Raw genomic sequence first — 57671 nt, forward strand, 5'->3', positions numbered from 1 at the left:
TTGCAATTAATTATTTCGTATAACTCTGACCTTAATGTAGATATAAGACAAGAAATAGGTGTAGAAGACAAGAAACTTAATAAAAAAATTGAGAAGACAGCTAAAAGTATCGAATCAATTGGACAAACTTATATGGGGATTACGCATCACGCTGTTTTTATGGATTACCATTTTAGCGAGTACAATCACATTATAGCACTTACACATATTGATAAAAATACAAAACAAGAGATATGGTTGCCAATTGTTAATAAGAATGGTACACCTGGGAAATATCAAGTAGGACCAATATGGTGTAAATGGTCTTTTCGTGTAAATGGTAACACCATAGATCAAAATAACTTAGAAAAAGGGATTCGAGATTTTACAGCATTTTGGGCTTATAAAAATGGTGCCGATTTGAATGACGCTACCTTCACTATCAAAGTAAAAAAAATAGATACACCTAAGAGTTGGGAAAAAGATTTCTTGAAAAAGCAAATGCAAAAACCTTGGAAAGATGTAGGTACAGCGCGTTGGAGAGATAAAGAATATTTTATTGACATACCAATAATAGAAGAATTATGAAAATAGCAATACTTGGTGCAAGTTATCTTCAATTACCATTAGTAGAGAAAGCGAAAGCTAATGGAATAGAAACACATTGTTTTGCTTGGGATGATGGAAAAGCAGTTTGCAAGGAAGTTGCAGATTATTTTTATGATATTTCTGTTTTAGAAAAAGAAACTATTTTAGAGAAATGTCAAGAAATAAATATTGATGGAATATTAACTATTGCAACAGATATTTGTGTTCCGACTATTTCATATGTTGCAGCAAAGATGAATTTGATCGGTAATTCTTTGCAAACCGCTTTGTTAACAACGAATAAAGGACTGATGAGAGATTGTTTCCATACACATAATATCCCATCACCTGCACACAGAACAATTACAGACATTAAACAGCTTTCTGCTATAGAGAATACATTTCCGTTAATTGTTAAACCTGTGGATCGATCAGGTAGCTTAGGCGTTAAAAAAGTATCCCATCAAAAAGAGTTATTGGATGCTGTAGAAGAAAGCTTAAGCTATTCTTTTGAGAAAACATGCATTGTAGAAGAGTACATTTCAGGTGTAGAAGTTAGTGTTGAAACATTAAGCTGGAAAGGCGAACATCAAATCGTAAACATTACTGATAAGGTACTCTCTCCAGAACCTTATTTTGTGGAAATTGCCCATCATCAGCCCACGACATTACACGCTTCATTACAAGAAAAAATTAAAAAAATTGCTTTGAATACCTTAAGAGCAACTAATATCGAGTTTGGCGCATCTCATATAGAAATGAAAATCACCGAAGCTGGAAATGTCTATGTCATAGAAATTGGAAGCCGTATGGGTGGTGACTTTATAGGTTCAGATTTGGTGAAATTATCTACAGGCATAGACTATTTACAATGTGTATTAGATATCGCTCTGAATCAATTTAATTGGCAAGAAAGTATTCCAAAATATAACCGATATGCGGGTGTTTATTTTTATTGTAAAGAAACGCAATCATTAAATCCTTATTTCCAGAAAGAATATGAATGGACGGTGAAGAAAGAAATTCTTAATGATGATTTAAAATTAATAAAAAGTAGCAATGACCGTTCAGGCTATCTTATCTATCAATCTGATAAAAAAATTGAATTATGACACGTATCGCTATTGTAGGTTCTGGACATTTGGGACAACAAATTGCTTATCATATTCACCAAGATACTGGTGATAAAGTTGTTGCTTTCTTTGACGAGTATAAAGAGAAAGATACATTGGTGGATAATATTCCTGTAATTGGTGGAAACAATGATATTGAAGAAGCTTATAAAAGCAAACAATTTGACGAAATACTTATTGCAATAGGCTACAAACATCTTGATTTTAAAAAGGCAATTTTTGATAAATTAATTAATAAAATTCCTTTTTATACTTTTATACATTCTTCAGTTTACATCGATCCAAGTGCAAAAATAGGAAGAGGTACAGTTGTTTATCCTGGCTGTATACTAGATCAATATGTAGAAATTGGTGATAATGTCTTACTTAATATAGGATGTGCAATTGCACATGACAGCCAAATAGGAAGTCATTCTTTTTTATCTCCAAGAGTGAGTATTGCTGGATTTGTAAAAGTAGAAGAGTTATGTATATTAGGAATTAATTCTACCATTATAGATAACATACGAATAACAACTAAAGTCCAAATAGGAGGAGCTACAGTCGTAATCAAAAACTTAGAAAAACCAGGCTTATATGTTGGTAATCCTGCAAGATTTATAAAATAAAAAATACACAAATGACCATACCTTTCAATAAACCATTCATTATTGGTAATGAACTAAAATATATAGAAGAAGCTGTACAATCTGGTAAAATATCTGGAGACGGATTATTTACCAAAAAATGTCAACAGTTTTTCGAAGAAAAATATAATTTTCCAAAAGTGTTGTTAACAACATCTTGTACTGATGCTTTAGAAATGGCGGCTATACTTTGCGACATCAAAGAAGGTGATGAAGTAATTGTTCCAAGTTATACTTTTGTTTCTTCTGCTAATGCATTCGCGTTACGTGGTGCGAAAATAGTCTTTGTCGATTCTTATGCAGATAATCCGAATATAGCCCCAAAAGAAATAGAAAAACACATCACTTCCAAAACCAAAGTCATCGTTCCTGTACATTATGCAGGCGTAGCTTGTGACATGGAAGCGATTATGAGTCTTGCCGAAAAACACAAGTTGTTTGTCGTAGAAGATGCGGCACAAGCCATAGATAGTTATTATACGTTTTCTGATGGAACTAAAAAAGCATTAGGTTCAATTGGTCACTTCTCGGCATTTTCTTTTCATGAAACCAAAAACATCATTGCAGGAGAGGGAGGGATGTTGGTGATAAATGATGAAAATTATTTTGAAAGAGCAGAAATTATTCGTGAAAAAGGAACCAATAGAAGTGCGTTTTTTAGAGGAGAAGTGAATAAATATGGTTGGGTAGATTTAGGATCATCATTTTTACCATCAGAAATCATTTCTGCATTCTTGTATGCACAATTAGAAAATTTAGATAAAATTCAAGCAAAGCGTGTAGCAATTTGGAATCGATATCAAAATGGATTAGCAGATCTAGCAACAAATACTAAAATCCAGTTACCTGTCATTCCAGATTTTGCGACTAATAATGCACACATGTTTTATATTGTTTGTAAAAATTACGATGAAAGAACGGCATTAATAAGCCATCTAAAAAAAGAAGATATTCATCCAGTATTTCATTATTTAAGTTTAAATAAAAGCGAATTTTTCTTGAAAAACAACGAAGAAATCAATATCCCAAATTCTGATAAATTTACGGATTGCTTGTTACGTTTGCCTTTCTATTATGAATTGACAGAACATGAGCAAGATTTAATCATATCTGAAATCAAACAATTCTATAATGGAGAAAACTAAAATTCTTTTTGTAGTTGCTGGGTTTTATAGAGCAGGTGCCGAACGTTTTGCTTATGAAATCGACCGAGCATTAGATAAAAATAAATTTGATTTAACTATTTTATCTTTAGAACAAGAAAAAAAAGTATCTAAACTGTGGAATGTTAGATATTATGAAAACTTACACAAAGAACAAGGTGCTGAAATTAGGTATATTGATGATTTTATAGATAAGAGATTTTATGAAAAAAATAGGTTGCGTAATAAAATAAAACGTCAACTTGGATTATTTCCTAAATATATAGATCTATGGAAAATTGATAAGTTGTCAAAATATATGGATCAATATGATGTTATTCATTGGATGGGGGAGTATATTTTTATAAATAATATTCCAAATAGAATCAAAGAAAAAAGTTTGATTCATATGATGACCGCAAGGTTTCAGAAAAATGATTTATATGATAATTTTGATCACTCATTCAATTTTAATTTCTGTACTCCGTTTAAGAAAGAAGAATTAAAGTACGAACTGGAACAGTTTGTAAGTTATCATTCTACATTTATTCCCTTGGTCATGAAGATTGATAAGAATAATAAAAAGTGGAAATTTAGAGAACAACATATAAAAAAAATAGGAATATTTACGAGATTAGATCCATTTAAACCATTAGATCCATTTTTCTATTCTTTCCAATTATTGTTAGATAGATTTCCTAATGTTGAATTACATATTTTTGGCAATGGAAATCCTAAAGAACATCGAATGATTGATATGTTAGAGAGGTTAGGAATTCAAGATAATGTTTTTTTTAGAGGACATCAAGAAGATATTGTAGAAACAGCAATTAATGAAGAGTTATCTTTGTCTTGGTTTCAGGGGTATAACAATGACAGACCCGCAGGATATGCAGGTTTAGATATCTGTACAACAGGAACACCTCTTATTTGTTGGGATTTTTCTCCTAAACCAAATAATTTTGAAAACCCAATTTATCCACATTACAAAAATCTTAATAAGTTTGTTGATAAAACTTTGCAGATTTTAACCGATGAGGTTGAGGCTTCAAATTTGTCAGATAAGCAATATTATGATGTTATAAATAATAGAGATGTTGATGATTATATTAATATTGTTGAAAATGAATATATTAGGATTAAAAAAAACTAATTAATCTAAAATGAAACTTCTAACCATAATCATATCAACACTCAACAAAGGAATACTAGGTTTAGAAAAAACTGTTTCATTTCAACATCCAGATATCTGTTATCTTATTGTTCATCAAAATCATGATGACATTGAAATCCCTAATCAGTTATTAAGAGATGATATAACAATCATAACTACACAAACAAAAGGTTTGTCAAATAGTAGAAACATAGGTATTTCAAATTGTACTACAAAATATGGGCTTATAGCTGATGATGATGTAACATATATTGAATCAGGATTACTTGAAATTCTTACTATTATTGAAAACGATAAATTCGATGTTGCTACATTTAAAATAAAAACTTTACATGGTGAACCTGAGTATAAAAACTATCCTTTTGAGAGTCTTTTAATAAAAGAAGATTCAAAACATTGGGTATCTTCTATAGAGATTTTACTAAATATTGAATCTATAAAAAGTAAAGACATTACATTCGATAATCGATTTGGATTAGGTACTTTCTTGAGGAAAGGAGAAGAGCAGATTTTATTATTTGATGCAATGAAATGCAATATGATAATAAAGTATTTTCCTATATATATTGTGAATCATCCTTATGAAAGTTCTGGTAAGAAAAAAAGTAAAGAAATGTTTAACTACTTTTATAGAGGAGCTTTTGATCAAAGAGTGAGAAAAACTTGTAGTTTATCAGATTTAACATCCAATAATTTAAATATTATTCGAAAAACTAAAAGTATACTTAGTTATTACCTTGGAGTTTTTTATAGTTATTGTAGAACAAAATAACAATCCGACTTATCAACCCAATGATTTTAACTCTGTAGTGGAAGCCTTGCGACAAGCTCTTGTAAATAAAGAAGGTGCCAAGTTAGATGAAGATTATGCCTTAACCTTTTGCAACCCCAAACAAATTGCACAACAGCATTTAGATTTATACACGAGTATTTTAAAGCTAAGCTATAACCTAAGTAAGTGCCTTTATCTATACTCTATCTTCCTTTTTAGGTCGAACAAACCATGGTATAGAAGGGGTATAAAAGCGATATAAAGGTAGTATAAAGGCGTTATAGAAAGAATATTCAAATCGAATAAATTTTGAAGTATTGTAAAATAATAGTATATTTAAACTATTGACATTCAGTAATGTAAATATAATACTATTATGGCAAAGTTAGACAGTTTATTTGGTATCCGAGGAAAAGTAGGAGATTTGATCTTTTTTGAACGTAATGGCCAATCATTTGTCAAAAAAAATACAGGAGGGTTTGTAAATGGAAAATCCCATGAACACCCAAATACCAAAGCCGCACAACAACGTTTCAAAGAAGTCGCCACATTCGTAGGGCGTTTTAAAAAAGCAATTAATCCTTTGATATGGCGTCAAAAAGATGGAACCTTTCACAATCAATTGGTATCATTCTTTTCTAAGGTTAGAAAACAATCGGATCAAGAAAATTTATATTTAGCATTGAAACAAGCTTATGAGGAACGGAGGCTTCAACAACTAAAATTAAATAAAAACTCGAAATTATATCCGTTGGATTGTTCTTATTCGTTGGAGAAGAACAGCTTGGTGATAAGCATGAATCTACTTCGATCTTGTGCTCAAAAACACCCTAATTCGTGCTTAGAGATTTCATTTGCATGGATGCAGTGTGACGAAAGTTTAGAATTAGACCTCGTCAATCTACAGTGTTTCTATTTTCCTCTTTCCGAAAAAGAAAAACCTTTGCATCAAATTGAATTACAGTTGAGGGAAGAAGCTTTATCCTCTGTTGGTTTTGCTTTTCCTATTGTTAGTGTAACAGTTGTTTATCAACCACATGCTTCTTCTGGGGCGGCGCATCCTTATCATTTTACCCTCACAACAATTTTATAAAATACATGTCATTCCAAATCTAATTCTGTATATTTGCGTGACTTAAACACTATGTAGACTACATTCAAGCGGAAATCATTGCGTTTGAACAATAGATTATACAACATCACTTGACCCAATAGGTCAAGTAATCTGTTGCCGTCAAGTTTGTATCCTAATAGGTGATTTAAGAAGGATAAAGTTCTCGTTAATTTACAGAACTATCCTATTAAGAAAAACAATTTTACAAATGACCGAACAACCTTTAGTATCTATCATTATTCCTACCTACAATAGAGCGGAACTTATTGGAGAAACCTTAGATTCTGTACTTGCCCAAACCTACCAAAATTGGGAATGTATTGTGGTGGATGACGGGAGTACGGACCATACTTCAGACGTTTTAGACAACTATACTAAAAAAGACAGTAGAATATCTTATCATCATCGACCAAAACAATACAAACCAGGGGGAAATGGAGCAAGAAATTATGGTTTTGACCTTTCCAAGGGAGAGTACATCAATTGGTTTGATAGTGATGATGTGATGTTGCCAGAGAAAATTGAAAAGCAATTAATTAATTTATTAAAAAATAATAAATTAATTTCAATTACAGAAGCTTATAAGTTCGAAAATCATGTAGATATTATATTAGAAAAACACGATGTAATATATTCTGAAAATTTTTTCCAAGATTATTTTAAACAGAATTTAAAAATTTTGACACAAACTCCCTTAATTAAGAAAGAAATATTCAAAATTAATAACATATCATTATTCGATGAAAACTTAAAAGCGGCTCAAGAATGGGAATTTTTTTGTAGAATCTTTTATCAAGTTCCACTTTCAGAGTTTGATTTTATTAATGAAGTAACAGTAGCAATAAGACATCATGTAAACTCAATTACAAATAATAAAAATCAGACTAAAATTTTTGAATATTATAAAGCAAGAAGTATTGTTCGAAAATATTTGCAAAAAATGAACAATTATGATCTTGAAGACTATTTTTCGAAATATAACTTCTTAGTAATAGATCAATTTATAAGAGCTAATCAAAAAAAATTTATCTATAAAATGTTTAAGAATGAATTTTCATTATTTAATAAACCTAAAGTATTAACCCAGTTTTTCTTTGTCTACTTATTTGTGTATTTTAGAAAAGCCAAATCATTTATTACATTTAGATATGTATAAAGTTTCCATAATTATTCCTAATTATAATAGAGCAAATCTTATTGGAGAAACATTAGATTCTATTGTAAGACAAACATATGAAAATTGGGAATGTATAATTGTTGATGATGGGTCAACAGATAATTCAATAGAAGTTATTAAGACTTTTGAAGAAAAAGATCAGCGATTCAAGTTATATGTCCGTCCAAAAGATTATCCAAAAGGAGCAAACGCTTGTAGAAATATAGGAATGAAAAAGTCTGTAGGTGATTATATTATTTTTTTTGATAGCGACGATTTGATGGTTGAAAATCATGTTGAAAAAAAATTACAAACTATAATAGAAGGAAACTCAGATTTTGTGATTTCTAAAACTGAATATTTTAATAATCCTGAGAATAATAATCCGATAAATTATAGACAATTGGGTATTTTAGAAATAACATCTGACCATTTTATTATGAAAAAAATAAATTGGTTAACATTAGATGTGATGATAAAGAAAGAGATTGCAAAAATGTTAAGTTTTACAGAGAAAAATCAATCTGCAGAAGAATATAATTATTTTGTAAAGCTTGTTTTAATTACAGTTAATGCAGTAATTATTGATACAATTCTGAGTAAAAGAAGATTTCATAAGGATTCATATCAAGTTAATCTTAATAACAATAAGAAAATTGTACAAAATCAATTTCATTATTATTATGATACTTATAAAGAAACCATTGATTTGAATATATCCAAATTATCACGCGAGTTTTTAATTTCAAATGCCGTAACATGTTTTTTTAAAAATAAGAAAATGTTAAAACAAATTAGTAAGAAGGAACTATATTATTATATTATTAAAGAATTCGGACTATTAAAAGGATTAAATAAAATAAGAATTATCGAATTTTCAATTTAAACTCAATGATCCCCAAAATAATACATTACTGTTGGTTCGGAGGTAATCCAAAACCCGCATCTTTTTATATCTGTTTAGAAAGTTGGAAAAAAGCCCTTCCTGATTATGAAATCATGGAATGGAACGAATCTAATTTCGATATCAATTGCTGTGAATATGTTAGATTAGCTGCAGAGAATAAAAAGTGGGCATTTGTTTCTGATTATTCACGGGCATTAGCTTTGTATCAATATGGAGGTATTTATATGGATATTGATGTTGAGGTAAAGTTTTCGTTGGATGAATTTTTAATTCATCGTGCATTTTCTGGTTTTGAGATTAAAGGTTCGCCTTTTACGGCCTTATGGGCGACAGAAAAAGGCCATCCTTGGACAAAACGAGTAATTGATTTTTATAATGAGAAAACAAGTTTCGACTTAACGACCAATACCGTTTTTGTATCTGATTTATTGGTGAAAGAATACGGAATTGACCCTACAAGAGACGAATACCAAGAAGGAAAGGATGGAATTGTAATTTACCCTTCTACTTATTTTTGTTTGGATTTGCCTAAAAATTATGCAACACACCATTTTGTAGGAACTTGGCACGAAAGAGATTACCCAAATCCATTCAAGGACTATGTACATGCTTATTATATAACAAGAGAGTTTGCTGAACTTAAAAATGGGAAAAAGGAAGTACATAATGTAATATATAATCATAAAATGATAGAAGTAGAACAAGTTCTTAATCAAATTCCATTTCGTATGATTGTTAACTATGTATTAAAGAATCTTTTTAGTAAAAGATAGCTTTTATATGATTTAGATTATAATTTACCTAAATTTACTTTTATTAAACGAACTAAACTATAAAATGATAGCCATAATCTATGGAACACGCCCTGAATTTCTAAAAGTATATCCAATTATACTTGAAGCTAAAAAAAGAGCGCTTACATTTACTACAATTAATACAGGTCAACACACAAGTATGTTGACAGAAATGGAAGAATTATTTGGTTACAAACCAGATTACACTTTGAAATCTCAATCAAATGCGTATTCAAATTCAAATTTATTAGCGAAACTAATTGATAGTATCGCAGAAGTAGTCAAGTCAAATGCTGTTGAAAAAATAATAGCACAAGGTGATACGTTTACAGTATTAGCCTCTTCAATGGTTGCTTTTTTAGAAAAAAAAGAATTTTATCATATCGAAGCAGGGTTAAGAACGGATGATATCCGTTTTCCATTTCCAGAAGAATACAATCGCAGAGTCGTTTCTTTAACAAGTGAAATTAATTTTGCACCTACTCCATTAGCCAAAGAAAATTTATTAAAAGAAAACATTTCTGAAGAAAGAATTGTTGTTACAGGTAATACAATTATTGATTTGTTAACTTATGTATTGGAGAAAGAGAATATCTCGCTGACTAAAGGGGATGATGTTTTTATCACTGCTCACCGAAGAGAAAATATTAGCGAAAACATGTTTTCGATTTGCGATGCGATAAAAGAATTGGCGTTAGAAAATCCTTCGATTACATTTAATTGGAGTTTACATCCTAATCCCAAAACGAGAGAATTTATCTTTAAAACATTTAGCGATATTCCACAAAATATAAAGTTTATAGAACCATTAAATTACATTGAAGCGGTTAAATTAATGGCAAAATCAATGCTTATTATTTCTGATTCTGGAGGTATTCAAGAAGAAGCACCAACCTTACAAAAAAGAGTCATTATACTTAGAGAAGAAACAGAACGTCCTGAAGTACTAGATTGTGGTTGTGGTATTCTTGTTGGAGCAGATAAGGAAAAAATTAAAGAAGAATTTTATAAAGAATTAAAAAATGGACAAAACAATTTTGTTAACCCATTTGGTGTAGGGAATGCGTCTCAGTTAATTTTAGCTCATTTATTATGATTATAGGTAAAGGGCTTATTGCATCTCAATTTTTGAAACATGATCGAGAAGATGTGGTATTTTTTGCGTCGGGTGTTTCAAATTCATCAGAGCAAGATAAGCAACAATTTAAACGGGAATTGGACTTGGTTTTAGAAACAATCGCCCAATATCCTACTCAATTATTGGTTTATTTTAGTACGTGTTCAATTTATGATTCTTCTAAATATAACAGTCCGTATGTGTTGCATAAGTTGCATATCGAAGAAGTAATCAAACAAAATACAACCAACTATCTTATTCTTAGAATTAGTAATGCGGTTGGAATAGGAGGAAATCCTAATTTGTTGATGAATTATCTTTATCGCCAAATTATGACGAATCAACAATTGAATGTGCACCAACATGCGACACGTAATCTGATTGATGTAGAAGATGTAAAGGATATTACGCTTCAATATATTCAGTCTAACCGTTGGAATAGAATTGTGAATGTGGCTTATGCCGAAAATTACTTTATACCAGAAATAGTAGAAGCCTTCGAGGAAATACTACAAAAACCTGCAATGAAGTTAATGGAAAATAAAGGGGAGCATTATTCAATAGATATTCATGAGTTGCAGTATCAATTTTCTATTCAAGATAAAGAAGGGTATTTAAATAATTTAATCAAAAAATATTATGTCAGAAATTAAATTAGCAATAGTTATCCCATATTATAAATTAACTTATTTTGAAGAGACATTACAAAGTTTAGCAAATCAAACGGATAAGAAATTTAATTTGTATATAGGAGACGATTCAAGTCCTGAAAATCCTTCTGAATTGATTGATAAGTACTCAAGTATCATTACAAAATATAAAAGATATGATACAAACATTGGAGGAAAATACCTCACTAAGCAGTGGGAAAGATGTATTGATGATCTTACTGAAAATGAGGAATGGATTATGTTGCTTTGTGATGATGATATCCTAACAGAAAATTACATTGATAAGTTTTATTTAAATTTACCTGAAATAATTCAATCAAACATAACAGTTGTTAAATACAATTGCAAGGTAATAGATACAAAAGGTAATGTTGTACAAGGACCTTATCAATATGAAAAAATAGAATCTTCAACAGTTTTTTTTAAAAAATTATTTTTTAATGAAGCTTTTAGTACTTTAAGTGAAAATATTTTTAGAAAAGATAAATATTTAAAATATAAATTTAGAAATATAGAATTAGCATTTGGCTCTGATGCAATAGCTCTTTTAGAATTTTCAGAGTTTTCTAGAATCTATATGATTAGAGATGAATATATGACATTTAGAAGATCGGATATTAATATTTCAGGTAATAGAAGAGATACTAAATTGAAAGTTAGAAAAATGAAAGGTAATGCAGATTATATGTATTATTTATTAGATAAATATGCGGATAGTTTTGATTACATAACTAGATTGGAAATGTGTAAGATGTTATATAGAAATTATCGACCTGTTTATCGAACAAATGTTCAATATAATCTAAAATATTTATATCTAATGTTTAATGTTTTAGATTTAAGTGATTTTATAAAAATTTTATCTCATAAAAATGATCACTGATAACAATTTTCATTATCTGTTTCGATTAGGAAAAAGAACAAGACCATTTTTCTTAAAGCGTAATAGTAAGTTTTTTTCTTATTATAAAATAAAAGAAAAAAACAGGCAGACAAATGATTTAATTTATACATTAATTAAATCAAGGAAACCATTTATGATTGCTCGTCTTGGAAGTACAGAATCTAGGGCTATAGTGAATCATATTGTCCAAAAAGAAATTAATAATGATCTTGAAGGTATCTACAAATATTTAATAGGTAATATTGGGTTGAATTGGAAAAGTTCATCAAAATATTTAGATAACCTTTGTAAATTGTCGGGCTTTTTTCCAAATGATAAGAATTTATTAGAAAAATTTATAAACCTTTATTTAGAAGATGCTAAGAATCTAGATATTTTAGGTGTTTGGAATGAGTTAGAAGAATATATACCTACAATTCCATCAAATACTCATTTATGTAATATTAGAGAGTTAGAACCTTGGTTTTTTACAAACCCTTGGACAAAAGCATTAGAAGGAAAAAAAGTTTTAGTTATCCATCCCTTTGAACAAACTATCATTAATCAGTATAAGAATAGAGAAAATATATACAAAAATAAAAATGTTTTACCTGAATTTGAGTTAATAACGATTAAGGCAGTACAGTCAATTGCAGATGAGAAATCTGATTTTGAAAATTGGTTTGAAGCTTTAGAATTTATGAAAAAACAGATAGATCAAACCGATTTTGATATAGCAATTTTAGGATGTGGAGCTTATGGTTTTCCATTGGCAAGTTATATAAAAAATAAAGGAAAGCAAGCAATTCATTTAGGAGGAGTTACTCAACTTTTATTCGGAATAAAAGGTAAACGTTGGGAAGAATGGGAGCATTATACCTCATTGAGAGGAAATGGATGGGTATATGCCGACGAAAAGCCGAAAGGATTTGATAAAGTAGAAGGAGGGTGTTACTGGTAATATAAAAAAATAGTATAATGAACGAAATTAGAAACAGAATTAGTTTTTTGTCTCAGAAATATTTAGGGACAATTTATTCGAAATTATATAGTTTAAGAGAGTTTTGGAGGGTTAAAAGACAAGAAATTTTTAAATATAAATTTGATAAAAATAGATATCCTGGTCTTTTTTTACAAAATGACTATAAACCTTTTGATGAGATAGAGTCTAAAATAGATCAAGTTATATATTGTTTTTGGACAGGTGAGAATGAAATGTCTGAAAATAGGAAAAGAGGTTATCAATCATTGGTCGATCATTCTGGAGTTGAAGTGAAATTAATTACACCTCATAATTTACAAGAATATATTCTTCCAAATCATCCTTTGCATCCAGCTTATAAGAATTTATCGCTTGTTCATAAATCAGATTATCTCCGTTGCTACTTTATGCATTTTTATGGGGGTGGGTATCAAGATATAAAATATAACGAAAAATCATGGTTAGAATCTTTTGAAACTATAAAAAGATCTAAATCTGGATGGGTTCTTGGTTATACGGAGATGCATGGAAGAGGTATGGGGCGTGGACAAGGAATTATAGACAAAGATTTACAATATTATTATAAACATTGCGTAGGTACAGGTGGATTTATTTGCAAGTCTAATACGAGCTTTACAACAGAGTGGTATTTGGAACTACTAAAAAGAATGGATTTTTTTGAATCAGAATTAGAAAAGTACCCAGGTGATATAAAAGGAAGAAATAAAGGTTATCCGATTGTACTTTTAGGTATTTTATCTCAAATATGGGCTCCATTATGTTTAAAATACAAAGATTTTATAATTCACGACAACACTGTTTTACCAGAGTTAACAAACTACCAATAATCACCCTTCATAACGTTTTTTAAAAATTTTAAACCCAAGAGAAGTAGGAAGATTTAGCAATAGATTTTCCTTTTTTTGTTGAGGTGTAAAATCATCACTCAGGTAATCGGAAATGGTCAAACTTGGTGCTTTTTTTAGGCGATTATAATTTTGTTTCCAATAAGCGGTATCATTTCTCATTGATTTATACTGCATTTGTAAGGTTAGTTTTTTGAATCCTACAATTTTTTTACGGATAAGCTTTTTACGAATAGGATCATTTGTAGATTTATACGACTTCGTAAACCATTCGACTATTGTTTGATGATTTTCAAAATTGATTTTCTTTTTATTAAAAATCGTTGAAGCCGAATTCATGTAATAAATATAGGTGATGTCTTGTATAAAACTAATAGACTCTAATTTCTCAGCGCAATGAAATGCCCATAATTCATCTTGTGAGAATAGCCCTTTGACAAATCGTAATTTATGGTTAACAATAAAACTTCTTACGTATAATTTATTAGGACCGATAACAGGGTATTTGCCATTTACAAATGCTTCAAAAATTGCTTTATTTCCTCGAATAATGTTTTTATCACTTGTAATTCTGAACATTTGTTTTTTATCACCGGTATCTTTATATTCACAAATAGATTCTCCAACGGTAATCTCTGCATTGTATTCTTCTGCGTTGTCAACAAGTTTTTTAATGCAATCAGCTGTAATGTAATCATCACTATCCAACATATAAATATACTTTCCTGTCGATTTATCAATTGCTGTATTACGAACAACAGACAAGCCTTGATTGGTAGGTAGATGATGTAATTGAATGTTTAATTCCTTATTCGAAGCCATATATTCTTCAATGATTGCAATACTGTTATCAGGCGTACAATCATTAACCAAAATAATTTCCAGGTTTTTATACGTTTGATTTTTGACAGATTCTAAACATCTGAAAATATATTGTTCACATTTATAGACAGGTATGTTGATGCTAACAAGTGGTAAGTTATTGGTTGAGGTCATGAGTTTGGCTATTGCATATAAAAGACAAATTTAACTATTTTTACTAATTGTTGAAACCTTCAATTAACATCTTACTATATTTGTGGTATAAACCTATGAATATGATAAATAAATTGTTGTTACTGCTTGATCGATTGATTCAAAAAGCAAAAAAAGAAGAAGCGTATAAGCTGTTTAGAAAAAATCCGCAATCTTCCATAGCTACTGATTTTAAGTTGGGGTCAAATAATTATTACGATATTTCTTCAGGTGCGACTATTACTATTGCCGAAAATGTAATGATTAATGAGTCAAATTATTTGACCATAAAAAATAAAGCAAATTTTTCAATCGGTAAAAATACTTATATCACCAGGGCGACAATTTCTTGTTTAGGTCATATAGAAATTGGAGAAAATTGTATTTTAGGAGAAGGAATGAAACTATTTGACCATAACCATCAGTATACAAAAGAACCATTCTCCGTTTCCAAAACAGACTTTACGATTGGTTTTATAAAAATGGGAAATAATGTTTGGACAGGTGCTAATGTTGTTATCTTAAAAGATGTAACGATCGGTGATAATGTCATTATTGGGGCAGGTTGTGTAATTCACAAAGATGTACCCGCCAATTCGATTATAGTGAATAAACAAGAACAATTAGTAAAACTGTTGTAATATGAAATTCTCTGTTTTAATCGCTCATTATAACAATTGGTATTATTTCCAAGAATGTTATCAATCTATTCTAAATCAAACTTATCCCGATTATGAAATGATAATTGTAGATGATTGTTCTAACGATGGATCTTATGAAAAACTCGTGGAATTATCGAAGCAGGATGATAAAATTAAATTATTCCGTAATTCAGCAAACAAAAAAGTTGGGTATACCAAAAGAAGATGCGTTGAGGAAGCAAGTGGTGATATTTGTGGATTTGTAGATCCTGATGATAGGATTGTGGCTAATGCATTGGAAGATGTTATGGATGCGTACAAAAATAATGCGGACATCATTTCAACATATTCCAAAATTAAATTAATTGATGAATTTTCACAAGAAAAGGGTGAGTTTAACTTGACAAAAAAGATAAAAAATAATCATAAAACGTTTTTTAATATCAATTTTGAAGTGGCTCATTTTTTTACGTTCAAGAAAGAGATTTATGATCAAACACAGGGAATTGATTCAAATTTAACTTCTGCAGTTGATCAAGATTTATACATGAAATTATACGAGTTAGGCGAGTTTTACTTTATTGATTCTTTCCAGTACTTATACCGCATTCATGATAAAGGTGTTTCTCAAGATAAATCTAAAAAAACAAAATTGAATCTCAATTGGCACACAGTTTTATTGACAACATGTAAAAGAAGAGGTATTGATAAGTTGTATAACAAAAATGTGGATGATATAGAAAATTTACCAAAGTTTATCTTTGAAAAAGAGAATACTTTCTGGAAGAAGTTAAAACGAAGATTTTTATGACCACAATTATTATCAAATCGTTTAACCGACCGTATTATTTGGATCGTTGTTTACATTCTATCTATTTACACGTAAAAGGGAGTTTTGAAGTTAAGGTTTTGGATGATGGTACGCCACCACTGTATTTAGAAAAGATAGCGACAAAATATCCTAAAGCACTTATTCTTCAATCAAATCAGTACAAAGAAAAAATTAAAGCGATTGAAGAAAATATAACATCTGCTAAACCGATAGATGGGTTTACGATTCCTACAGATTTGTGGTTCAATACAGTCAACTCTTCGTCTGATTTTGTTTTGGTAACGGAGGATGATGTATGGTTCACCGAATCAATAGATCTGGATGAATTAGTCAACGAAATGAAATCCTTTTCGATTCCTCTTTTAAAATTAGGATGGTTAGGAAATTATTCTGACGATAAGAATTATAGGATCAAACAACTATCAGAACATATTTATCAAACACAACCTGTTGATTTGTTCACGTCGAACAAAGTGGTGATGGATTTGTTTATGTACAACAAGTACAAGTTTTTTACCATTTTGTATAAATTAGGTTTAGTTGATAATCAAACGAAACGAAAATATTGGGGAATTAATTCCATCTTGATGGGGTTATATCAAAAAGAATATTGGCTGAGCATTTGGCAAGATGCAAAAGGGGAAGTGGACGAAAAACAACAATTACGAAATGCTGCTGTTTGGTACCACAAGAATAAAAAAGCTGTTTTTGCAAGAACCCATCAGGAAGTGTTAAAAACTACTTTCCAATCTTCAGCAACGGGTTCATACCATGAATACGGAAATCATTTTGATGTCAATCGAATGAATTATATTCTAAATGAAGCATGGTTAAAGGATGAATTTGATGCGATGGAAAATTATCCAAAAGATTTTTCGGATTACTACATCAAATCATTTTTAGATCAAGCGAATCATCCCGACGCACAATATGAGGAGTGGTATAAATGGGCAGAAAAATTTAGAGCACAATATAGAAATTTAGGTGCTGAAGTAGATCATTAAACTAAATCACATAAAAAAAACCTCAACGATAAGTTGAGGTTTTATATTTTTAGTAATGATGGATTATTCTTGTACCAATAATCTGAATCCTTCGCCGTGAATATTCACGATTTCTACTGCAGGATCTTTCTTTAAATACTTACGTAGTTTTGCGATGTAAACGTCCATTGAACGTGATGTAAAATAGTTGTCATCGTGCCAAATGCGTGTTAAGGCAATTTCACGTGGCATTAAATCGTTTTTATATACGGCCAATAAACGTAACAATTCGTTTTCTTTTGGCGATAATTTTTGTGATTTACCATCGTAAATTAATTGTCTCAATTTTGCATTGAACGTGAATTTACCAATTTTGAAATCTTCTTGTTCAAATTTTTCTTCTTCACCCGAATTACGTTGTAAAACAGCTTTTATTTTGTACAATAAAACTTCTGAATCAAATGGTTTTAAGACGTAATCGTCTGCTCCAATTTTGTAACCATTCAACACGTCTTCACGCATATTTTTGGCTGTTAAAAATATAATTGGTTGTTCGCTTTTTAGTTCTTTGATCTCTTTTCCTAATGTAAAACCATCTTTTTTTGGCATCATCACATCAAGGATGCATAGATCGTAATCACTTTCTTTAAATTTGGCAAGACCATCTTCACCATCGATTGCGTGCGTAACGTCAAAATCGTTTATAACCAAATAATCCTTTAAGACGCTTCCAAAGCTTGGATCATCTTCTACTAAAAGTAATCGTTGTTTATCACTCATTGATCTATGATTTTAGAGGGATTTTAATGAAAAAAGTACTTCCTTTTCCTGCAGCACTTTCTGCCCAAACTTGTCCGCCATGCAGCTGAACAATTTTTTTGACATAAGCCAACCCAAGTCCATGACCTTTTACATTGTGTATATTTCCCGTTTCTTCTCTATAAAATTGTTCAAATATTTTTTTCAGAACGCTTTGCGGCATTCCCATTCCTTTATCAGAAATCTCAATTATAAAACTGTTGTCTTTATTGTATGTTTTTACGCGAATCTCTGGTGTGTTTGGAGAGTATTTTCGAGCATTATCCAATACATTAATCACGATATTCTCTAAATGGAATGGATCTCCGTTGACAAAAGACTGTTCTGCATTGTATTCTTCAAATATTGTACCATTTCTTTCTTCTACAATAAATCTTATCGGCTCAATACTTTTTTGTACAACACCGTTCAAGTTGACTTCCTGAAAGTTCATATCCATTTGATTTCGATCTAACTTCGACATACGTAATACCATCTCAACATGAGCGTTCATCCGTTTGTTTTCTTGTTTGATCAAATCGGCATAATATTTCACCTTTTCGGGGTCTGTATATATTTTTTCGTTTCTCAAGGCGTCAGATGCAATATTAATAGTTGCAATAGGCGTCTTGAATTCGTGTGTCATGTTGTTGATGAAATCAGTTTTGATTTCCGAACTCTTGCGTTGCAACTGCATATAATAGATCGACAAAGAGAAAACCGTTATGATGATCATGGTTAAGATAAAAGTCAACGAAATAACCGGTACTGTTGGCGCAACAATGGCTAATTTTCGATTAACAAAATTAGCTGCCAAATAATATTCGATATGGTCTTTTCGATCCAAAAATAAAGGAACCATAAATTCGATCTTGTTGCGATCAAAATCAGCTGATTTGACATTGGTTTCAGTTGAATCTTTCTTTAAAACGGCTAAGATCGGAATGGCTTGATTGATTCCTCTGTTGCGTAATTCATTTTTTAGAATAGAATCCAACATTTTATAGTTAACGCGTTTGTCGATAGGCGTTGTTCCTGCATCCCAACGAGCAGCGCTTTCTAAGGTAAACGTTCCGTCTTGTAAAGCGTTTTCGAAATTCAAGTTTAGATTCGAAATTCCTGAAGAAGCTGAATCTTTGTCAATTTTAATGACACGTTCTTGTGAATAGATATTTGCTTTCGTTAAACTATCATTGTATTGACCAGAAGGCAACATTGATTTTTCGACCACATAACGTGTGACATAGGCATAAGTGACACCCAAAGAATCTTTGATGACTCTATTTGTCACGACTTGTGGTTTATCTTTACTTGATTTTAAATCAGATTCTATCGTACTAAATTTCTTGTAGTACTTATCTAATTCAACCTTATTTATTTTTTCAGTCGTGTAATTCATCGCTTGGTACACGTTGTTGTTAAAACTTTCTGTACCGTTCTGAATGGTTAAATTCAACCAATAGAATTGAATAATAATCAATCCTATAAGCGCAACACTCATGATAACGATTAAGATTTTATAAAATCCTTTTTTCATCTATATGTTTATTGAATGATTAAAAATAGTTTAATCTTTTCTAATTTATGCGAGATTGTTAGTGTGAAGCCATCTTTTTTTTGATGTTCATCAAGGCTTGTTCAACTTCATTTTTGAGGTGAGCAAGATCGCCATTGTTATCAATGATCACATCTGATTTGGCTTTTCGCTCTTCATCCGTAATTTGATGATTGATTCTCGCCAAAATATCTTCTCGTGTTAATCCATCTCTTTCCATCGTTCGTGCAATTCGCTTTTCTATGTCCACCATAACACTTATTACCATATCGCAATCTTTGTAGCTCCCACTTTCGATTAAGATCGCTGCTTCTTTCATTACGATAGGTGTTTGTTGAGCAATTTTCCACGCTTCAAAATCTTTGAAAACAGCTGGATGAACAATTGAATTTAAAACTTTCAATTTTTCATTGTCTTGAAAAACTTGTTTGGATAGATAGGCTTTGTTCAACCCATTCTCATCATAAGCTTCTTCACCAAAAGCAGCAATGATTTTCGCTTTTACTTCAGTATTTTCGTTCTGAATAAGTTTTGCTCTTGTGTCAGAATTATACACTGGAATGCCCAATTCCTCAAAGAATTTTGCTGCGGTACTCTTTCCAGAGCCTATTCCGCCTGTGATTCCTACTACAAAAGGGTGGTTGTTTTTCATAGTTTGAAGTTAAAAAAATGCCGAAGAATAATTCCTTCGGCAATCAGTTAAATATATGTTAACCTTAAACTTAGTTTTTTTCTTCTACTGCTTTTTCTACTTTCTCAACTTTTTCAGTCGATTTTGAATAACGAGCAGCAGTTAATTCACGAGAAATAGCAGCTTTTTCAAATTTAATTTTTCCAGCTCCAGTTTCAATGACAACAGCATCGTCGTGAATCTCGTTAATTTTTCCGTGAATACCAGAAGTTGTTACGACTAAATCTCCACGCTTGATGTCAGTTTGGAATTGTTTTTCTTGCTTTGCTTTCTTTTGTTGAGGACGAATCATGAAAAAATACATAATCACGAACATTCCTCCGAACATTAAAAGCATCGACATTCCTCCGCCTTGAGCACCTGCTTGTAAAAAGATTGTTTGAATCATTTTTAATTTTTAATGGTTTATTATTTATTGTCCAAATGCTTGTTGAGCATTTTGATCATTTGCAGTTGCTCCAATAACGTTTGCAGAAATGTCAAAATTTTCTTGTCCATTTACTGTGTTTGTTACTAAAGTAACTGTTTTTTGTTGTCTTCCGTTCATGTTACCCGCCGTATACACAACTTTGATAGAATCTGTAGCTCCTACTGCAATAGGCGTAGATGGGAACTCAGGAACTGTACATCCACAAGTTGCAGACGCATCACGAATAACTAATGGTGATTTACCGTCATTTTTGAACTTGATATATGTTTCTACTTTATTATTGGCCTGTACTTCTCCAAAATCATGGTTTGCTTCGGCTAATGTTAAAACTGGAGCAGTAGCAGGATCTACAACATTTTCAGCTTGTTGAGCTGTTTCTTCTGCTGTAAAGTTATCGCTTGCTTTTTTTTCTCCACAAGAGCTGATTGCGAATGATAGGGCGAATGCACCTAAAATAAATAATTTACTTTTCATATTTATAATTATTTGTCTCAGTCAAATTTAAGAAAAAATAAAGATTATAATAAACCTCTACCGTATTTTGGTAAATTATTATTGTCTTTTAACTCTTTTAGGGTTTTATCTAAGATTCCGTTAACAAAAACACGTGATTTTTCTGTCGAATAATTTTTCGCTAATTCGACATATTCATTGATGGTTACTTTGGCAGGAATGTTAGGGAAGTACATAAATTCTGTCAACGCCATTTCCAAAATAATCAAATCGATTGTTGCTATACGTTCTAATTCCCAGTTATCTGCTTTTTCGTCAATTATATTCTTCGTTTCCGATTGATGACGAATTGTTTTACGAAATAATTCTTCTGTAAACTTTTTGTCATCTACATCTTTGTACACTTTGAACAACGAAATCAATGGAGAACTATTTTGACGGAACGATTTAATCGTCGTATGAACCATTGCATTAGCAATGTGTACATCATCTGCCCAAGTAATTTGAATTCCTTCTAAGTAATCGTGCAGATCTTCGTATTCAGCAATCAATTCTACGAAAAAGCTCAAAATAAACTCTTTGTCTTCTTCGAAAGAACGGTTACCGCTATTCATGTACGTTTTGTACAATTCGCTTTCTGTTAAGTTTTTGTAGATGTTGTTTGGATAAGAATCATAAATATCCCAAAGTAAAAACTTGTTATCGTTCGAATGACGAGATAATTCAAGATTTTCTTCTAAAATTTTGAAAACTTTATTCTGAACAAATTTTAAATTTGGATTTAAATCTTCTTCGGTTGGAAAGTTTTTTGATTTTGCAAGATCTATTTTATGCTCTGCAATGTCCTTTTGAACTTTGATTAAATTTAGGATATAAATGTACAAATCATAGATTTGATCGATACTTCTCATCATATTTTTCTCGACCGTTCTTTCTTCGCCTTCCGTACCTAAACAATTGTAAGCATAGATATTCTGCATTACTTTTTCGCGTAGTTGTCTTCTTCCCAACATAATTTCAATGATATAACGTCTAATAAATTGATGCAAAGGTAAAAAAAAGAATGTAATTTTGTTTTGTGAAATCATTACAAAAGTTAAATAAATTTTTATGGAAGTATAAATGGAGGATTTTTTTAGGCTTCATTTTTACGATTTGTGCCAATTGGGTGCAAGTTTTTTCCGTGACATATATCAAAGAAGCAATCAATACGGTTGAAGAATTATTGCAAAATTTTAAACAAAACGGTACAGATAACCTCGAATTATTAAAAGAAGGGTTGATGTATGCCAGTTTGGCTTTTTTCTTTTTTAAAGTTTTGGGTGGAGCTTTAACGGTAGGAACGCGACAAATGATTATTGTGGCTTCTCGTTATATTGAGTTTGATTTGAAAAACGTGATTTATGATAAGTATCAAAAGTTATCCTTGTCATTTTACAAAAAGCACAAAACGGGAGATTTGATGAATCGCATTACCGAAGATGTCGCATTGGTGCGTATGTATCTTGGGCCAGGGATTATGTACCCCGTTGATTTGGTTTCTCGTGTCATCATAATCGCGTATTTTATGTTGCAGATAGATAAAGAGTTAACGTTATATACCTTAGCGCCTTTGCCTATTTTATCGGTTTTGATATACAATGTTGCACGAAATATCAACAAAAAAAGTAAACGTGTGCAGGAACAACAATCTACAATATCTTCTTCTGTGCAAGATACTTTTGCTGGAATTCGTGTTATTAAATCATTTAATTCCGAAACATTTGTAAAATCTAAATACCAAGTAGAAGCAGACGAATACCAAAAACGCGCACTAAATTTGGCTCAAATTCAAGCAGCTTTCGGGCCATTGATGGTAGTTGTAGTTGGCGTAAGTAATTTGGTGATTTTATATTTAGGCGGGATAAAATATATCGAAGGAACGATGGATATTGGTTCTATCGCTCAGTTTTTTCTTTACTTAAATATGCTAATTTGGCCTTTTACTTCTCTTGGATGGATTACGATGGTGGTACAACGTGCAGAAGCATCAATGACACGTATTAATGAATTTTTGAATGCTGAAACAGATGTCAAGGAAAAACAATTGGTGAATCATCATGTACAAGGAACAATCGAGTTTAAACATGTTTCTTATGTGTACGAAAATACAGGAATCAAAGCTTTGGATAATGTTTCGTTCAAAATTAATAAAGGAGAAACGTTGGCAATTCTTGGAAAAACAGGATCGGGTAAATCGACCATCGCTTTATTAATTGCACGTTCTTTAGAACCGACTTCTGGTGAGATTTTAATTGATGGTAAAAATATTCATGATATCAATGTGGAGTCAATTCGAGAAGAAATTGGATATGTACCGCAAGAAGCATTTTTATTTTCGGACTCGTTGACCAATAATATTTTATTTGGTTCGGATGATGAAGATGAAAAAACAGCAGAAATTTTTGCCAAGAAAGCTGTTGTACATGATAATATTGATCGTTTCAAGGAACGTTATGATACTGTTGTTGGAGAACGTGGTGTTACACTTTCGGGAGGTCAGAAACAACGAGTTTCTATCGCTCGCGCATTGGTAAATGATCCAAAGATTTTAATTTTTGATGATAGTTTGTCAGCTGTAGATACCGAAACAGAAGAACAAATCTTGAATAATTTAGCTTCAGAAATTGAAGGTAAAACAACAATCATCATCACACATCGTGTTTCTTCGGCAAAGCGAGCAGATCAGATTTTAGTGTTAGAAGATGGTCGTGTTTTAGAGAATGGATCAAACAGCGAATTGTTAAATAAACAAGGTTATTATTACGATTTATACAATAAACAGCTCTTGGATTAGGTTTTTAAGAGTAGAATCAATAAAAAAATAGAAAATATTTGCCTGAAATCTTGTTGTTTTCTTAATTTTTTTTAGATTTGTTATGAAACATTTAACAAAAACGCTATTAGACTTATGAATGATTTTGAAAACCAAGAAAAGGTGGATGCAGAAGGAGTCTTTTCCAAGGTATTAAGGGCAGGAAGAAGAACCTACTTTTTCGATGTCCGCGAAACAAGAGCAGGTGATTATTACTTGACGATTACAGAAAGTAAAAAAAATACACAAGAAGATGGGAATGTGTACTATAAAAAACATAAAATCTATTTGTATAAAGAAGACTTCGAGAGCTTTAAGGAGATGTTAGACGAAACAACAGATTTTGTTTTTGCTCAGAAAGGACAAGAAGTGATTTCGGAAAGACATCAAAAAGATTTTGATCCAAAAAATAAAATGGCAAGTAAAGATGATACACAAGTGGAGTCTTTTACGAATATCAATTTTGACGATATATAAGCCTATTTAAATGCGTAAAAAGGAAAACCTCCTCTCAATTGTTGAGAGGAGGTTTTTTATATTATTAAAGATAAAGTAAATACATAATGGCTTATATAAATAATTAAAATTATGATAGATATACAGTTATATTTAAGTGCCTATAGATCATTCATTGCTTCATTTGAAGAAGCGCTAAAGAAGCATTATGATATAAATGATAATTTATACGAAGATTGCATAGGTGTTTTATTCGAACGAATAGGAAGTATAGATGATTTTAATTACCGATTTCATGGAGGGGGATGCGAAGTTATTCAAAATAATATTATTTGTGATTATGACTTTATTCCTTATGATGAGGTTTTTAAATATCAATATACAATATGGAAATTATATAAATTTATAAAAAGTGATTCTAATATAAGTATTACAGAAGAAAAATTAAAAAAAGAAATTGAAGATCTTGTAGAAACAGGGCAAATAAAAAAACTTGTTATTGATAAGAAAGTTTATGACACATATTTTTTATAGAAAAAGACAAAGTCCAAATTTTTAGTAAAAAATCATGTATTTTTTAAATTCAGCTTTTTAATTTTTTTGCTGTACTAGGAGAGTCGTACTCTTCCTTTTTAAAATCAAGAATGTTTGATTCGTTAGAGTTGATAAGTTTTTCAAATAGTTCTTTTGTCATTATTACAAATATATTGAATAAAAAAAACTCCCAAAGTTACCTTTGAGAGTTTTAGATATTGTGATTAAACTAAAGCTTAGTTTAATAATTCTTTTACTTTATCCGCTGCATCTTGTAAAGTGATTGCAGAGTGAACCTGTAATCCAGATTCGTCAATCATTTGTTTTGCAACTTCAGCATTTGTTCCTTGTAAACGAACAATGATCGGAACATTGATCGCGTCTCCCATGTTTTTGTAAGCATCTAAGATACCTTGAGCAACACGGTCACAACGTACAATACCACCAAAGATATTCACTAAGATTGCTTTTACGTTTTCGTCTTTTAAGATGATACGGAAAGCTTTCTCTACACGCTCAGCATCAGCAGTACCACCAACATCTAAGAAGTTAGCTGGGTTACCACCAGATAATTTGATGATATCCATAGTTGCCATTGCTAATCCAGCTCCGTTCACCATACACCCAACGTTTCCATCTAATTTTACGAAGTTTAATCCCGCTTCACCAGCTTCAACTTCTGTTGCATCTTCTTCTCTTGTGTCACGTAATGCTGCGATATCTGGATGACGGAATAATGAGTTGTCGTCGATAGTAACTTTCGCATCTACTGCGATAATTTGATCGTCAGATGTTTTAAGAACTGGGTTAATTTCGAACATAGAAGCATCAATTGCTACATATGCGTTATATAAAGCGGTGATAAATTTCACTCCTTCTTTGAATGCGTTTCCTGATAAACCTAAGTTAAAAGCAACTTTACGCGCTTGGAAACCTTGGATTCCTACAGTAGGATCAATTTCTTCTGTAAAAATTTTATCTGGAGTAGACTCTGCAACTTCCTCGATATCCATTCCACCTTCTGTAGAATACATAATCATATTTTTACCTGTTGCACGGTCTAATAATACAGATACATAATACTCTTCTGTTTGAGATTCACCAGGATAATACACATCCTCTGCGATTAACACTTGATGTACTTTTTTCCCTTCGGCAGAAGTTTGAGGTGTAATTAATTGCATTCCGATAATATCGTTTGCTCTTTCTTTCACCTCGTCCAAGTTTTTAGCAAGTTTTACTCCGCCTCCTTTTCCACGACCACCTGCGTGAATTTGAGCTTTTACAACATGCCAACCTGTACCTGTTTGTTCAGTTAATGCTTTAGCAGCTTCTACAGCTTCTTCTGGTGTAGTAGCAACGATACCACGTTGTACTTTCACACCATATTTACTAAGGATTTCTTTACCTTGATATTCGTGAAGATTCATTTTTTTTGATTTTTCAATTACAAAAATAAAAATATTGTTGATGTATTCTAAATTTTGCCATATTATTTTTATCAGCTTCTACGAAAAAAGCAATTAAAATTAGTTATATGCATGGTACAAGATACAACTATTCATGATATAACAAGTCAAAACAAATGGGATATGATTTTTTAATCGTATTTTGTACACTATAAAATCTTTTATAAAAGTAGAATGAAAATTTAAGCTAAAAAAACTTAGAACTTCTGATTTAAGACTTAACACATAATTTATATCTTTACCTCATGATAAAAGCAGAAAATATTGTCAAAAAGTTTGGTGAATTAGAAGTGCTAAAAAATGTTTCTTTATCCATTGCAGAAAAAGAAATCGTTTCGATCGTAGGAGCTTCTGGAGCTGGTAAAACGACTTTACTTCAGATTTTGGGAACGCTTGAAAAAAGTTCTGAACCAAAGAAATATAATACGTCTATTCAAATTGCGGGACAAGATGTCACCAAGTTAAATGATCGTGATTTATCAAAATTTCGAAACGAAAATATTGGATTCATCTTTCAGTTTCATCAATTGCTGCCCGAATTTAATGCCATAGAAAATATTTGTATTCCAGCTTTTATCAAAAAAACTAAAAAAGCGGATGCCGAACAACGTGCCAAAGAATTGATGTCGTATTTAGGATTGTCGCATCGTTTGACGCATAAACCGAATCAATTGTCGGGTGGAGAGCAACAACGTGTGGCTGTTGCGCGTGCATTAATCAATCAACCAAAGATTGTTTTTGCAGATGAACCTTCAGGAAATTTAGATTCTAAAAATGCAGAAGAGTTACACGATTTATTTTTCAAATTGAGAGATGAGTTTGGACAAACCTTCGTGATTGTGACGCATAATGAAGAGTTAGCGAATATGTGCGATCGAAAATTGGTGATGGCAGACGGAATGTTTCAAACAGAATTATAATGAATAAAAAAGAACTGAAAGATTTTTTAGACGAAAAAGTTCTTCAGTACAATACGTTAGATTTTATCGATTCTGATCCTGTTCAGATTCCACATCGGTTTTCTGTAAAAGAAGATATCGAGATTGCAGGGTTTTTGGCTGCTACAATTGCGTGGGGTAATCGTAAAATGATTATCAATAATGCCAATAAAATGATGCAGTTAATGGGAAATTCGCCTTATGACTTTGTGATGAATTTCTCTGAAAATGATTTAGAAAATTTAGATGGGTTTGTACATAGAACATTCAATAGCGATGATTTGAAATTTTTTATACAATCGCTTCGCAATATTTATCAGCATCACGGAGGGTTGGAGCAGGTTTTTGCGAAACATCAAACTTCAGACTCTATGCAAGTCGCGATATCGCATTTCAAACAAACTTTTTTTGAAATTGAACATTTACCTCGTACAACTAAACATATTTCAGATCCATTGAATAATTCTGCTGCAAAACGCATTAATATGTATTTACGATGGATGGTGAGAGCAGATAAACAAGGGGTAGATTTGGGAATATGGAAATCGATTCCAACCGCTGTACTTTCTTGTCCATTGGATGTGCATTCGGGAAATGTAGCGCGAAAACTGGGGGTGTTGACTCGAAAGCAAAATGATGCAAAAGCCTTGAAAGAATTAGATGGCAAACTTCGTGAAATGGATGCAAATGATCCTGTGAAATATGATTTTGCTCTATTTGGTTTGGGGGTTTTTGAAGGCTTTTAACCGTTAAAATATCATAAAGTAAATTAGCATATTTCAAGATTTTGATTGGTGTTTGTAAATAAAATATTGATTTTAAATTTTAGACCTGTTGTGCATTTTGTTTAATTTAAAATACACAACTGATATTTTAAGATTAATTTTTATCTCGTTTAACATTCATTTTCGTTCAGATGGTTTATTTTAGAGGAACCTAATTTAATTGATAAATAAGAGTAAATGGTAAAGGTACTTGTAGGAGAGGAATTTAAAGAAGTTAAGTTAAAAGGAAACTTGCGAAATAGATATGTTATTTCAAATTTTGGACGCTTGGTAAGTTTTCAAGAGGGGATAGAAATAGATGGTCGATTATTGAAAGGAAGTTATACCAACGGTTATCGAATCTTGCGATACAGTTACAAAGATGAGTTAGGGAAGAAAAAGTATACTCAAAATTTAATCTATCATCTCGTTGCAGAAAATTTTTTACCACGACCAACAGAAGATCAAAAATATTTATTACACCTCGATTTTGTAAAAGACAATGACAATGTAACTAATTTGAAATGGGCAACATTAGAAGAATTTAGAGAACATTTTATGAGTAGTCCTTACTATGAAGAGGGAAAAGAAAAGTCTAAAAAGACGCGACAAATGATGGATGGTAATAAATTGACTACAACTGATGTTATTCGAATCAAGAAAATGTTAGCCAATCCTAATCGTAAAACAAGGTTACGAATTATAGCCAAACAATTTGGAATTAGTGAAATGCAGTTGTACCGAATAAAATCGGGTGAAAATTGGGGGCATATAAAAGTTGATTAATCAGATTAAATACAAGTGATTAGTTTAGAAAACGATAGTTGAATTATTTCGAGTATCGTTTTTTGTTTGATATAAATTGTATTTTTATCCAAAATAAAGTTGAAATGAAAGAATTAAATGGTATAAAATATATCGAGCGTTTACCTGCTGTTAAGTCGGATGCAACACCTTTGTTTGTCCTGATTCATGGTTATGGGAGTAATGAAGAAGATTTGTTTTCGTTTGCGCAAGATTTACCACCGCATGCACATATTGTAAGCGTTCGCGCAAGATATGATCTTGTTTATGGAGGTTATGCGTGGTATGATATTAATTTTGTGAACAACGAAAAATGGATGGATGAAGAGCAGGCAATAGAATCTCGAAATAAATTAGTTGAATTTATAGATACAATTGTTCAACAAGAAAATCTAGATGAAAAGAATGTAACCTTAATGGGCTTTAGTCAAGGCGCTATTTTGAGTTATGCCATTTCGTTGAATCATCCAGAAAAGATCAAGAATGTCGCGATTTTAAGTGGTTATCCAGAACATAAAATAATAGGTGAAATAGATGCATCTAACGATTTTTCGAACTTAAATTTCTTTGTTTCTCACGGAACAGATGACGTGGTTTTACCTATCGATTTAGGAAGAATGGGAGATGGATTTTTAAATGATTTGAACATCAAACACGAATACCATGAATACAGAAGTGGACATGGGATTGTTCCTCAAAATTATTTTGATTTGATGGATTGGATCAAAAGATTTTAAATAAATTTAACTTCTATGGCGTCGCCATGATATTCTTTAAATGAGGCGTCATAGAATTCGATATTGGTATAACGATACAATAATTCGGTGATTTCTTTTTTTAGAATTCCTTTTCCGTATCCATGAATCAAAATCAACCGAACTTGACTTTCGAACATTGCACGTTCTACTTCATTTCGTGCCACATCCAATTGTGTTTGTATGATTTCTGCATTGTTCAAATCTCGCCAATTGTCTACCAAATTTTCGATATGTAAATCAACTTCTCGTGTTAAATAGGGATGACGGTGCGATTTGCGAAATGTTTTGAATTTGGGTTTCGAAAATTCTTTGATTTCCTCATCACGGTATTCATCATAATCAATTTCAATCGCTTTGATAATTTCTTCTTGATGATATTCATACTCAAAACCAAACGCATCATTAAAGTAGACAAAATCACCTTTTAACTTGGTAATTGTCCCTGAAATATTATCATCTATCACTTTAACTTTCGTTCCAATCTTGAACATTTCCTACATTTTTAGCAAAATTAAGAATTATTTTATGAGTTTTTAGATTGTTGTATTATTCAATTCAAAATCAATGTTGTATTTTTGACCATTAAACTAACCAAATGTCAAATCAACCTAAGAAAATAAAAGTACTTTTTAGGCTTCGTTCGTTAGAAATGGGTGGAGTTCCGAGAGTAGTTTTAGATTTATTGCGCAACTTGCCGAAAGATAAATTCGAATTCACATTGATGCTTAATTTATATCAAGGTGAATTGGTCAAAGAAATTCCAGCAGATTTAAAAGTAATTGTTGTAGAAAAAGGAAAAGAACAAATGAGTTCTAATTCTTTTGTTCAAAAAATGCAGCTGATTTGGCGCCGGTTGAAATTAGAAGTCTATGATCGATTTCCTTCAATATTATATGCCTTAAAAGTTCCTGAAAAATATGACATCGAGGTTTCTCCAGGTTATGCAGAATTTGATATGGTATTGAATTCTCCCAATAAAAACTCGCGTAAAATAGGATGGTTTCATACAGATGTTGGTTACGATAAAGACCAAAAACGTGTGTTGAGTAGAATTGAAAAAATGAAACATTTTGATTTTATGATTTTTGGTTCAAAACAAACACGACAAGTGATTGATGATTTGTATCAAGTAAAGTATCCAAAATCTACCGTAATTTATAATGTGATAAAAATGGATGAGGTTCTTAAAAAAGCTGAACTATTCGAGCATTCTTATGAAACAACGTTACCTGTATTTTCTTCAATGGGGCGCTTGCATCACCGCAAAGGCTATCATACATTGATGAAAGTTCATAAACGATTATTAGAGGATGGGTTTCATCATAAAATTGCAGTTATTGGAGGTGGTAATGAAATGGAAAATTTGAAGAATCAACAAAAGGAATTAGCTGTTGAAAACTCGTTTTTATTATTGGATTCTCAGACCAATCCATATCCCTATATCAAAGCATCCGATTATTTTATATTACCTACACAATCAGAGTCTTATCCGTTGGTGATAGGAGAGGTGATGTGCATGCGTAAACCTATTATATCTACAAATGTTGGTGGAATAGTGGAGATGATTGAGGATGGAGTTGATGGAGTTTTGATTCAATATGATGAAGATGAAATGTATCAAGCAATGAAATCATTTTTGACTAACCCAGAGTTGGTGAATAAAATTATACAAGGCACATCTACAGCATCTACTAAATTTGATGAAAATGAAATTTATCGTCAAGTAACTGAGGTTTTTGAACAACAATATCAATTAAAATTAGCAAATGAACGAGGTTAAAATAACGATTATTACACCTTCGTATAATCGTGCGCATACATTGCCTCGTGTGTATGATTCGTTGAAAAATCAAACGTTCAAAGATTTCAAATGGATCATTATGGATGATGGGTCTACGGATAACACCAAAGAAATTGTTGAGCACTTCAAAACTGAAGGTTTAATAGATATAGAATATTTTTGGAACGAAAATCAGCATAAGTTTATTACGGTTTTTGAAGGAATCAAGAAAGTAACTTCACCTTATTTCATGATTGTTGATTCGGACGACTCTTATCCCATAGATGCGTTACAACTATTATTTGATGAAGTTGAACAAATTCAGAATCAAGAGGAGTTTATATCCGTGATGGGATTATCTCAGTTCGAAGACGGAAGAATAGTTGGTCACGAGTATCCAAATAATGGATTTGATGGATCTATTTTCGATATGCGTTATAAGTATAAAGTACGTGGCGATAAATTTGGAATTTTTATCACAAAGACTTATCAACAATTGTTAATAAACTTCGATTATTCGATTTATCATGGGAAAGGTTACATTCCGCAAGCGGTATTCTTCAATACCTATGATGCAAATGGAGTGAAAACAAGGTTTGTGAATAAAGTTGTTCGTAACTATCATTTAGACGAAACAGATGAACATTCTGTTTCCAATACACGTTGGACAGGTAAAAATACATTTGGATTGATGGAAGGTTATAAATCGTTTTTAAATTCTTATGGAACAAAACTATTTCATTATCCCAAAACTTTAATTCGTAATTTGGTTGGATACCAAATCTATGCGATGATTAATCATAGAAATCTTTCAGAAATAAACAAAGAATTGAAGCATTTCAACATGTTGTCTATCTTGATTTATCCGTTAAGTTTAATTTATTCAAAATGTATTTCCTAATATGACACACTATCTAAAACTTATGCGAGTCAATCAATGGGTGAAAAATTTGTTTGTTTTTTTACCATTATTTTTCTCGGGAAATCTATTCAATATTGATTTGTTGATCGAATCATTTTACGGATTTCTGATATTCTCTTTTGTGGCAAGTAGTATTTACATCATCAATGATTATGTTGACATCGAAAAGGATAAAAAACACCCAGAGAAAAAAAACAGGCCATTGGCAAGTGGAAAAATCTCTAAACAAAATGCGTTTATCTTATTTTTGGTATTGCTTGTTTTAACGTGCTTTCTACTTTGGACTTTTGGTACGTTACAAGTTGCGATTCTTGTCGGGATTTATTTTTTAATGAATATTGCTTATTCGTTCAAACTTAAACAAGTTGCCATATTGGATGTGATGATTATTGCATTTGGCTTTTTGTTACGAGTTTTTGTTGGTGGTTATATGACGGGGATTTTAGTAAGTGACTGGACCATTTTGTTGGTGTTTGATCTTGCGTTGATTTTAGCTTTAGGAAAACGAAGAGGAGAATTGGTGAATGCCGAATTAGAAGGCGTTACTCGGAAATCATTGGACGGCTATAATCTCAATTTTCTTAATTCTGCATTAGCAATAACTTGTACCGTAGCAGTCATTTGTTACATGATGTTTATCCTTTCTCCTGAAACACAATCCAAATTTCATCATTATATAATTTATACCTTTGTCTTTGTTTTTGCGGCAGTTTTACGTTATTTGCAACAGACATTTGTGTATGCTAAAACCGAATCCCCAACGAAATTAATTTTTAAAGATCATTTTATCCAATTGTTGATTGTGTTGTGGGGAATTAGTTATGTTTTATTGATTTATTTTAATAATGGAAAATAAAAAATTAACTCCAGTAGCTAACTGGGGACTTTATCCATCTATAAAAGCACATGTTATCACTCCAACAACAATTTTAGAATTTCAGGAAGCAATTCTTTCGAATGAAGAATTAATTGCTCGTGGAAATGGACGTTGTTATGGGGATGCTTCATTGCAAAATACCATTATCTCAACTTCGAAATGGAACAAGTTTATTGCTTTTGATCGTGAACATGGAATTATAGAAGTTGAATCGGGTGTTTTATTATCCGATATTTTAGAAGTTTCTGTTCCATCAGGTTATTTTATTTCAGTGACACCAGGAACCAAGTTTATCACCGTAGGTGGAGCTATTGCATCAGATGTTCACGGGAAAAATCATCACATCGACGGATGTTTCTCTGATCATTTAATTCAGTTCGATTTGATGATAGAAAATGGTGATGTTTTACGTTGTTCGAGAAATGAAAATCAATCCTTATTTTGGGCAACTGTAGGAGGAATGGGATTAACAGGTGTTATTCTTTCTGCCAAATTTATGATGAAGAAAATCGAAACCGCTTATATCCGAAATGAAGCTATTCAGGCTAAAAATTTAGATGAAATTTTTGAGTTATTCGAGTCTTCCGAATCTTGGACATATAATGTCGCGTGGTTAGATTGTTTACAGAAAGGAGAGGCTTTGGGAAAATCGATTATGTTGCGTGGAGAACATGCTACCTTAGATGAATTACCAAATAAATTCACGAAGAATCCTCTTCAAATCAAAAAGAAATTTAATTTAACTATCCCTTTCTTTTTTCCAAGATTTGCATTAAATCCATTGTCAATTAAGATTTTCAATTGGTTGTATTTTAATAAGCAAGGTAAAAAACACCTGAAGAATTATGTAGATTACGAAACTTTTTTTTACCCATTGGATGCTGTTCATAATTGGAACCGTATTTATGGTAAAAATGGATTCATTCAATACCAATTTGTTATTCCAAAAGAAAGAGGGAAAGAAGGAATGCGAAAAATATTAGAAACCATTGCAGCAAGTGGAAATGGTTCTTTTTTGGTTGTATTGAAATTATTTGGAGAAAATAATCCACAAGCTTATAATTCTTTTCCAATGAAAGGTTATACGTTGGCTTTAGACTTTAAAGTGAATGATAAATTAGAAAAACTAATTGGAAGTTTAGATAAAATTATAATGGATTATGGAGGACATATTTACCGAACGAAGGACGCAATGTCAAATCCTGCATTAACAGATTATTTAAACAACATCGATTCTCCAAAATTTGAGTCGATGCAAAATGAACGTATCAATAGATTTAAGCAAAAATGATAGTATTAGGATCAAATTCAGACGTTGCAGTAGCTTTTGTAGAAAAGGTTTTAAAAGAAGGAAAACGTTTTCCAATGGTTTATTTATTTACTTCCAATGTTGATAAAACGGTTAAGTTAGCCAACCATTTTTTTGCGAAATATGAGCAAACATGTGAAGTAGTACATTTTGATTTAACCAAAGAAAATGATTTATCTCAACTCCATCACATTGAGTCTGAATTGTTATTTTGTGCGGCAGGATATTTAGGGAAAAATTCGGAAGAAGGTTTGTATGACGATTGGAATACCAAACAAATTGTCGAAATCAATTATTCGAAGCTAATTGTTTTAATGAATCATTTTGCAAAGAAATTTGAAGAGAAAGGTGCTGGAACAATTATAGGTCTATCATCTGTTGCAGGAGAGCGAGGGCGACAAAGTAATTTTATATATGGTTCGGCCAAAGCAGGATTTACAGCTTATTTAGCAGGTTTGAGAAACTATTTATTTCACAAAAAAGTCCACGTTATGACAGTGATTCCTGGATTTATGGACACGCAAATGACGGCTGATATCGAAACACCAAAACCATTAACCGCACAACCAGAACAAGCTGCAACGATCATTTACAACGCTTATAAAAAGAAAAAGAATGTGGTGTATGTGACATTTGTATGGTGGGGAATTATGATGATTATTCGAAATATACCCGAGTTTATTTTCAAAAAACTTAAAATGTAATGAATCGCAAATTATATCTTTTTGATTTTGATGGAACTTTAACAAAGAAAGATACCTTATTCGATTTTTTAAAATTCTCTTTTCCTAAAGTCTATTTTGTTAATTATCTGTTGTTTATGCCATTATTTGTCGGTTCTAAATTAAAGCTTTTAGAAGCTGGATTTGTAAAAGAAAAATTTATTTCAACATTCTTAAAAGGAAAACCTTATGTTGAAATCAATCAGTTAGCACAGAGCTATTTTGAACAGAATCATAACGAATTAATCCATCCAAAAGCAGATGAATACATCAAGTCATTAAGTAATTATCACGATAAATTTATAGTATCGGCATCGGTTGATTTTTGGGTTCAACCTTTTGCTGATTATTATGGAATGGGGTTAATTTGTACCAAAGCAAAGTTCGACGAACAAGGTTTTTATTCAGGTTATTTTGCTTCACCAAATTGTAATTATCAAGAGAAAAGAATTCGAATCGAAAAAGAAATCGACTTGTCTTTATATGATGAAATCATCGCTTTTGGTGATACAAAGGGAGATACTGCTATGTTTGAAATTGCTTCTGAGCGTTATTATCAATTTTTTAATTAATATATTTGTTGCACTAAACTAAACTTATGGAAAACTTTATAGATAAGAAGAAAGTATTCTTTGCTTCTATTCTCATAATTGCATTAAAATCAATTTTCTTTTTTACACGTCATATTCAAGAAGATGCTTTAATCTCTTGGCGTGTTGCCCGTAACATTATAGAATATGGTGTGTATGGCTATAATGGAGTTGAAAAAATTTCTGCTTCTACCACTCATCTTTATGTTTTTATAGGCGTTATTTTTCAATCGGTTTTCGGAGAAGGAAACTTTATTTATCCTTTACTTATTTTTAATACCATTTTATTTACGATTGGGATTTATTGGTTAGGAAAACTACTTTTTAACACCACAACAAAACTTATCTTATTTATCCTTTTTGTCAGTTTTTTACCACCGGCTATAAAAATGTCTATTTTAGGAATGGAGTTCGGAATGCTGTTCTTTTTCTATATGGCACTTATAAAGTATGGGTTTGTTGAAAGAAAAAATTGGGCTTTTATTGTAATGCCTATACTTATTCTTTGGACACGAATAGATACGTGTATTTTCTTAGGGTTATTGTTCATATATGATGTGATACAGCAGCGAAAATGGAATACAGCTCTAATGATTGGAGGTATTTTAGCGGTTGTAACTACAGTTGCATTCAACTGGTTTTATTTTGGGGAGATTGTCAATAATACGATCACTTCTAAGAAAAATAATTATTCTAACCCAACTTTATTAGAACGTTGGGCAGAATTTAAATATTTTGGACCAAATTTTTTTGGAATCATAAAATTTCCAACCTCAATATATAATTTTTCGACATTATTATTTTTTATTATCTCATTAATCAGTCTATTCTTTCTTTCGGGAAAATTAGAAACTAATCGTAAAAAAGTAGTTGGATTTTTATTCCTTTTTGGTTTGGTCAAAACGATTATATTCGGAGCAACAAATTCATGGTTTGACTGGTATTATTGGATACCTCAAATTTGTTTGTTCTTGCCAATTATAATAGTTGTATTAGACTCGGATAAATATAAATCCTTGTCAATTGCTTATTTTGTTGTTATTTTTATTCCTTTTACCGTTTACCAAGCTGTACATTCTATAGCAACTGGACATGGAGAATGGAATCATGCACGCAAGATTGGGTTGTATTTGGATTCGATTGAGCCAAATAAAAACAAATATATCTTCTTAGAACCTGCTGGTTATATTCCCTATTTTTCTAAATTGAAAGTTATTGATTATGTAGGATTAGTAGACAAGCGCTTGACAGACGAAAACATTGTTGAAAATGGGAAAGAAGTTGGTTTTTCCAACTTGATTAATAAAGCAAAACCCGATTATATTTTAGAAGATTTTAAACCCATGTTCAAAGGAACTTTAGCAGATCAATCTATTTATGAGGATTACGAACTTATAAAAGAATTTAAAATAGAGGATGTTGCTAAATCGGATCATCCAATATTAGATAAGATTTATAAATTCAAACCATCAGGTAGAGATTTTTATTTATATAAACGTAAATCGACAGCTAAATAATGGGTCAAAAAAAGAAAATATTAATACGTATTGGCTCGCTTCGTCATGGAGGTGCTGAAAAAGTATTGGTCACTTTTCTCAAAAACCTTTCACCAGACAAATACGAAATAGATTTATTGTTGAATCTTTATTCGGGTAAATACCTAAAAAATGTTCCTTCTTGGATTACTATCTATTACTTGAATAAAGGTGAAATGATAACAACCAATCGACCGCAGGATATTCCCGAAAAAGCATTCAGAGTAATTTATCAATTTGTTCTGAAGAAGTTTCCCAAATTATTGTACAAATTCATCTTACCCAATAAAACGTACGATATTGAATTTGCTGCAATTCATGGAATAGCCGATGAAATTCTAAATTCGCCCATTAAATCATCTAAAAAAATCGTTTGGATTCACAATGATTTATCCAATATTCCAGCATATACAGACGAACGTTTAAGGTCTTTTTTTAAGTTTGATCAGATTTTAGTGATTTCTGAAAAGATCAATCGACTTTTTTTAGATTTGGCGATTACGGAAGCTGAAAAAAAGAAAGTAGTTCGCATTTATAATCCAATTGATGTGCACGAAATAAAATCGTTAGCAGCTGAAAAATGTGACATCAAGAAAGCTGAGAATCAACCAACTTTTGTATCTATTGGTACTGTTTTTCCTCAAAAAGGTTTTGATCGTTTATTGCGAGCTCACAAACGTTTGTTGGATGAGGGTTTTCCTCATCAGGTATGGATTGTGGGAGATGGTTATGATTTTCCAACGATCAAGAAGTTAGTGGATGACTTAAAAGTGAATGATACAGCTTGCTTAATTGGATTCAAAGAAAATCCATATCCGTATTTTGTATTGGCAGATTATTACATTTTATCGTCTCGTTACGAAGGTTATCCTACGGTTTTATTTGAGGCGATGGTTCTTGAAAAACCAATTATTGCAACCGATGTATCAGGAGTTAGAGAAATGTTGAATGACGGAGAGTTAGGTTATATCATCAAAAATGAAGAGGAAGCAATTTATGAGGGAATGAAGTATTTTATTCAACATCCTGAAATTGCAGATAACTATCAACAAATTATTGCATCAAAATCATTGCCATTTCAATTAGAAAATGCCGTAGATTCAATCGAAAAATATTTAAATTAAATGAAAACAATTATTCAGAAAGATTTTTATAGAAATTTTGGGTATTGGACCAATTCGCCTTTTCTGAAAGGGTTTATGAGTCCTGGTTTTCGATTTATTTATTGTTTAAGAAAAGCCCAACAATATTCATCCAAACATCCTTTTGGCATTTTTTATCGTTTATTGCTTCGTCGCTATTCAATCAAATACGGTTATCAAATTTCAGCAAAAACAGAAATTGGAGCTGGTCTTAATTTAGGGCATTGGGGAACAGTTGTTGTAAACCCAAAAGCAAAGATTGGTAAAAATTGCAACATTGCACATGGTGTTACCTTAGGGCAGACAAATAGAGGAAAGTCAAAAGGTTATCCTACGTTAAAAAACGATGTTTGGGTCGGTACTAATGCAGTTATTGTTGGAGGTATTACGATTGGAAATAATGTATTGATTGCACCTAATAGTTATGTAACGCAGGATGTACCTGATAATTCGGTCGTGATGGGAAATCCTATGCAAATTGTGCCGAATGAAAAAGCGACTGAAGGATATATTAACAATAGAATAGAGGATTAATAGTTGAAAACGATACTTTTTATATTACCAGACCTTAATCAAGGTGGAGCAGAACGTGTCATTACAACGTTGTGTAACGAACTGGATCGAACAAAGTTTTCGCCAAAATTAGTGCTTTTCAAAAAGGAAGGTTATTATTTGAATCATTTAAAAAAGGATATTGAAATCATCGAATTAAATATCTCTCGTATTCGATATTCTATTTTTAAGATTGTTCCATTAATCAAAAAAATAAAACCCGAAATTGTTTTTACAGGTTGGGGTGAAATTTCTGCTTTTTTATCACCCTTAATTCCATTGTTTCCAAAAACGAAATTTATAACGCGTGAAACAAATGTTGTTTCAAAACATGTTACGCGAAAAGAAATTCTATTTTTCTATCGTTTTTATCCTAATTTTCATCAAATCATTGCGCAAAGTGATGATATGAAAAACGATTTGATTCAGAATTTTAATATTTCGGAACATAAGATTGTTAAAATTAACAATCCAGTTGATTTTGATTTAATTAACCGATTAAAAGAAGAAGAGGTGAGTGTTGGGTTTGACACGAGCTATAAAAATATTGTGGCGATAGGTAATTTGTCTCCGCGAAAAGGATTTGATTTGTTACTCGATGTGATGAATGAATTGAAACATGAAAAAATACAGTTAACTATTCTTGGTGATGGTGCCTTTAAAGATGAGTTGATTAAACAAAAGGACGAGTTGAAATTAGCGAATGTGAGGTTTCAAGGAAATGTTCCGAATCCGTTTGTGTATTTAAAGCATGCTGATTTGTTTGTTCTTTCATCCCGTTACGAAGGTTTTCCGAATGTATTATTGGAAGCAGGTGCGTGCGGAACCTATAGTTTGGCAAATAATGCACCTGGAGGAATCAATGAAATTATTCAAGAAGGAATCAATGGGGAAATTTTTCCAATAGATAATACGAAAGGTTTTGCGCAAAAAATAAAAGAAGTTTTAGCACATCACCATCCAAAAGAACAGCTTGTAGAAAGTATCTTTTCTCGATTTAGTAAACAAATAATTATAAAACAATACGAAGCTATTTTTAATCAACTATAATGAATAATCCACCTAAACTATCAGTTATTGTTCCTGTTTATAATACCGAAAAATATCTTTCGAAGTGTTTAGATTCTATTTTGAATCAAACCTATAAAGAACTTGAGGTGATTGTAGTAAATGATGGTTCGAAAGATCATTCGCAATCAATTATCGATCAGTACAAACAGATTGATGCAAGAATTGTTTCTATTCTGAAAGAGAATGGAGGGTTAAGCGATGCGAGAAATGCAGGTATTGACCATGCGACAGGTGATTATTTGGCGTTTATAGATTCGGATGATTACATTGATAGAACGATGTTCGAAAAAATGGTTGATTTGAGTGTGCAACATCAGTCAGAAATTGTTTTTTGTGATTTGGTAAAAGTGGATGAATATGGAACTGAGTTTCGTGATTTACCACAATCTCCACAATTACCAGAAAAGATTATTTTGGAGAATGATCTGACTATTTTTGGTGAAATGAGTTGTTTTGCTTGTAATAAAATTTTCAGAAGATCATTGTTTAACAAGCATCGTTTTAGAAAAGGAATTCACTTTGAAGACATCGAATTGATACCGAAATTAGTTTTAGATGCTACAGTTATTTCTAAAATTAATCAACCTTTTTATAAGTATTTTGAACGCCAAGATTCTATTACAAAGACACATACGGCGAAAGGTTTGGATATGTTTGTTGCTGTAAATGAGGTGACAAATTATTTTTATAAAAGTAAATACAATACATTTGCAACCGAGCTAAAACGTTTTCAAATCATTCAGGGGTATTATTCGTATTTAGCCTATGTGGCCTATGTAAAAGATAAAACCTTGAAAAGTAGAATGATTGAAGCTTTAAGTGATTTTCTGAAAGAGAATCACTTAACAAAGAAAGAGCTTAAAAATTATAATCGTTTTGAAAAGAATTACTTAAATTCATTACCATTGAAAAAAAGAATGTATTATTATTTGTCACTTATGAACCTTCAACTGTTAATTAAATTATAATTTGAAGTGAGTTTAATTTATTTATTCATATTTGCTTTTCTGCTTATCGCATCAATATTAGAGTTTTCTGATAAAAAAGTCAGTAAACAATTGTATGTGTTAATTGTTGTGATAATGGCACTAACAGCTGGTTTTGGTTATGGTTTAAGCCCTGACTGGATTGCTTATTTTAATACGTTTAATATGCTATTAGATGTATCTTGGCAAGAATTTGATCGATTTGCTTACATGGCAGGTATGGAAAAAGGCTTCCTTGGTCTAAATAAGCTATTGGTAGATTTTGGCTTTGATTTTGGAATGCTCACTTTGCTTGTGGCATCAACTTCCTTAATTTTAAAATCATCAACTTTTTACAAATATGGTGGTTTTCCTTTCCTTGTTCTATTTATCTATGCCATGCCAAACTTTATGTTTGAGGAGCATGTGCATATTCGTCAGGGTTTAGCCAATGCAATTGCAATATATTCAATACGCTACGTGATTGATCGAAATTTAGTCAAATTTTTAATTTGCATTGCGGTAGGTTATCAATTTCATGAATCTATTATTGTTTTTGTACTTGCCTATTGGATTGCTCCAATGAAATTTGACGAAAAATTTATAGGTTGGATCGTTTTATTTTCAATTATAGGGTTTTATACTGGATTAAATTCAATCATAGAGGTCATCATGAACTTTATGCCTATTGGGCAAGAAAAATTCGAAGGTTACGAAAGTGAGTTATACGCACAAGGCGATGGGGTGGCTATAGGAGATTTTGTGAAAATTATTTCTATTCTATCCATTATCATTTATAATAAATATGCTGTTCACGATAAATTGTATTGTTATTTCCGAAACTTATTTGTTTTTGGTGTACTACTTTATTTCTTCTTAGGGAAAGGAATTTTTGGTATTCGATTACCAGGTTTTTATTTAGTTTTTTTAGGTTTAACGGTAGGGAGATTGGTGTATGTTTTTGACGGAGATAAATTTAAACGAAACTTTATATATTTAAGTTTTGTATCATACACTGTCTTGTTGATTTTTTGGTTCCAAGTAAAGCAAGGACATAAATCAAATTTTGGAAATTATCGAACTATTTTTAATAAAGAGGCCGTGTACGGATTATGGAAATGGAATTAGTATCTATTGTAACGCCTTGCTATAATTCGGAAAAGTATATAGCGGAAACTTATCAATCAATAAAGGCACAGACTTATTCTAATTGGGAATGGCTTATTGTTGATGATTGTTCAACTGACCGTTCGGTTGAAATTATAAAATCGTTTCAAGATCATCGAATTCGTTTAAGTAGTCAAACAGTTAATCAAGGTGCTGCAAAAGCAAGAAATATAGCACTTACCAAAGCAAATGGAAGGTACATCACGTTCATCGATAGCGATGATTTGTGGTTACCAGATTTTTTAGAAAAAACGATCGATTATTTACAATCAAATGATGAGCAATTAGTTTACACAAGTTATAAACGAGTAGATGAAAATTTGCAACCCTTGTTAGAGGATTTTATTGCGATTGATAAAATTGATAGTAATCGAATTTTATACAACTGTCCAATTCCGATGTTAACATCTGTTTACGACTCCAAAACTATAGGGAAAATTACTGTTCCTGATGTAGAATTAAGAGAAGATCATGCGATGTGGATTGATTTGTTAGCTAAAATAAATTACGCAAGAGCAATTGAAGAACCCTTAGCTATTTATCGAATTAGAGATAATTCTGTTTCGAGGGATAAATTTAAAATAGCAAAAAAACAATACGATGTCTATAGAAAATATTTAAAAATGAATTTTTTTAAATCTTCTTATTACACTTTTTTTTGGGCATTGAATGGATTAAAAAAATATGGAAAACTTTAAATTATTAGACTATTTATATACACTGGATATTTCTCCAATTTACATCAATATTTTGGGTGCATTTTTTTTTGCATTGACTATCACTTTGATTTCTATCCCTAAAATAATTAGAATCTCTTATAGAAAACAATTAATGGATGTGCCAGGAGAGCGTAGTTCGCATACGAATAAAGTTCCTACCTTGGGAGGTGTCGCATTGTACTTTGGTATTGTGGTTTCGACTTCTATTTTCGCAACAGATTTAGGTGTTAATTATTCCTTTTTTCTATCGGCTATTACCATCTTGTTTTTTATAGGATTAATGGACGATCTATTAGTTGTAGCACCAGATAAAAAACTATACGGACAAGTAATAAGTACAATTTTAATTATTTTTGGTTCAGGAATTATGATTAATTCATTTTCAGGACTTTTTGGAATTTATAGAATACCATACGCTGTAGGGGTCTTGTTAACGATTTTTATATTCATTGTTTTGATTAATGCTTTCAATCTTATTGATGGAATTGATGGACTTGCAGCAGGAGTTGGAAGCGTAATTAGTCTATGTTTTGTGTATATTTTTTATCGAATTTTTGATTATGGCATAGGTATACTTGCCATTAGTACACTCGCTGTTTTAATAGGTTTTGCACGATACAATCTTTCCAAAAAATTTAGAATATTTATGGGGGATACAGGATCGATGGTCATAGGTTTTATTTTAACCTTTATGGCGATTCGATTTCTTTACATTAGCGAAACCTCCAATCTTGGCTTAAAGACTGGACCAGTACTTCTACTGTTTATCTTTGTGATTCCTATTGTAGATACTTCTTATGTTTTTACTGTTCGATTACTCAGAAAAAGAAGTCCATTTGCACCAGATAAAAACCATTTGCATCATCAATTTCTAAAATTAGGTTACAATCATTTGCAAACGTCGATCATTTTAGTATTAATTAACATTTTTTTTATAATCGTTGGGTATTATTTTAGAAATATTGAAATTAATAAACTATTTTTGGTCTTTATTGTTTTATCAATAAGTTTTGTTATCTCTCTAAGATATATTGTAGTATTAAAAAATAATAAAAACATATCATTATAAAAAATGCTTTACTTAAAATCAACTTTAACCAAAACCGCTATTTTATTAATCATCATGAATTTATTTTCATGTATATCACTTAAAGATGTTCAATTAATTCAACCAGATCAAAATTTAAAACTTGATGCTAAAGGGAAAATCGCTTTCGATAAACCTGAATACTATATTCAAAAAGGGGATCGCATTTTAATCAATGTTTCAAGTGCTTCTAAAGAATCTATGGGGATTCTAAGTGATTTTATTTCTTCAGGAAATCAAACTTTTGTTCAAGGAGAGAATTCAGGTGTATTAGTCAGAAAAGATGGAAACATAGAATTACCTCGAATTGGGAATATACATGTAGAAGGGTTCACTATAGAACAGGTTCGTAAGATAATTCAAGATGAATTTTATAAAATTTATGATGAGAAAGGAACTTTTATAGATGTAAATTTAGCAGGTATAGAATATACTATAGTGGGTGAAGTTAGTCAAGGGACATTTCGGGCAAATAAAAGAGATTTAACCATTTTAGAAGCTTTCGCTAAAACAGGATCTAATAATATATATGCAGACCTGAAAAATGTTCGTATAATCAGAACAGATTTGGATGGAACTAAGCAGGTTTATGTGGACTTGACAAAAGAATCTATTATGAATTCAGAGTATTATTGGATTCAGAATAATGATATTATTGTTGTTAATCCACGTAAAGAAAAAGTTTGGGGAGTTGGTCTAAACCCACTGAGCGTCGTTACAACAGTGATGGGAGCTATTGCAACTATTTTAGGAGTTTATTTATTTTTTGATAAAATTTAAGAATGGCGAACACAACGAATAATCAAAAAAGTAAGAAAAAACAATCTGACTTTATTGATGTAGAAAGGCTTATACCCAGGTTACTTAATGAGTGGCCATTATATATAATATCAATGCTGATTGCTTTAGCAGTTGCTTATTATTTAAATAACTGGAAACTGAATAAAATTTATTCGGCCAATACAACGTTTAAAATCAAGGATAATAGTTCGGCGAATAATTCTTTGGCATCTAATTCGATTAACTTCATTTGGGGAGGTAATGCCAACAAAATTGACGGATTATCTTATACTTTAACATCTCGTATTCATAATGAAAAAGTTGTTAAGAAGGCAGAATCCTATATTTTTTACACAGAAGAAGGCAGATTAAAAAAATCTAATATTTATAAATTAGATGCACCATTCCATGTGCATATTGATACATTTCATCAACAAGTTGCAAACGTAGATGTAAGAGTGAAGCCAAAGGATCAAAATTCATTTTATCTTGAAGTTGAAAATGCTAATGGATCGTTGTATCAATTTACAAAAGATAGTATTATTAAACCAGATGTTTTGAATCTTCCTAAAATTGGTTATTACAATCAATGGATGGTTGGAAAAAACTATAAAATAAAACTAACTCGCTCAAACGTACCGTTCTCAGAAAGTACAATTTCATTTAAGTTAGTGACTATTAAAGATGCAACATCTAGAGCGGTTAAGAATTTTAGTGTGTCAAATCCATCTAAAATTTCAAGTATTATTTCGGTTTCTAAAAATGCTGAAAGCTTAAATGAAGCAGTCGATTTATTAAATAATTCAATTCAGGTTTTAATAGAAAATGAACTTGCAGAGAGAAATTTATCGGCATATCAGACCAAAAAATACTTACAAGAAAGAATTGCAGCAGTAAAGCTAAAGTTAGATAGTTCAACGAATAATTTGCAAGAACTGCAAAAACAAACAGGAGTTTATAATTTTAATACAAAGAAAAGTGAACTTTTAGGAAAATTAACAGCTTTAGATAAAGAACGTATAGAAGTAGAAGAGAAAATTAATGCTTTGCACCGTTTAATGCCTAAAAAATCGAGTAGTGTTGATAATTTAATAGCGCTTAATATTGCAGGACTTGATGTTTCGTACTACATGACAAATGTAGATCAATTGGATAATCTTGAAAACCAACGAGAGCAAATGCTTAAGGTTTACAAATCAAATACGGATGAGATTAGAGAAATAGATCGTCAATTAGCGAAAACAAGAAACAATATTTCGAATGTTGTCAATGCGCATTTACAAAAGTTGAACACCGATTTGTCCATGATTAATGCCAAATTAGCGGAGTCTGAATTCAAAGCAAAAGATTTACCATACGAAGAAATAGAATTTGTGGAAGCAAATCGTGGGTTTGAGTTGAATAGTACAATGTATTCTACGTTGATCAATCAGTTAAACACAACCGATTTGTCTTTAGCCTCTATTGTCTCTGATATTACAATCATTGATCCTGCGAAGAATCAAGGTCAAGGATTTATTTACCCAAATCCAAATCGTAATTACTTGATTGCTTTAGGAATTGGTTTATTGATTCCTCTTATTTATGTGGTGATTAAAGAATTGTTAGATTTTAAAGTTCGTGTATTAAAGGATATCACAGGACGTACAAATATTCCAATTATTGGTTTGGTTGGTCCGTTAGGGGACAATTCACCATTAGTTGTTATCAATAATCCTAAATCTGGAATTTCAGAATCATTTAGATCCATTCGTTCGAATTTAAAGTATTTATATAAACATCCAGGACTCGACGAGCATAATAAAACCATTTTAGTCACTTCATTTATTGGAGGTGAAGGTAAAACGTTCAACGCGATGAATATCGCCAGCTCAATCGGTTCGATGGATAAGAAAACGATTCTGATTGGATTAGATTTACGTAAGCCAAAAATATTTGATGATTTTAATATCAACAATAAAGTTGGGGTAACAGATTATGTAGCAGGTTATTTAGATTTAAATAAAATTATACAACATACAATTTTACCTAATTTAGATGTTATTACAGCTGGTCCAATTCCTCCAAATCCTTCTGAATTGATTTTGAGTAAACGAATGGATCAATTGTTTGCTGAATTGAAAGAAAAATATGAATTTGTGATTATAGATTCGCCACCAATTGGATTGGTAACAGATTCTTATGATTTGATGTGTTATGCTGATTGTACATTGTATGTGACGCGTTACAATTATTCAGAGAAAAACTTTATTACGGCGATTTCGAATAAATACGATGTAGGAGAAGTGTCGAATGTTGGAATTATATTCAACGACTTCCAAATCAAAACGGGTTACAGTTATGGCTATGGTTACGGTTATGGCTACGGTTATGATTACGGTTATGGCTATTTTGCTGGTGACGAAGATTTTGATAATTCATTCTTTGGTAAACTTAAACGATTAGCTACTCGTATTAAAAGTAAATTTTTTTAATTAAAATGTTATTAAAGAACATATTTGATTATATACTTGCATTAATCCTACTATTTTTTTTAGTGGGATTAATTGTTTTGTTAGTTATCATAAGTTCTTTTGATACGAATCAATTTGGTGTTTTTACTCAAAAAAGAGTAGGGAAGAACGGCAAGTTTTTTACTATTTACAAAATCAGAACAATTAAAGGTTTTTCTGAAAATACAATTACCACCGATCAACATCATATTACAAAATTTGGAAAAATTCTAAGAGATTATAAATTAGATGAACTGCCACAGTTAATTAATATTCTAAAAGGTGAAATGAGCTTCGTTGGTCCTCGTCCTGATGTAAAAGGTTATGCTGATGTATTGGTTGGAGAAGATCGGATAATGCTTCAGGTAAAACCTGGTTTAACAGGGCCTGCTCAATTAAAATATCGACACGAAGAAGAACTCTTATCCGATGTTACAAATCCAAAAGCTTACAATGATGAAGTTCTTTGGCCAGATAAAGTGAAGATTAATGTCGACTATGTGAAGAATTGGAGTTTTAAACAAGATTTAATTTATATGGTTCAAACACTTATAAAAAAATAAAAGAGAATCCTAAATTGGATTCTCTTTTATTTTTGAAAATAGAGTAATATTATACTTGAATGACTCCTAAGTTAAATTGTTTTTCAATTGGTGCATGATTCGCTGCTTCAATTCCCATCGAAATCCATTTTCGTGTATCTAACGGATCAATAATTCCATCTGTCCACAAACGTGCTGCAGCATAGTATGGACTTGTCTCATCGTTGTATTTTGCCGTAATTTCGTCTAATAATTCTTGTTTTTTCACTTCATCTACTTCAACACCTTGTGCTTTCAATGAAGCTTCTTTGATTTGGAACAATACTTTCGCTGCTTGTTCACCTCCCATTACTGCTAATTGAGCCGATGGCCAGGCAGCAATCAATCGTGGATCATAAGCTTTTCCACACATGGCATAGTTTCCAGCACCGTAAGAATTACCAACTACAATTGTAAATTTTGGAACAACAGAGTTTGATACTGCATTAACCATTTTTGCGCCATCTTTGATGATTCCACCATGTTCTGATTTCGAACCAACCATAAATCCAGTGACATCTTGTAAGAAAACCAATGGGATTTTCTTTTGATTACAATTTGCAATAAATCGAGTGGCTTTATCAGCAGAATCTGAATAAATAACACCGCCAAATTGCATTCCGTCTTTTTTAGATTTTACAATTTTACGTTGATTGGCTACAATTCCTACCGCCCAACCATCAATTCGCGCATAAGTACAAATGATTGACTTTCCATAATCGGGCTTGTATTCATCCAATTCAGAGTTATCAACAAGTCGGTTAATAATATCATACATATCGTATTGTTCGGCACGAGATTCAGGTAGAATGCCATAGATTTCTTTTTCGTCTAATGCTGGTTTTGCAGCTTTAATTCGATTAAATCCAGCTTTATCGTAATCTCCAATTTTTCCTATAATCGATTTTATTCGATCCAACGCATCCTTATCATCTTTGGCCTTATAATCTGTTACACCAGAAATTTCGCAATGTGTTGTTGCTCCTCCTAAAGTTTCGTTGTCAATGTCTTCTCCAATTGCCGCTTTTACCAAGTAGCTCCCCGCCAAGAAAATAGAACCCGTTTTATCTACTATCATTGCTTCATCGCTCATGATTGGTAAATAGGCTCCTCCAGCAACACAACTTCCCATAACCGCAGCAATCTGTGTAATTCCCATTGAAGACATAATGGCATTGTTACGGAAAATACGCCCAAAGTTTTCTTTATCCGGAAATATTTCGTCTTGCATAGGTAGATAAACACCTGCACTATCGACTAAATAAATAATTGGTAATCGATTTTCCATGGCAATTTCTTGCGCTCGCAAATTCTTTTTTCCAGTAATTGGAAACCAAGCGCCAGCTTTTACTGTTGCATCATTTGCTACAACAATACATTGTTTTCCCGAAATGTATCCAATTTTTACTACAACACCTCCTGAAGGGCAACCGCCATGTTCTTTGTACATTCCATAGCCTGTTAAAGCACCAATTTCAATGCTTGGTTTTTTATCGTCGAATAGATAGTCAACACGTTCACGAGCTGTCATTTTTCGTTTGCTATGCAACGCATCAATTCTTTTTTTACCTCCGCCAAGGTAAACTTCATTTAGTTTGTTACGCAGTTTAGAAAGTAATAATTTGTTATGATCCTCTCTTTTATTAAAAGTTAAATCCATTGTGGTTTTCTGTTTGTTTACAGCTCTAAACTAATGAATTTTCTCCAATTCTTAAAATCAAATTTAAACTTACAAACCTGTACATACAAAGTTTTTGCAATGCGATTGCAATTGAGGAAAAAAGTGCTGAAAATCGTTTTCTAATTTTGAATAATTTAGTTCAAATTCAGGAATTATTTGATGTAAATTATTTTTGAATTTAGTTCGACTTCCAACTCCTTTCAAAGTTTTTTGAACACCTTCTATTGTTGAATAGTTTTCGAACCAATCATATTTTAAAAGGTAAAAAATGATTTCTTGTAATTTTTTTGGGAATGAAGGATATTTATCTTCAAAAAGTTGATAACAATTTGTTTTAAAATTTTCGAACGGAAATTCTGAGAAATCATTCCAATGTTTAATCAAAAAATAATCGTAAATCACATCAATAATAATCGGTGAAAATTTATGTTGTGTGTTGTGAAAATAACTCGAGCTTCGTTTCACAATTTCGTGCGAATCGGTAAATGAATCAATCGATCGATGAAGTAAAATTCCTTTCTGAATCTCAGTTTCATAATTCATGAATTGATTTCCTTTAACGATTTCTCCAAGTAAATTTCCGATTTGGAGCGATTGATTTCCGAACGATAAAAATTGGTGTGCGACAAAGTTCATATGGCTTATTTAGTTGCATAAAGTTAATTCTTTTTTAAATGATACCATGTTATTTTATAATCATGAAAAAAGCCATCTGAAAAGATGGCTTTTGAATTATTTTAGTTGAGATTTATTTACTGAAATCGACTTTCAATAAATCAATTTTTGTTAATAATTTTTGTTGAACAGTTGTATATTCTTCTTGCGATGCTAAAGGAGCATTGACAGAGAAATAATATTTAATTTTAGGTTCTGTTCCCGAAGGGCGACACGCTACTTTACTGCCATCTTCTGTGTAGAAAATTAAGACATTTGATTGAGGGATATTAATCGTTTTCTCTTCTCCAGAAACTAAATTTTTGTCGATTGAAGATTGGAAATCTTTTACACGAATAACTTTAGAACCGGCCAATTCTTTTGGAGGATTTGATCTGAATTCTACCATCATTTGTGCAATCAATTCAGCACCTTCTTTTCCTGGTTTAACAATGCTAATTAAATCTTCTTGATATGCTTTTCCTAATTCAAGGTAGATTTCAGTTAACTTGTTATATAAAGAACTTCCTTTTGCTTTTTGTACAGCTGCAATTTCAGAAACCAGTAAAGCTGTTGTAACTGAATCTTTGTCTCGAATAAAATCACCCACCATAAATCCGAATGATTCTTCACCTCCTCCAACAAATTTTTCTTGGCCTTCGAATTTACGAATCATATCTGCAATCCATTTGAAACCTGTTAAACCAACTTTACAATTAACATTGAATTTTGCTGCGATATCATAGAAGATGTCAGACGTTACAATAGTTGAACCAATAAATTCTTTTCCAATTAATTTACCAGCTTCTTGCCATTTTTCTAATAAATAATAAGCCAAAACAGTATTCATTTGGTTACCATTTAATAAAACGATTTTACCTTCATTGTTACGCGTTGCAACACCAACACGATCGGCATCAGGATCTGTACCAATGACAACATCAGCACCGATTTCGTTTGCCAAAGCAACCGCCATAGTTAATGCTTCTGGTTCTTCCGGATTTGGCGATTTTACTGTAGGGAAATCACCACTTGGAATTGCTTGTTCAGCTACTTGATGAACTTGTGTGAAACCAGCTTTTTCAAACGCTTTTGGTGTAATGGCAACAGAAGTTCCGTGAATAGATGTAAATACAATTTTGATATCTTGTTTACCTTCTTGCGTAAAACTACCGTTTGCTACACATGCATCAATAAAGGCTTCGTCAATCTCTTTTCCAATGTAAGTTAATAAGGTATCATTTCCTTGAAATTTAATTTCTTCAACTTTTACATTGTTTACTTCGTTGATAATTTCACCATCTTGTGGTGGAACAATTTGCGCACCATCATTCCAATATACTTTGTATCCATTGTAAATAGGAGGGTTGTGAGAAGCTGTTAAAACAATTCCTGCATCGCAACCTAAATGACGAACTGTAAACGATAATTCTGGTGTTGGACGGAAAGATTCGAATAAGTAAACATTGATTCCGTTTGCTGTTAAAACATCAGCAACCATTTTTGCAAACGTATCCGAATTGTGACGCACATCGTATGCAATGGCTATTTTTTTCTCTTTATTTGGAAATTGTTGATTGATATAATTTGCTAAACCTTGAGTGGCGGCACCAAGTGTATATTTGTTCAAACGATTTGTTCCAACGCCCATTATTCCACGCATTCCTCCTGTACCAAACTCTAAGTTTTTGTAAAAAGAATCGTCTAATTCGGTTGGATTGTTATCGATTAAATCTTGAACAGCTTTTCTTGTTTCCGCATCGTACGCGTCAGAAAGCCATAATTGAGCATTTTCTAAACTTGAAATCATTCTTGTTTTTATTTTTTAAGTACCTGGGCGCGGTCAGTTACTTTTGTATCCTTGTTTGGATCGCCCATGAAATTTACGATTGAGTTTCCTTTTGCAGCACCATATAATGTTTGACGAGCATTGATATCTAACAAAGCATTATCGTCTGTTGTGAAATTAGCTTCATTCACTTCATATTTAAACAAATCTAACTTTGCTTCTCCATACGCTTTTACTTTCATTGTTCCTGCAGTTCCTTCTAACATGATATTAGTTTGGTCATCCGCTTTTAAATTAAAGTCATTGGTAATCAAAAAAGTTTGACTTATTCGCGCTTGATCTGTGACATTCATCTCTAATTCATCAACATTTAATGTTCCTGAAGTGGTCAAAGAAGTTTGTTTATTCACATCAATTTTTTCTAAATCACGTGTTACATAAACATACAAATCATAAGCGCTGTATTGGTCTACATTTGATTTTTCTTTGATTGAAAGCATTTGATTATTTGCTGTAACTTCTAAATTATCGATAATATTTTGGTGCGATTCTACTTTAACTCCAGTTGTATTTCCTGGAACTAAAATAACATTACAATTACATGAAACGCTCAAATCTTTGATGTTGTCAGCTGTATATTCTTTTTGAGCTGTTGCTACGCCTTCTCCATCAATAGACGATGAGCAAGAAGTGGCAATTAAACCTAAAAATCCTAATAAAATAATCTTTTTCATAGTTGTTGGTTTTAATTAGTTTAAATTCAATTCTTTTTGAACTAAATACAATTGTTTTTCTCTGTTGTTACGAACAATTAACTCGCCCAAAAATCCCGCCAAAAATAGCTGTGTTCCTAAAATCATAAAAACCAATGAAATGTAGAAATAGGGACTGTCTGTAATTAATCTTGCAGGAGAATGTGAAATATAAACTTTGTATAATTTTTCGATTCCTAAATAAAAAGAGGCAAAAAATCCTAAGATAAACATCAAAGTTCCTAATAAACCGAAAATATGCATGGGTTTATTCCCAAATTTTGAAGCAAAAAATAGTGTAATCAAGTCTAAGAAACCATTGACAAAACGATTTGCACCAAATTTTGAAACGCCATATTTACGCGCTTGATGTTTTACTTTTTTCTCAATAATTCGAGAATAGCCTGCGTTTTTAGCTAAAACAGGAATATAGCGATGCATATCTCCATACAACTCGATATTTTGCGTTACTTCCCAACGATAAGCTTTCAAACCACAGTTAAAATCGTGCAATTTTACACCCGAAGTTTTGCGTGCTACACCGTTAAATAATTTTGAAGGAAGATTCTTTGTCAGTTTGTTGTCTTGACGATTCTCTTTCCAACCCGATACAATATCTGCTTTGTTATTTTTAAGCATTTTGTATAACGACGGAATTTCCTCAGGAAAATCTTGTAAATCGGCATCCATCGTAATCACAACATCGCCTTTTACTTCTTTGAAAGCAGCACTTAATGCAGGAGATTTTCCATAATTTTTACGGAATTTAATTCCTTTTACTTCAGGATTGAAGTTGGCAATATATTCGATAATTTGCCACGAATCATCTGTACTTCCGTCATCAACGAAAATAACTTCGAATGTAAAATCATTCTGCTCACAGACTTTTTTGATTCTGTAGAATAATTCCTCTAAGGAATCTTGTTCGTTCAACAAAGGAACAACAACTGAAATATTCATATGTTAAAAAACACGTTTTTTTAAGAATTGTGAAAACATTGCTGAAATTGCAATGTAGAAAGATAAGAAAATTGAGAATAATCCAAAAAAGTTTTTAACAGTAAATAAATTTAATGTTTTATAATCATCTGAATTTCTAAATGTTTCGATATCTTTTGCGATTTTAGGATCAGACATATTTGATGTAAAAGTGTCTAATAATCCTTGTTTCAAACTATCTTGAGCCCATTCACCATACGTATTAAAAAATACAAAGATGACAATCAAACTAATGATTCCACCAAAGAAGATGGTGTAAAAACCAATCTTGAATCCTTCTTTAAAGGTCATTAAATCTTCTGAAGTTTGATGATTTTTAGCTTTCGCTCTTGATAAATTGAAAATAGTGAAGAAACAGTATACTGCATACAATGGTAATACTACGAAACAGCAAATCATGAAGCTGTAGGTGTAATAATCTTGTACAGAAACGGTTCCGTTAAGAGAGAAATAAAAGTATAGTGCAAAAAACAATACTAAGGTAATTCCCGCCAGCACTAATGAATTTTTGAAAATTTTATTAAAACTAATCATTTTGCAAAGATAAATATATCCTTTATTCTATGATAGTTTATTTTGTATGATTTAAAAGGTAATTTATATTAAGAAATAAATTATTTTTGTTTGTAAATGATTTCATTATTTAAATATTTTTTTAGCTGTATCTCTCATCACTTCGTCTCTATTAATAGTAGAAGTGAATGATAAAACGATGCCTTTAGACGAATATTTACATGATTATAATTCTGTTTTATACAACAATCCTTCAGAAGTTATTTCGAATGCAGAGTTTTTGATTCGAAATTTGGATAATAAAAAAAATATTGCCGAAACTTATCTGCTTTTAGCTTATGGTCATTTTTATGCTGGGAAAAATGATAAAGCTTTAGAAAATGCTGCTCTTGCTAATCTGGAAGCATTAAAAACATCGAATATAAAGCTAATTGATGATTCAGAATTGAATCTATCAACAGTATCATTTATATGATTTTTCTGAAAAATATATTGCTGAAAATCATTCAGAGAATGGAATTTCAATAAAGGCTTCACAATTTTTTAATCAAGGAAATTTTGGGAAATGTATTGAAACGTTTTTAGGTAAAAAAAAATTGACGATTGAGGAAAAACTTATTTTGTCAAAGGCTTATCTTAAAAATCATCAATATGATAAAGCCTTTCAATTACTTCAAAATCTGAATCAAAATGATGCACTTGGTTTGTATTTTAAAACAAGAATAGAATTGTATTTGGGAGAATTGTACTTTGATAAAAGGGAGACAGATAAAGCGCTAAATCATTATAAAATTGCGTTGAGTTTGGCCAAGAAATTAAATCATCCTTATTTAATTAACGATGTTTATTACAATTTGGGAAGCTTGTATTTAGCAACTCATTCTATTCACGAAATTAATTATTATAGCGAAAAGTATGACTCCATTTCTACGTTGAATTTATTGATGAATCAGAAAATTAATAATGAAATTTTTTATCATCAATCAAAAATAATCCAATTAAAGCAGCAAAAAACAGAAGATTTATTACAAAGACTTATCATTTTTTCCTTTGTTGTGTTATTCTTAACTATCCTTATTTATGGTTATATTCTGAACAAAAAAAAGGAAAAATTAGGTGTTGTTACTACAATTTTACAAACCATAAAAGAATCTAAAAATGAAGTTGTACAAGCTGATTTGGAAACTAAATATTCGCAAAAAACAGATTTGTTGTCTAAAGATAAAGAATACGCGCTTTTGCAAAAGTTAGATTCTTTTGAGAAAACGAATAAATTTTTATCCAAAAATGTTTCGTTAAGGCTTGTTGCATCTAAACTTGATACCAATACAAAATATCTGAGTGAGGTGATTAATCGTCATAAGAAAAAGAATTTCAACACTTATATAAACGAACTTAGAATAAAATATATACTGAATAAGTTGACAACCGATTCTAATTATTTGAATTATAAAATCAGTTATTTAGCGGAAGAAGCGGGGTTTTCTTCGCACAGTAGTTTTGTGTCTGCATTTAAAACTTTTACAGGAACTACACCAACACTTTTCATTAACACTTTAAGTCGAACAGCAGAATTATGAGAAAAATACTATTGATGTGGCTGATGTTGTATGGTAGTTTTATTGGTTTTGCGCAAAGTGATTCGATTAAAATTAAAAATCTTTACGAAGAAGCCAAGACAAATGTTTATAAATACCCAAAACAAGCAATAAAACAAATCGATGTTTTGATAACTCAATCAAACATAAATGCTAAACAGCTGGTTGATATTTACATTTTAAAATCTACTGCATATTCTAATTTAAGAGACAATGAGAAAGCATTGGAACATTTGAATAAAACCTATGAATTGGTTAATGTTTTAGAAAATAAAGGACAAAAAGTAGCTGCGTTTCATCGGATTTCATCTATTTATCATAGTTTAAAGTTGTATGATAAATCGCTTGTTTACTTGAATGAAGCTGAGAAAACAATTCAGAATTTAGAAAATAAACAGGAAAAATTAGAATCGGTTGCCTATAATTGCACCGTAAGAGGGTTGATTTTTAAAGATCTGAATAATACCAATAGCGCAATAAATTATTTTAACAAAGCCATTAGGAGTTATAATGAAATAGAGAATAGTTTTGTTGCAAATTCTAATAAAAGTGTTATTTATTATAATTTAGGATATTGTTATTTAAAAACAGATTTGAATGCCGCTGAAAAATCATTTATCACATCTTACGAATTATCAAAATTAACAGCTACAAAAATCTTGATTGCTTATTTTTTAAAGGGGTTAGGAGAATATTATTTTAAATTAAATAATTATGAAACATCAAATAAAAAGCTGAATGAAGCATTAATTGTATTGGGTGATATTGATGATTCTGTTTTGCAACGAAATATCTATAGTTTAATAGGGTTGAATAGTATTGCACAACAAGAATGGAAGCAATTCGAGAAAGCAGATAGCTTGAGTACTTTGTATGCTAAAAAAGTGTTGAATTCCGAGAACAAAACCATTAGTATAGCAGTTCAATCTTTAAATCACGAAGCCAAAGTTAGTACCAAGAAAACATTGTTCAATGCCCAGTTAGTTGGTGTTTTTTCTCTTTTTATTTTGATTCTTATGACTTATGTTTTTTATAATAAACAAAAAAAAATAAATAAATGTATTCTTCAAAATCAAGAAGAATTGGTTGATCTTCTTCGTTAAAAGTAATTTTTTTTTCTAATATAATTTATTCATAATGAAAACGAAATGTTCTTTCGATTGTTAAACGAAGAAAAAAAATCTTCAAAATACTTTTATTTTATCAAAACATTCTTACCTTTGCATCAGGCAAGTCCTACACAACCAGCTCCTGTTGAATCCTCCAGGACGGGAACGTAGCAAAGGTATACGGTCGTAGCGGTGTGATGTAGATCGCTTGCCTATTTTTATTTCTCTAAATTTCACTCCCACTTTTTTTTACCCCATTATTTATTCATAAATTTGCAACCATTGATTTAAAGAATTCAATGGAAACAAACAAGACACCAAAGTACATTTTCGTTACCGGAGGAGTAACATCGTCGTTAGGAAAAGGAATCGTAGCTTCTTCATTAGGAATGCTATTAGAAGCTAGA

At 31.2% G+C, this 57671-nt stretch carries 61 protein-coding genes and 1 other RNA gene (2 of these 62 cut by a window edge); 47 read left to right on the forward strand and 15 right to left on the reverse strand.

Annotation, left to right across the window (positions count from 1 at the left end; genetic code table 11):
• The 15 genes from IF125_RS01330 to IF125_RS01400 all read left to right on the forward strand — a co-directional run.
• Positions 1-567, forward strand: partial view of a DCC1-like thiol-disulfide oxidoreductase family protein gene (locus tag IF125_RS01330; RefSeq protein ID WP_225541260.1) — the 3' portion only. Its footprint begins 1308 nt before the window's first position; the window shows 567 of its 1875 coding nt (coding positions 1309-1875); the start codon falls outside the window, past its left edge; the stop codon is at positions 565-567.
• The gene (locus IF125_RS01335; protein WP_225541261.1) at positions 564-1679 is read left to right on the forward strand and encodes an ATP-grasp domain-containing protein; all 1116 of its coding nucleotides are present in this window, start codon (positions 564-566) and stop codon (positions 1677-1679) included. The genes IF125_RS01330 and IF125_RS01335 overlap by 4 nt, the downstream gene beginning before the upstream one ends.
• Positions 1676-2308, forward strand: coding sequence for a NeuD/PglB/VioB family sugar acetyltransferase (locus tag IF125_RS01340; RefSeq protein WP_225541262.1), 633 nt, complete (start codon positions 1676-1678; stop codon positions 2306-2308). The genes IF125_RS01335 and IF125_RS01340 overlap by 4 nt, the downstream gene beginning before the upstream one ends.
• An 11-nt stretch (positions 2309-2319) precedes the next feature.
• Positions 2320-3471 (forward strand): dTDP-4-amino-4,6-dideoxygalactose transaminase, encoded by a 1152-nt coding sequence (gene rffA, locus IF125_RS01345; RefSeq protein ID WP_225541263.1) that lies wholly within the window; start codon positions 2320-2322, stop codon positions 3469-3471.
• The gene (locus IF125_RS01350; protein WP_225541264.1) at positions 3458-4621 is read left to right on the forward strand and encodes a glycosyltransferase; all 1164 of its coding nucleotides are present in this window, start codon (positions 3458-3460) and stop codon (positions 4619-4621) included. Before rffA ends, IF125_RS01350 begins: the two co-directional genes overlap by 14 nt.
• A gap of 10 nt (positions 4622-4631) precedes the next feature.
• Positions 4632-5414 carry a glycosyltransferase gene (locus tag IF125_RS01355; protein ID WP_225541265.1) on the forward strand — a complete coding sequence of 261 codons (783 nt, stop codon included), beginning with the start codon at positions 4632-4634 and terminating at the stop codon, positions 5412-5414.
• A 376-nt stretch (positions 5415-5790) separates the two neighbouring features.
• Complete coding sequence (locus IF125_RS01360; protein ID WP_225541266.1) at positions 5791-6507, forward strand: hypothetical protein; 717 nt, start codon at positions 5791-5793, stop codon at positions 6505-6507.
• A 229-nt stretch (positions 6508-6736) separates the two neighbouring features.
• Positions 6737-7684 carry a glycosyltransferase family 2 protein gene (locus IF125_RS01365; RefSeq protein WP_225541267.1) on the forward strand — a complete coding sequence of 316 codons (948 nt, stop codon included), beginning with the start codon at positions 6737-6739 and terminating at the stop codon, positions 7682-7684.
• Positions 7677-8570, forward strand: coding sequence for a glycosyltransferase family 2 protein (locus IF125_RS01370; RefSeq protein ID WP_225541268.1), 894 nt, complete (start codon positions 7677-7679; stop codon positions 8568-8570). The genes IF125_RS01365 and IF125_RS01370 overlap by 8 nt, the downstream gene beginning before the upstream one ends.
• 5 nt (positions 8571-8575) lie before the next feature.
• Complete coding sequence (locus IF125_RS01375; RefSeq protein ID WP_225541269.1) at positions 8576-9364, forward strand: glycosyltransferase family 32 protein; 789 nt, start codon at positions 8576-8578, stop codon at positions 9362-9364.
• Between the two features lie 64 nt (positions 9365-9428).
• On the forward strand, positions 9429-10481 hold the full coding sequence (gene wecB / locus IF125_RS01380) for a non-hydrolyzing UDP-N-acetylglucosamine 2-epimerase (RefSeq protein ID WP_225541270.1): 1053 nt from the start codon (positions 9429-9431) through the stop codon (positions 10479-10481).
• Positions 10478-11155, forward strand: a complete 678-nt coding sequence (locus IF125_RS01385; protein WP_225541271.1) for an NAD-dependent epimerase/dehydratase family protein — start codon at positions 10478-10480, stop codon at positions 11153-11155. The genes wecB and IF125_RS01385 overlap by 4 nt, the downstream gene beginning before the upstream one ends.
• Complete coding sequence (locus IF125_RS01390) at positions 11142-12056, forward strand: glycosyltransferase family 2 protein (protein ID WP_225541272.1); 915 nt, start codon at positions 11142-11144, stop codon at positions 12054-12056. The genes IF125_RS01385 and IF125_RS01390 overlap by 14 nt, the downstream gene beginning before the upstream one ends.
• Entirely contained in the window at positions 12046-13017 is a 972-nt protein-coding gene (locus IF125_RS01395; protein ID WP_225541273.1) for a hypothetical protein, read from the forward strand. The genes IF125_RS01390 and IF125_RS01395 overlap by 11 nt, the downstream gene beginning before the upstream one ends.
• A 17-nt stretch (positions 13018-13034) precedes the next feature.
• Positions 13035-13886 (forward strand): capsular polysaccharide synthesis protein, encoded by an 852-nt coding sequence (locus tag IF125_RS01400; protein WP_225541274.1) that lies wholly within the window; start codon positions 13035-13037, stop codon positions 13884-13886.
• On the opposite strand, the gene IF125_RS01405 is transcribed toward IF125_RS01400, so the two are convergent.
• The gene (locus tag IF125_RS01405; protein ID WP_225541275.1) at positions 13887-14900 is read right to left on the reverse strand and encodes a glycosyltransferase family 2 protein; all 1014 of its coding nucleotides are present in this window, start codon (positions 14898-14900) and stop codon (positions 13887-13889) included. It abuts the gene before it with no gap.
• A gap of 101 nt (positions 14901-15001) precedes the next feature.
• Between IF125_RS01405 and IF125_RS01410 the strand changes: the two genes are divergently transcribed.
• From IF125_RS01410 to IF125_RS01420, 3 genes are read left to right on the forward strand one after another with little or no spacing between them, the layout of a single operon-like run.
• Entirely contained in the window at positions 15002-15559 is a 558-nt protein-coding gene (locus IF125_RS01410) for an acyltransferase (RefSeq protein ID WP_225541276.1), read from the forward strand.
• A 1-nt stretch (position 15560) separates the two neighbouring features.
• Positions 15561-16370, forward strand: a complete 810-nt coding sequence (locus IF125_RS01415; protein WP_225541277.1) for a glycosyltransferase family 2 protein — start codon at positions 15561-15563, stop codon at positions 16368-16370.
• Complete coding sequence (locus IF125_RS01420) at positions 16367-17395, forward strand: glycosyltransferase family 2 protein (protein ID WP_225541278.1); 1029 nt, start codon at positions 16367-16369, stop codon at positions 17393-17395. The genes IF125_RS01415 and IF125_RS01420 overlap by 4 nt, the downstream gene beginning before the upstream one ends.
• Positions 17396-17458: 63 nt before the next feature.
• On the opposite strand, the gene IF125_RS01425 is transcribed toward IF125_RS01420, so the two are convergent.
• The 6 genes from IF125_RS01425 to nusB form a co-directional block, all read right to left on the reverse strand.
• Entirely contained in the window at positions 17459-18154 is a 696-nt protein-coding gene (locus IF125_RS01425) for a response regulator transcription factor (RefSeq protein ID WP_171623967.1), read from the reverse strand.
• A gap of 4 nt (positions 18155-18158) precedes the next feature.
• A complete protein-coding gene (locus IF125_RS01430; RefSeq protein WP_171623968.1) occupies positions 18159-19709 on the reverse strand; it encodes a sensor histidine kinase in 1551 nt (516 codons plus the stop codon).
• A gap of 58 nt (positions 19710-19767) precedes the next feature.
• Positions 19768-20379, reverse strand: coding sequence for a dephospho-CoA kinase (coaE, locus tag IF125_RS01435; protein WP_225541279.1), 612 nt, complete (start codon positions 20377-20379; stop codon positions 19768-19770).
• 70 nt (positions 20380-20449) lie between these two features.
• The gene (gene yajC, locus IF125_RS01440; RefSeq protein WP_171623970.1) at positions 20450-20806 is read right to left on the reverse strand and encodes a preprotein translocase subunit YajC; all 357 of its coding nucleotides are present in this window, start codon (positions 20804-20806) and stop codon (positions 20450-20452) included.
• Between the two features lie 24 nt (positions 20807-20830).
• Positions 20831-21322, reverse strand: a complete 492-nt coding sequence (locus tag IF125_RS01445) for a DUF1573 domain-containing protein (protein WP_171623971.1) — start codon at positions 21320-21322, stop codon at positions 20831-20833.
• Positions 21323-21366: 44 nt separating this feature from the next.
• Positions 21367-22389 (reverse strand): transcription antitermination factor NusB, encoded by a 1023-nt coding sequence (gene nusB / locus IF125_RS01450; protein ID WP_225541280.1) that lies wholly within the window; start codon positions 22387-22389, stop codon positions 21367-21369.
• Between nusB and IF125_RS01455 the strand changes: the two genes are divergently transcribed.
• From IF125_RS01455 to IF125_RS01465, 3 genes are all read left to right on the forward strand, one after another.
• On the forward strand, positions 22380-24137 hold the full coding sequence (locus IF125_RS01455) for an ABC transporter ATP-binding protein (protein ID WP_171623972.1): 1758 nt from the start codon (positions 22380-22382) through the stop codon (positions 24135-24137). The two genes, nusB and IF125_RS01455, sit on opposite strands and share 10 nt — an antisense overlap.
• Positions 24138-24251: 114 nt before the next feature.
• Positions 24252-24632: a PUR family DNA/RNA-binding protein gene (locus IF125_RS01460; protein WP_225541281.1), complete on the forward strand. Its 381-nt coding sequence runs from the start codon at positions 24252-24254 to the stop codon at positions 24630-24632.
• Positions 24633-24743: 111 nt separating this feature from the next.
• On the forward strand, positions 24744-25145 hold the full coding sequence (locus IF125_RS01465) for a DUF6896 domain-containing protein (protein WP_225541282.1): 402 nt from the start codon (positions 24744-24746) through the stop codon (positions 25143-25145).
• Positions 25146-25381: 236 nt separating this feature from the next.
• Here IF125_RS01465 and sucC read toward each other — a convergent pair whose 3' ends face one another.
• Positions 25382-26575 carry an ADP-forming succinate--CoA ligase subunit beta gene (gene sucC / locus IF125_RS01470; RefSeq protein ID WP_225541283.1) on the reverse strand — a complete coding sequence of 398 codons (1194 nt, stop codon included), beginning with the start codon at positions 26573-26575 and terminating at the stop codon, positions 25382-25384.
• A gap of 284 nt (positions 26576-26859) precedes the next feature.
• On the opposite strand from sucC, the gene IF125_RS01475 reads away from it, so the two are divergent.
• The 4 genes from IF125_RS01475 (at position 26860) to IF125_RS01490 (ending at position 29857) form a co-directional block, all read left to right on the forward strand.
• Complete coding sequence (locus IF125_RS01475; RefSeq protein ID WP_171623116.1) at positions 26860-27534, forward strand: ABC transporter ATP-binding protein; 675 nt, start codon at positions 26860-26862, stop codon at positions 27532-27534.
• Positions 27534-28298 carry a TIGR02757 family protein gene (locus IF125_RS01480; RefSeq protein ID WP_171623117.1) on the forward strand — a complete coding sequence of 255 codons (765 nt, stop codon included), beginning with the start codon at positions 27534-27536 and terminating at the stop codon, positions 28296-28298. The genes IF125_RS01475 and IF125_RS01480 overlap by 1 nt, the downstream gene beginning before the upstream one ends.
• Positions 28299-28514: 216 nt before the next feature.
• Positions 28515-29102, forward strand: a complete 588-nt coding sequence (locus tag IF125_RS01485) for an NUMOD4 domain-containing protein (protein ID WP_171623118.1) — start codon at positions 28515-28517, stop codon at positions 29100-29102.
• A gap of 104 nt (positions 29103-29206) precedes the next feature.
• A complete protein-coding gene (locus tag IF125_RS01490) occupies positions 29207-29857 on the forward strand; it encodes an alpha/beta hydrolase (protein WP_225541284.1) in 651 nt (216 codons plus the stop codon).
• Here IF125_RS01490 and IF125_RS01495 read toward each other — a convergent pair.
• Positions 29854-30369: a Smr/MutS family protein gene (locus IF125_RS01495; RefSeq protein WP_171623120.1), complete on the reverse strand. Its 516-nt coding sequence runs from the start codon at positions 30367-30369 to the stop codon at positions 29854-29856. The two genes, IF125_RS01490 and IF125_RS01495, sit on opposite strands and share 4 nt — an antisense overlap.
• A gap of 104 nt (positions 30370-30473) precedes the next feature.
• On the opposite strand from IF125_RS01495, the gene IF125_RS01500 reads away from it, so the two are divergent.
• From IF125_RS01500 to IF125_RS01580, 17 genes are read left to right on the forward strand one after another with little or no spacing between them, the layout of a single operon-like run.
• Positions 30474-31658 carry a glycosyltransferase gene (locus IF125_RS01500; protein ID WP_225541285.1) on the forward strand — a complete coding sequence of 395 codons (1185 nt, stop codon included), beginning with the start codon at positions 30474-30476 and terminating at the stop codon, positions 31656-31658.
• Complete coding sequence (locus tag IF125_RS01505; protein WP_225541286.1) at positions 31645-32559, forward strand: glycosyltransferase family A protein; 915 nt, start codon at positions 31645-31647, stop codon at positions 32557-32559. The genes IF125_RS01500 and IF125_RS01505 overlap by 14 nt, the downstream gene beginning before the upstream one ends.
• A 1-nt stretch (position 32560) precedes the next feature.
• Complete coding sequence (locus tag IF125_RS01510) at positions 32561-33436, forward strand: UbiA prenyltransferase family protein (protein WP_225541287.1); 876 nt, start codon at positions 32561-32563, stop codon at positions 33434-33436.
• Entirely contained in the window at positions 33426-34748 is a 1323-nt protein-coding gene (locus IF125_RS01515) for an FAD-binding oxidoreductase (RefSeq protein ID WP_225541288.1), read from the forward strand. The genes IF125_RS01510 and IF125_RS01515 overlap by 11 nt, the downstream gene beginning before the upstream one ends.
• A complete protein-coding gene (locus tag IF125_RS01520; protein WP_225540346.1) occupies positions 34745-35470 on the forward strand; it encodes an SDR family NAD(P)-dependent oxidoreductase in 726 nt (241 codons plus the stop codon). The genes IF125_RS01515 and IF125_RS01520 overlap by 4 nt, the downstream gene beginning before the upstream one ends.
• Entirely contained in the window at positions 35470-36060 is a 591-nt protein-coding gene (locus IF125_RS01525; RefSeq protein WP_225541289.1) for an HAD-IB family hydrolase, read from the forward strand. The genes IF125_RS01520 and IF125_RS01525 overlap by 1 nt, the downstream gene beginning before the upstream one ends.
• A gap of 26 nt (positions 36061-36086) precedes the next feature.
• Entirely contained in the window at positions 36087-37595 is a 1509-nt protein-coding gene (locus IF125_RS01530) for a hypothetical protein (protein ID WP_225541290.1), read from the forward strand.
• Positions 37595-38737, forward strand: coding sequence for a glycosyltransferase (locus tag IF125_RS01535; protein ID WP_225541291.1), 1143 nt, complete (start codon positions 37595-37597; stop codon positions 38735-38737). Before IF125_RS01530 ends, IF125_RS01535 begins: the two co-directional genes overlap by 1 nt.
• On the forward strand, positions 38738-39289 hold the full coding sequence (locus IF125_RS01540; RefSeq protein WP_225540350.1) for a serine O-acetyltransferase: 552 nt from the start codon (positions 38738-38740) through the stop codon (positions 39287-39289).
• A 3-nt stretch (positions 39290-39292) separates the two neighbouring features.
• On the forward strand, positions 39293-40357 hold the full coding sequence (locus IF125_RS01545; RefSeq protein ID WP_225541292.1) for a glycosyltransferase: 1065 nt from the start codon (positions 39293-39295) through the stop codon (positions 40355-40357).
• Complete coding sequence (locus IF125_RS01550) at positions 40357-41346, forward strand: glycosyltransferase family 2 protein (RefSeq protein WP_225541293.1); 990 nt, start codon at positions 40357-40359, stop codon at positions 41344-41346. The genes IF125_RS01545 and IF125_RS01550 overlap by 1 nt, the downstream gene beginning before the upstream one ends.
• Positions 41347-41352: 6 nt before the next feature.
• Positions 41353-42471, forward strand: a complete 1119-nt coding sequence (locus IF125_RS01555) for an EpsG family protein (RefSeq protein ID WP_317197131.1) — start codon at positions 41353-41355, stop codon at positions 42469-42471.
• The gene (locus IF125_RS01560) at positions 42462-43208 is read left to right on the forward strand and encodes a glycosyltransferase family 2 protein (RefSeq protein WP_225541294.1); all 747 of its coding nucleotides are present in this window, start codon (positions 42462-42464) and stop codon (positions 43206-43208) included. Before IF125_RS01555 ends, IF125_RS01560 begins: the two co-directional genes overlap by 10 nt.
• Positions 43195-44298 (forward strand): glycosyltransferase family 4 protein, encoded by a 1104-nt coding sequence (locus IF125_RS01565; protein WP_225541295.1) that lies wholly within the window; start codon positions 43195-43197, stop codon positions 44296-44298. The genes IF125_RS01560 and IF125_RS01565 overlap by 14 nt, the downstream gene beginning before the upstream one ends.
• Before the next feature lie 3 nt (positions 44299-44301).
• Positions 44302-45096 carry a polysaccharide biosynthesis/export family protein gene (locus tag IF125_RS01570; RefSeq protein ID WP_225541296.1) on the forward strand — a complete coding sequence of 265 codons (795 nt, stop codon included), beginning with the start codon at positions 44302-44304 and terminating at the stop codon, positions 45094-45096.
• Between the two features lie 2 nt (positions 45097-45098).
• The gene (locus IF125_RS01575; RefSeq protein WP_225541297.1) at positions 45099-47570 is read left to right on the forward strand and encodes a polysaccharide biosynthesis tyrosine autokinase; all 2472 of its coding nucleotides are present in this window, start codon (positions 45099-45101) and stop codon (positions 47568-47570) included.
• 5 nt (positions 47571-47575) lie between these two features.
• The gene (locus IF125_RS01580; protein WP_225541298.1) at positions 47576-48151 is read left to right on the forward strand and encodes a sugar transferase; all 576 of its coding nucleotides are present in this window, start codon (positions 47576-47578) and stop codon (positions 48149-48151) included.
• 49 nt (positions 48152-48200) lie between these two features.
• Here the strand turns inward: IF125_RS01580 and IF125_RS01585 are convergent, their stop codons facing one another.
• The 6 genes from IF125_RS01585 to IF125_RS01610 all read right to left on the reverse strand — a co-directional run bounded on the left by IF125_RS01585 (position 48201) and on the right by IF125_RS01610 (position 54578).
• A complete protein-coding gene (locus IF125_RS01585) occupies positions 48201-49829 on the reverse strand; it encodes an acyl-CoA carboxylase subunit beta (RefSeq protein WP_225541299.1) in 1629 nt (542 codons plus the stop codon).
• Between the two features lie 69 nt (positions 49830-49898).
• Positions 49899-50486 (reverse strand): acyl carrier protein phosphodiesterase, encoded by a 588-nt coding sequence (locus IF125_RS01590; RefSeq protein WP_171623122.1) that lies wholly within the window; start codon positions 50484-50486, stop codon positions 49899-49901.
• Positions 50487-50598: 112 nt separating this feature from the next.
• The gene (locus IF125_RS01595) at positions 50599-52311 is read right to left on the reverse strand and encodes a phospho-sugar mutase (RefSeq protein ID WP_225541336.1); all 1713 of its coding nucleotides are present in this window, start codon (positions 52309-52311) and stop codon (positions 50599-50601) included.
• 11 nt (positions 52312-52322) lie between these two features.
• A complete protein-coding gene (locus tag IF125_RS01600; protein ID WP_225541300.1) occupies positions 52323-53027 on the reverse strand; it encodes a GIN domain-containing protein in 705 nt (234 codons plus the stop codon).
• A gap of 15 nt (positions 53028-53042) precedes the next feature.
• The gene (locus IF125_RS01605; RefSeq protein WP_171623124.1) at positions 53043-54005 is read right to left on the reverse strand and encodes a glycosyltransferase family 2 protein; all 963 of its coding nucleotides are present in this window, start codon (positions 54003-54005) and stop codon (positions 53043-53045) included.
• Positions 54006-54008: 3 nt separating this feature from the next.
• On the reverse strand, positions 54009-54578 hold the full coding sequence (locus IF125_RS01610; RefSeq protein ID WP_188319614.1) for a DUF4199 domain-containing protein: 570 nt from the start codon (positions 54576-54578) through the stop codon (positions 54009-54011).
• Positions 54579-54756: 178 nt separating this feature from the next.
• On the opposite strand from IF125_RS01610, the gene IF125_RS01615 reads away from it, so the two are divergent.
• The 5 genes from IF125_RS01615 to IF125_RS01635 all read left to right on the forward strand — a co-directional run.
• Positions 54757-55032, forward strand: coding sequence for a hypothetical protein (locus IF125_RS01615; protein ID WP_225541301.1), 276 nt, complete (start codon positions 54757-54759; stop codon positions 55030-55032).
• 145 nt (positions 55033-55177) lie between these two features.
• Positions 55178-56137 carry an AraC family transcriptional regulator gene (locus IF125_RS01620; RefSeq protein ID WP_225541302.1) on the forward strand — a complete coding sequence of 320 codons (960 nt, stop codon included), beginning with the start codon at positions 55178-55180 and terminating at the stop codon, positions 56135-56137.
• A complete protein-coding gene (locus IF125_RS01625) occupies positions 56134-57258 on the forward strand; it encodes a tetratricopeptide repeat protein (RefSeq protein WP_225541303.1) in 1125 nt (374 codons plus the stop codon). Before IF125_RS01620 ends, IF125_RS01625 begins: the two co-directional genes overlap by 4 nt.
• Before the next feature lie 124 nt (positions 57259-57382).
• Positions 57383-57481, forward strand: an RNA gene (gene ffs, locus IF125_RS01630) — signal recognition particle sRNA small type.
• Positions 57482-57563: 82 nt separating this feature from the next.
• Positions 57564-57671, forward strand: partial view of a CTP synthase gene (locus IF125_RS01635; protein WP_171623129.1) — the 5' portion only. 1545 nt of this gene lie beyond the right edge of the window; the window shows 108 of its 1653 coding nt (coding positions 1-108); the start codon lies at positions 57564-57566; its stop codon lies off the right edge, out of view.

The organism is Empedobacter stercoris (genome assembly GCF_020281205.1).
GTDB classification, from domain to species: domain Bacteria; phylum Bacteroidota; class Bacteroidia; order Flavobacteriales; family Weeksellaceae; genus Empedobacter; species Empedobacter stercoris.

Coding starts and splice junctions, on each gene's coding strand:
- IF125_RS01530 (WP_225541290.1), top strand. CDS start 36,087: ATGGAAAACTTTATAGATAAGAAGAAAGTATTCTTTGCTTCTATTCTC.
- IF125_RS01375 (WP_225541269.1), top strand. CDS start 8,576: ATGATCCCCAAAATAATACATTACTGTTGGTTCGGAGGTAATCCAAAA.
- IF125_RS01575 (WP_225541297.1), top strand. CDS start 45,099: ATGGCGAACACAACGAATAATCAAAAAAGTAAGAAAAAACAATCTGAC.
- IF125_RS01500 (WP_225541285.1), top strand. CDS start 30,474: ATGTCAAATCAACCTAAGAAAATAAAAGTACTTTTTAGGCTTCGTTCG.
- IF125_RS01550 (WP_225541293.1), top strand. CDS start 40,357: ATGAATAATCCACCTAAACTATCAGTTATTGTTCCTGTTTATAATACC.
- rffA (WP_225541263.1), top strand. CDS start 2,320: ATGACCATACCTTTCAATAAACCATTCATTATTGGTAATGAACTAAAA.
- IF125_RS01365 (WP_225541267.1), top strand. CDS start 6,737: ATGACCGAACAACCTTTAGTATCTATCATTATTCCTACCTACAATAGA.
- nusB (WP_225541280.1), bottom strand. CDS start 22,389: ATGATTTCACAAAACAAAATTACATTCTTTTTTTTACCTTTGCATCAA.
- IF125_RS01490 (WP_225541284.1), top strand. CDS start 29,207: ATGAAAGAATTAAATGGTATAAAATATATCGAGCGTTTACCTGCTGTT.
- IF125_RS01395 (WP_225541273.1), top strand. CDS start 12,046: ATGATCACTGATAACAATTTTCATTATCTGTTTCGATTAGGAAAAAGA.
- IF125_RS01505 (WP_225541286.1), top strand. CDS start 31,645: ATGAACGAGGTTAAAATAACGATTATTACACCTTCGTATAATCGTGCG.
- IF125_RS01415 (WP_225541277.1), top strand. CDS start 15,561: ATGAAATTCTCTGTTTTAATCGCTCATTATAACAATTGGTATTATTTC.
- IF125_RS01580 (WP_225541298.1), top strand. CDS start 47,576: ATGTTATTAAAGAACATATTTGATTATATACTTGCATTAATCCTACTA.
- IF125_RS01480 (WP_171623117.1), top strand. CDS start 27,534: ATGAATAAAAAAGAACTGAAAGATTTTTTAGACGAAAAAGTTCTTCAG.
- yajC (WP_171623970.1), bottom strand. CDS start 20,806: ATGATTCAAACAATCTTTTTACAAGCAGGTGCTCAAGGCGGAGGAATG.
- IF125_RS01405 (WP_225541275.1), bottom strand. CDS start 14,900: ATGACCTCAACCAATAACTTACCACTTGTTAGCATCAACATACCTGTC.
- IF125_RS01355 (WP_225541265.1), top strand. CDS start 4,632: ATGAAACTTCTAACCATAATCATATCAACACTCAACAAAGGAATACTA.
- IF125_RS01515 (WP_225541288.1), top strand. CDS start 33,426: ATGGAAAATAAAAAATTAACTCCAGTAGCTAACTGGGGACTTTATCCA.
- IF125_RS01350 (WP_225541264.1), top strand. CDS start 3,458: ATGGAGAAAACTAAAATTCTTTTTGTAGTTGCTGGGTTTTATAGAGCA.
- IF125_RS01565 (WP_225541295.1), top strand. CDS start 43,195: ATGGAAAACTTTAAATTATTAGACTATTTATATACACTGGATATTTCT.
- IF125_RS01410 (WP_225541276.1), top strand. CDS start 15,002: ATGATAAATAAATTGTTGTTACTGCTTGATCGATTGATTCAAAAAGCA.
- IF125_RS01510 (WP_225541287.1), top strand. CDS start 32,561: ATGACACACTATCTAAAACTTATGCGAGTCAATCAATGGGTGAAAAAT.
- IF125_RS01460 (WP_225541281.1), top strand. CDS start 24,252: ATGAATGATTTTGAAAACCAAGAAAAGGTGGATGCAGAAGGAGTCTTT.
- IF125_RS01420 (WP_225541278.1), top strand. CDS start 16,367: ATGACCACAATTATTATCAAATCGTTTAACCGACCGTATTATTTGGAT.
- IF125_RS01615 (WP_225541301.1), top strand. CDS start 54,757: ATGCCTTTAGACGAATATTTACATGATTATAATTCTGTTTTATACAAC.
- IF125_RS01540 (WP_225540350.1), top strand. CDS start 38,738: ATGAAAACAATTATTCAGAAAGATTTTTATAGAAATTTTGGGTATTGG.
- IF125_RS01335 (WP_225541261.1), top strand. CDS start 564: ATGAAAATAGCAATACTTGGTGCAAGTTATCTTCAATTACCATTAGTA.
- IF125_RS01425 (WP_171623967.1), bottom strand. CDS start 18,154: ATGAGTGATAAACAACGATTACTTTTAGTAGAAGATGATCCAAGCTTT.
- IF125_RS01520 (WP_225540346.1), top strand. CDS start 34,745: ATGATAGTATTAGGATCAAATTCAGACGTTGCAGTAGCTTTTGTAGAA.
- IF125_RS01570 (WP_225541296.1), top strand. CDS start 44,302: ATGCTTTACTTAAAATCAACTTTAACCAAAACCGCTATTTTATTAATC.
- IF125_RS01625 (WP_225541303.1), top strand. CDS start 56,134: ATGAGAAAAATACTATTGATGTGGCTGATGTTGTATGGTAGTTTTATT.
- IF125_RS01525 (WP_225541289.1), top strand. CDS start 35,470: ATGAATCGCAAATTATATCTTTTTGATTTTGATGGAACTTTAACAAAG.
- IF125_RS01535 (WP_225541291.1), top strand. CDS start 37,595: ATGGGTCAAAAAAAGAAAATATTAATACGTATTGGCTCGCTTCGTCAT.
- IF125_RS01585 (WP_225541299.1), bottom strand. CDS start 49,829: ATGGATTTAACTTTTAATAAAAGAGAGGATCATAACAAATTATTACTT.
- IF125_RS01475 (WP_171623116.1), top strand. CDS start 26,860: ATGATAAAAGCAGAAAATATTGTCAAAAAGTTTGGTGAATTAGAAGTG.
- IF125_RS01340 (WP_225541262.1), top strand. CDS start 1,676: ATGACACGTATCGCTATTGTAGGTTCTGGACATTTGGGACAACAAATT.
- IF125_RS01590 (WP_171623122.1), bottom strand. CDS start 50,486: ATGAACTTTGTCGCACACCAATTTTTATCGTTCGGAAATCAATCGCTC.
- IF125_RS01485 (WP_171623118.1), top strand. CDS start 28,515: ATGGTAAAGGTACTTGTAGGAGAGGAATTTAAAGAAGTTAAGTTAAAA.
- IF125_RS01605 (WP_171623124.1), bottom strand. CDS start 54,005: ATGAATATTTCAGTTGTTGTTCCTTTGTTGAACGAACAAGATTCCTTA.
- IF125_RS01465 (WP_225541282.1), top strand. CDS start 24,744: ATGATAGATATACAGTTATATTTAAGTGCCTATAGATCATTCATTGCT.
- IF125_RS01495 (WP_171623120.1), bottom strand. CDS start 30,369: ATGTTCAAGATTGGAACGAAAGTTAAAGTGATAGATGATAATATTTCA.
- IF125_RS01400 (WP_225541274.1), top strand. CDS start 13,035: ATGAACGAAATTAGAAACAGAATTAGTTTTTTGTCTCAGAAATATTTA.
- IF125_RS01370 (WP_225541268.1), top strand. CDS start 7,677: ATGTATAAAGTTTCCATAATTATTCCTAATTATAATAGAGCAAATCTT.
- sucC (WP_225541283.1), bottom strand. CDS start 26,575: ATGAATCTTCACGAATATCAAGGTAAAGAAATCCTTAGTAAATATGGT.
- IF125_RS01385 (WP_225541271.1), top strand. CDS start 10,478: ATGATTATAGGTAAAGGGCTTATTGCATCTCAATTTTTGAAACATGAT.
- coaE (WP_225541279.1), bottom strand. CDS start 20,379: ATGAAAAACAACCACCCTTTTGTAGTAGGAATCACAGGCGGAATAGGC.
- IF125_RS01360 (WP_225541266.1), top strand. CDS start 5,791: ATGGCAAAGTTAGACAGTTTATTTGGTATCCGAGGAAAAGTAGGAGAT.
- IF125_RS01430 (WP_171623968.1), bottom strand. CDS start 19,709: ATGAAAAAAGGATTTTATAAAATCTTAATCGTTATCATGAGTGTTGCG.
- IF125_RS01445 (WP_171623971.1), bottom strand. CDS start 21,322: ATGAAAAGTAAATTATTTATTTTAGGTGCATTCGCCCTATCATTCGCA.
- wecB (WP_225541270.1), top strand. CDS start 9,429: ATGATAGCCATAATCTATGGAACACGCCCTGAATTTCTAAAAGTATAT.
- IF125_RS01600 (WP_225541300.1), bottom strand. CDS start 53,027: ATGAAAAAGATTATTTTATTAGGATTTTTAGGTTTAATTGCCACTTCT.
- IF125_RS01560 (WP_225541294.1), top strand. CDS start 42,462: ATGGAATTAGTATCTATTGTAACGCCTTGCTATAATTCGGAAAAGTAT.
- IF125_RS01610 (WP_188319614.1), bottom strand. CDS start 54,578: ATGATTAGTTTTAATAAAATTTTCAAAAATTCATTAGTGCTGGCGGGA.
- IF125_RS01390 (WP_225541272.1), top strand. CDS start 11,142: ATGTCAGAAATTAAATTAGCAATAGTTATCCCATATTATAAATTAACT.